50 protein-coding genes (2 of these 50 only partly in view) are annotated in these 57,671 nt (G+C 63.8%); 27 read left to right on the top strand and 23 right to left on the bottom strand.

The annotated features are described in order from the left end of the window. From QA635_RS26410 to QA635_RS26470, 13 genes are all read left to right on the top strand, one after another. Positions 1-752, top strand: the 3' portion of a protein-coding gene (locus tag QA635_RS26410; protein WP_225646064.1) for a 5-oxoprolinase subunit B family protein. The gene continues 124 nt to the left of window position 1, outside the view; the window shows 752 of its 876 coding nt (coding positions 125-876); its start codon lies beyond the left edge, outside the window; its stop codon occupies positions 750-752. Further along, on the top strand, positions 742-1,719 hold the full coding sequence (locus QA635_RS26415) for a 5-oxoprolinase subunit C family protein (RefSeq protein WP_283062286.1): 978 nt from the start codon (positions 742-744) through the stop codon (positions 1,717-1,719). The genes QA635_RS26410 and QA635_RS26415 overlap by 11 nt, the downstream gene beginning before the upstream one ends. 217 nt (positions 1,720-1,936) lie before the next feature. Further along, positions 1,937-2,902, top strand: coding sequence for a LysR family transcriptional regulator (locus tag QA635_RS26420; protein ID WP_225646062.1), 966 nt, complete (start codon positions 1,937-1,939; stop codon positions 2,900-2,902). Positions 2,903-3,007: 105 nt separating this feature from the next. After that, positions 3,008-3,967 (top strand): AraC-like ligand-binding domain-containing protein, encoded by a 960-nt coding sequence (locus QA635_RS26425; RefSeq protein ID WP_057017110.1) that lies wholly within the window; start codon positions 3,008-3,010, stop codon positions 3,965-3,967. 164 nt (positions 3,968-4,131) lie between these two features. Continuing rightward, the gene (locus tag QA635_RS26430; RefSeq protein ID WP_283062288.1) at positions 4,132-6,159 is read left to right on the top strand and encodes a hydantoinase/oxoprolinase family protein; all 2,028 of its coding nucleotides are present in this window, start codon (positions 4,132-4,134) and stop codon (positions 6,157-6,159) included. Positions 6,160-6,162: 3 nt separating this feature from the next. Then, positions 6,163-8,124: a hydantoinase B/oxoprolinase family protein gene (locus QA635_RS26435; protein ID WP_253587232.1), complete on the top strand. Its 1,962-nt coding sequence runs from the start codon at positions 6,163-6,165 to the stop codon at positions 8,122-8,124. A 103-nt stretch (positions 8,125-8,227) separates the two neighbouring features. Continuing rightward, the gene (gene torT, locus QA635_RS26440) at positions 8,228-9,328 is read left to right on the top strand and encodes a TMAO reductase system periplasmic protein TorT (protein WP_283062290.1); all 1,101 of its coding nucleotides are present in this window, start codon (positions 8,228-8,230) and stop codon (positions 9,326-9,328) included. Positions 9,329-9,399: 71 nt separating this feature from the next. Further along, positions 9,400-10,938 (top strand): sugar ABC transporter ATP-binding protein, encoded by a 1,539-nt coding sequence (locus tag QA635_RS26445; protein WP_225646058.1) that lies wholly within the window; start codon positions 9,400-9,402, stop codon positions 10,936-10,938. Continuing rightward, positions 10,935-11,951, top strand: a complete 1,017-nt coding sequence (locus QA635_RS26450; protein ID WP_283062291.1) for an ABC transporter permease — start codon at positions 10,935-10,937, stop codon at positions 11,949-11,951. Before QA635_RS26445 ends, QA635_RS26450 begins: the two co-directional genes overlap by 4 nt. Continuing rightward, on the top strand, positions 11,944-12,957 hold the full coding sequence (locus tag QA635_RS26455) for an ABC transporter permease (RefSeq protein WP_283062292.1): 1,014 nt from the start codon (positions 11,944-11,946) through the stop codon (positions 12,955-12,957). Before QA635_RS26450 ends, QA635_RS26455 begins: the two co-directional genes overlap by 8 nt. After that, positions 12,954-13,841, top strand: a complete 888-nt coding sequence (locus QA635_RS26460; RefSeq protein WP_283062294.1) for an FAD binding domain-containing protein — start codon at positions 12,954-12,956, stop codon at positions 13,839-13,841. The genes QA635_RS26455 and QA635_RS26460 overlap by 4 nt, the downstream gene beginning before the upstream one ends. 16 nt (positions 13,842-13,857) lie before the next feature. Next, positions 13,858-14,316, top strand: coding sequence for a (2Fe-2S)-binding protein (locus QA635_RS26465; RefSeq protein WP_283062295.1), 459 nt, complete (start codon positions 13,858-13,860; stop codon positions 14,314-14,316). A 15-nt stretch (positions 14,317-14,331) separates the two neighbouring features. After that, a complete protein-coding gene (locus tag QA635_RS26470; protein ID WP_283062296.1) occupies positions 14,332-16,692 on the top strand; it encodes a xanthine dehydrogenase family protein molybdopterin-binding subunit in 2,361 nt (786 codons plus the stop codon). Positions 16,693-16,833: 141 nt separating this feature from the next. On the opposite strand, the gene QA635_RS26475 is transcribed toward QA635_RS26470, so the two are convergent. The 4 genes from QA635_RS26475 to QA635_RS26490 all read right to left on the bottom strand — a co-directional run bounded on the left by QA635_RS26475 (position 16,834) and on the right by QA635_RS26490 (position 21,487). Further along, the gene (locus QA635_RS26475) at positions 16,834-17,721 is read right to left on the bottom strand and encodes a 2-hydroxy-3-oxopropionate reductase (RefSeq protein ID WP_092084555.1); all 888 of its coding nucleotides are present in this window, start codon (positions 17,719-17,721) and stop codon (positions 16,834-16,836) included. Positions 17,722-17,847: 126 nt separating this feature from the next. Continuing rightward, positions 17,848-18,633 (bottom strand): hydroxypyruvate isomerase, encoded by a 786-nt coding sequence (hyi, locus tag QA635_RS26480; protein ID WP_283062298.1) that lies wholly within the window; start codon positions 18,631-18,633, stop codon positions 17,848-17,850. Positions 18,634-18,669: 36 nt separating this feature from the next. Continuing rightward, positions 18,670-20,457, bottom strand: a complete 1,788-nt coding sequence (gene gcl, locus QA635_RS26485; protein WP_283062299.1) for a glyoxylate carboligase — start codon at positions 20,455-20,457, stop codon at positions 18,670-18,672. A gap of 181 nt (positions 20,458-20,638) precedes the next feature. Continuing rightward, positions 20,639-21,487, bottom strand: coding sequence for an IclR family transcriptional regulator (locus QA635_RS26490; protein WP_283062300.1), 849 nt, complete (start codon positions 21,485-21,487; stop codon positions 20,639-20,641). A gap of 238 nt (positions 21,488-21,725) precedes the next feature. On the opposite strand from QA635_RS26490, the gene QA635_RS26495 reads away from it, so the two are divergent. The 6 genes from QA635_RS26495 to pyk all read left to right on the top strand — a co-directional run bounded on the left by QA635_RS26495 (position 21,726) and on the right by pyk (position 28,201). After that, positions 21,726-22,139, top strand: a complete 414-nt coding sequence (locus QA635_RS26495) for a CBS domain-containing protein (RefSeq protein ID WP_283062301.1) — start codon at positions 21,726-21,728, stop codon at positions 22,137-22,139. A gap of 85 nt (positions 22,140-22,224) precedes the next feature. Next, the gene (locus QA635_RS26500; RefSeq protein WP_283062302.1) at positions 22,225-23,244 is read left to right on the top strand and encodes a 2-dehydropantoate 2-reductase; all 1,020 of its coding nucleotides are present in this window, start codon (positions 22,225-22,227) and stop codon (positions 23,242-23,244) included. Positions 23,245-23,249: 5 nt separating this feature from the next. Next, positions 23,250-24,032, top strand: coding sequence for a fumarylacetoacetate hydrolase family protein (locus QA635_RS26505; RefSeq protein ID WP_283062304.1), 783 nt, complete (start codon positions 23,250-23,252; stop codon positions 24,030-24,032). A 65-nt stretch (positions 24,033-24,097) separates the two neighbouring features. Then, positions 24,098-25,456: an oxalate/formate MFS antiporter gene (gene oxlT / locus QA635_RS26510; RefSeq protein ID WP_283062306.1), complete on the top strand. Its 1,359-nt coding sequence runs from the start codon at positions 24,098-24,100 to the stop codon at positions 25,454-25,456. A 30-nt stretch (positions 25,457-25,486) separates the two neighbouring features. Beyond that, positions 25,487-26,782 (top strand): glycerate kinase type-2 family protein, encoded by a 1,296-nt coding sequence (locus QA635_RS26515; protein ID WP_283062308.1) that lies wholly within the window; start codon positions 25,487-25,489, stop codon positions 26,780-26,782. Between the two features lie 3 nt (positions 26,783-26,785). Beyond that, entirely contained in the window at positions 26,786-28,201 is a 1,416-nt protein-coding gene (pyk, locus tag QA635_RS26520) for a pyruvate kinase (protein WP_229190207.1), read from the top strand. An 81-nt stretch (positions 28,202-28,282) separates the two neighbouring features. On the opposite strand, the gene QA635_RS26525 is transcribed toward pyk, so the two are convergent. After that, positions 28,283-28,492 (bottom strand): hypothetical protein, encoded by a 210-nt coding sequence (locus QA635_RS26525; protein WP_283062309.1) that lies wholly within the window; start codon positions 28,490-28,492, stop codon positions 28,283-28,285. Positions 28,493-28,606: 114 nt separating this feature from the next. Further along, positions 28,607-29,854 (bottom strand): DNA polymerase IV, encoded by a 1,248-nt coding sequence (gene dinB, locus QA635_RS26530; RefSeq protein WP_283062311.1) that lies wholly within the window; start codon positions 29,852-29,854, stop codon positions 28,607-28,609. 302 nt (positions 29,855-30,156) lie between these two features. On the opposite strand from dinB, the gene QA635_RS26535 reads away from it, so the two are divergent. Both QA635_RS26535 and QA635_RS26540 read left to right on the top strand, forming a co-directional pair. Then, the gene (locus QA635_RS26535; protein ID WP_283062312.1) at positions 30,157-30,543 is read left to right on the top strand and encodes a hypothetical protein; all 387 of its coding nucleotides are present in this window, start codon (positions 30,157-30,159) and stop codon (positions 30,541-30,543) included. A gap of 238 nt (positions 30,544-30,781) precedes the next feature. Continuing rightward, the gene (locus QA635_RS26540) at positions 30,782-31,912 is read left to right on the top strand and encodes a hypothetical protein (RefSeq protein WP_283062313.1); all 1,131 of its coding nucleotides are present in this window, start codon (positions 30,782-30,784) and stop codon (positions 31,910-31,912) included. A gap of 157 nt (positions 31,913-32,069) precedes the next feature. Here the strand turns inward: QA635_RS26540 and QA635_RS26545 are convergent, their stop codons facing one another. From QA635_RS26545 to QA635_RS26620, 16 genes are all read right to left on the bottom strand, one after another. Further along, positions 32,070-32,486, bottom strand: a complete 417-nt coding sequence (locus tag QA635_RS26545) for a tetratricopeptide repeat protein (protein WP_283062315.1) — start codon at positions 32,484-32,486, stop codon at positions 32,070-32,072. A gap of 291 nt (positions 32,487-32,777) precedes the next feature. Then, entirely contained in the window at positions 32,778-33,182 is a 405-nt protein-coding gene (locus QA635_RS26550) for a hypothetical protein (RefSeq protein ID WP_225159364.1), read from the bottom strand. A gap of 11 nt (positions 33,183-33,193) precedes the next feature. After that, positions 33,194-34,813 (bottom strand): type II and III secretion system protein family protein, encoded by a 1,620-nt coding sequence (locus QA635_RS26555; RefSeq protein WP_283062316.1) that lies wholly within the window; start codon positions 34,811-34,813, stop codon positions 33,194-33,196. A 396-nt stretch (positions 34,814-35,209) separates the two neighbouring features. Beyond that, positions 35,210-35,620: a TadE/TadG family type IV pilus assembly protein gene (locus tag QA635_RS26560; protein ID WP_283062317.1), complete on the bottom strand. Its 411-nt coding sequence runs from the start codon at positions 35,618-35,620 to the stop codon at positions 35,210-35,212. After that, a complete protein-coding gene (locus QA635_RS26565; protein ID WP_283062318.1) occupies positions 35,620-36,945 on the bottom strand; it encodes a pilus assembly protein TadG-related protein in 1,326 nt (441 codons plus the stop codon). Before QA635_RS26565 ends, QA635_RS26560 begins: the two co-directional genes overlap by 1 nt. 8 nt (positions 36,946-36,953) lie before the next feature. Further along, positions 36,954-37,427 carry a hypothetical protein gene (locus QA635_RS26570; RefSeq protein ID WP_283062319.1) on the bottom strand — a complete coding sequence of 158 codons (474 nt, stop codon included), beginning with the start codon at positions 37,425-37,427 and terminating at the stop codon, positions 36,954-36,956. Between the two features lie 6 nt (positions 37,428-37,433). Further along, entirely contained in the window at positions 37,434-38,084 is a 651-nt protein-coding gene (locus QA635_RS26575; protein ID WP_283062320.1) for a methyltransferase family protein, read from the bottom strand. 7 nt (positions 38,085-38,091) lie between these two features. Next, on the bottom strand, positions 38,092-38,997 hold the full coding sequence (locus tag QA635_RS26580; protein WP_283062321.1) for a type II secretion system F family protein: 906 nt from the start codon (positions 38,995-38,997) through the stop codon (positions 38,092-38,094). After that, complete coding sequence (locus tag QA635_RS26585; RefSeq protein ID WP_283062322.1) at positions 38,994-39,920, bottom strand: type II secretion system F family protein; 927 nt, start codon at positions 39,918-39,920, stop codon at positions 38,994-38,996. Before QA635_RS26585 ends, QA635_RS26580 begins: the two co-directional genes overlap by 4 nt. Next, a complete protein-coding gene (locus QA635_RS26590) occupies positions 39,920-41,365 on the bottom strand; it encodes a TadA family conjugal transfer-associated ATPase (protein ID WP_283062323.1) in 1,446 nt (481 codons plus the stop codon). Before QA635_RS26590 ends, QA635_RS26585 begins: the two co-directional genes overlap by 1 nt. Next, positions 41,362-42,393: a CpaE/TadZ family protein gene (locus tag QA635_RS26595; protein ID WP_283062324.1), complete on the bottom strand. Its 1,032-nt coding sequence runs from the start codon at positions 42,391-42,393 to the stop codon at positions 41,362-41,364. The genes QA635_RS26590 and QA635_RS26595 overlap by 4 nt, the downstream gene beginning before the upstream one ends. Before the next feature lie 170 nt (positions 42,394-42,563). After that, positions 42,564-43,523: a Flp pilus assembly protein CpaB gene (cpaB, locus tag QA635_RS26600; RefSeq protein WP_283062325.1), complete on the bottom strand. Its 960-nt coding sequence runs from the start codon at positions 43,521-43,523 to the stop codon at positions 42,564-42,566. A gap of 1 nt (position 43,524) precedes the next feature. Then, positions 43,525-44,031 carry an A24 family peptidase gene (locus QA635_RS26605; protein ID WP_283062326.1) on the bottom strand — a complete coding sequence of 169 codons (507 nt, stop codon included), beginning with the start codon at positions 44,029-44,031 and terminating at the stop codon, positions 43,525-43,527. A 70-nt stretch (positions 44,032-44,101) separates the two neighbouring features. Beyond that, the gene (locus tag QA635_RS26610; RefSeq protein WP_283062327.1) at positions 44,102-44,317 is read right to left on the bottom strand and encodes a hypothetical protein; all 216 of its coding nucleotides are present in this window, start codon (positions 44,315-44,317) and stop codon (positions 44,102-44,104) included. A gap of 92 nt (positions 44,318-44,409) precedes the next feature. Further along, a complete protein-coding gene (locus QA635_RS26615) occupies positions 44,410-44,625 on the bottom strand; it encodes a hypothetical protein (protein WP_283062328.1) in 216 nt (71 codons plus the stop codon). Positions 44,626-44,976: 351 nt separating this feature from the next. Beyond that, complete coding sequence (locus tag QA635_RS26620) at positions 44,977-45,270, bottom strand: hypothetical protein (protein WP_283062329.1); 294 nt, start codon at positions 45,268-45,270, stop codon at positions 44,977-44,979. A gap of 758 nt (positions 45,271-46,028) precedes the next feature. Here QA635_RS26620 and QA635_RS26625 point away from each other — a divergent pair. The 6 genes from QA635_RS26625 (at position 46,029) to QA635_RS26650 (ending at position 54,037) form a co-directional block, all read left to right on the top strand. Beyond that, positions 46,029-46,565, top strand: a complete 537-nt coding sequence (locus QA635_RS26625; RefSeq protein ID WP_038377452.1) for a LabA-like NYN domain-containing protein — start codon at positions 46,029-46,031, stop codon at positions 46,563-46,565. A 122-nt stretch (positions 46,566-46,687) separates the two neighbouring features. Beyond that, positions 46,688-47,146: a hypothetical protein gene (locus tag QA635_RS26630; RefSeq protein WP_283062330.1), complete on the top strand. Its 459-nt coding sequence runs from the start codon at positions 46,688-46,690 to the stop codon at positions 47,144-47,146. 270 nt (positions 47,147-47,416) lie between these two features. Continuing rightward, a complete protein-coding gene (locus QA635_RS26635; RefSeq protein ID WP_425249053.1) occupies positions 47,417-49,117 on the top strand; it encodes a TolC family outer membrane protein in 1,701 nt (566 codons plus the stop codon). A 267-nt stretch (positions 49,118-49,384) separates the two neighbouring features. After that, entirely contained in the window at positions 49,385-51,538 is a 2,154-nt protein-coding gene (locus tag QA635_RS26640; RefSeq protein WP_425249207.1) for a type I secretion system permease/ATPase, read from the top strand. A 14-nt stretch (positions 51,539-51,552) separates the two neighbouring features. Next, entirely contained in the window at positions 51,553-52,803 is a 1,251-nt protein-coding gene (locus QA635_RS26645) for an HlyD family type I secretion periplasmic adaptor subunit (protein WP_018270880.1), read from the top strand. A gap of 220 nt (positions 52,804-53,023) precedes the next feature. After that, positions 53,024-54,037, top strand: coding sequence for a transglutaminase-like cysteine peptidase (locus QA635_RS26650; RefSeq protein WP_283062332.1), 1,014 nt, complete (start codon positions 53,024-53,026; stop codon positions 54,035-54,037). Between the two features lie 71 nt (positions 54,038-54,108). Here the strand turns inward: QA635_RS26650 and QA635_RS26655 are convergent, their stop codons facing one another. After that, a protein-coding gene (locus tag QA635_RS26655) for a DUF5801 repeats-in-toxin domain-containing protein (RefSeq protein WP_283062333.1) crosses the window boundary here: on the bottom strand, positions 54,109-57,671 show its 3' portion. The gene runs 6,106 nt beyond the window's last position; only the last 3,563 of its 9,669 coding nucleotides appear in the window; the start codon falls outside the window, past its right edge; the stop codon is at positions 54,109-54,111.

Raw genomic sequence — 57,671 nt, forward strand, 5'->3', positions numbered from 1 at the left:
AGGGCGTCACCGAGATCTGCCCGGCGAACGCGTCCTATCAGGTCAAGTTCGATCCGGAGCGGATCAAGCCCGACGATCTGCTCGCCGAGCTGAAGCGGCTGGATTCCGCATCCGAGAAATCGGAACCGGTGATCAAGACGCGGATCATCGAGATTCCCGTGCTCTACAACGACCCCTGGACCCGTGAGACCTTGATGCGCTTTCGCGAGCGTCACCAGGATCCTGATGGCACCGACCTCGAATACGCCGCGCGGATCAACGGTCTCGACAGCGTCGATGCCTTCATCAAGGCGCATTCCAGCGCGCCCTGGTTCGTCTCGATGGTCGGCTTCGTCGCCGGCCTGCCCTTCCTCTACCAGATGGTCGAGCGCAAGCGGCAGCTTCAGGCCCCGAAATATCTGCGCCCGCGCACGGATACGCCGAAGCTCACCGTCGGACATGGCGGCTGTTTCAGCTGCATCTATTCGGTGCGCGGCGCCGGCGGTTACCAGATGTTCGGCATCACGCCGATGCCAATCTACGATCCCAACCAGACCATCAGCTATTTGCGCGACTTCATGTGCCTGTTCAAACCGGGCGACATCGTGAAATGGAAACCGATCGACCGGGCAGCCTATGACGCCGCGGTCGCCGACGTCGACGCCGGCCGGTTTGCGCCCGTGATCCGCGACGTCTCGTTCTCGTTGACCGAGTTCAACCGCGACATTGATGGCTACAACAGCAAGCTCGATGGAGTTCTCCATGGCCGTTAGGGTTTTGAAGCCGGGTCTTGCGACCACCGTCCAGGACCTCGGACGTCCCGGCTATTATCACATCGGCATCCCGCTCTCCGGCGGCATGGACCGTCACGCGCTGGTCGCCGCAAATCTGCTCGTCGGCAATGATGCAGGCGCAGCCGTGCTTGAGGCGGTGTTCATGGGGCCCGAGCTCGAATTCACCGAGGACGCCACGGTCGCCGTCACCGGCGCGGAGCTGCCGCCGAAACTCGACGGCGAGCCGCGCGAGACCTGGACCAGCTTCAAGGTGAAGCGTGGCCAGATTCTCTCCTTCGACTTCCTCAAGCGAGGTGCACGCGGCTACATCGCGGTCGCCGGTGGCATCGATGTGCCCGTGGTGCTCGGCTCGCGATCGACCTACGCACTCGGCGCGCTCGGCGGCTTCAAGGGTCGCAAGCTCGAGGTCGGCGACGAATTGCCGGTCGGCCATGCCGGCGTGACGGTCAAGGACGGCCGCACCGTCGCCAACGATTTGCGCGGGCAACCGGCGGGAATGCCGACGGAGCTGCGCGCCATGCCCGGCCTCTATTGGCACCGCATCACCGAGGCCGCCGGCAGCGGCTTCTTCTCCGACACCTGGAAGGTCGCGCCGGAAGCGGACCGCATCGGCTACCGCTTCAAGGGTGGCAAGCCGCTCGAATTCGTTCCGCGCGAACCGCCGTTCGGCGCCGGCTCCGATCCGTCCAACATCACCGATGCCTGCTATCCCTACGGCTCGATCCAGGTTCCCGGCGGCACCGAGCCGATCGTGCTGCATCGCGACGCCGTATCCGGCGGCGGCTACTTCATGGTCGGCACCGTGATCGCCGCCGACATGGATCTGATCGGTCAGCTCCAGCCCAACACACCGGTGAAGTTCGTCAAGGTCGACATGGATCAGGCGCTTGCGGCACGCAAGAGCCGGACCGAGCTGCTGGGCAAGCTTCGCAGCGCCATGGCGTAATCGCGAGGGGCCCGCCGCATCTGCCAACGGACCTCGGCCGCGGGCGCTGGAGCGATCGCGCATGGTCAAGTCTAAACCTGTGGCTGTCGATTGCGCGCTCGCACATCTGAGGTCGGCGCCACGGCGTGCTGTCCGCCGGGCGGCACGAGAGTTGCAGCGGACACATTCGGGCTGAGAAACACTGCTCATGAGTTGTGCAAACATCGGAACAACCGCGATGTCCGTTTCTCTGAAACAGATCCGCTACTTCGTCGCCGCCGCCGAGACCGGGCGGATCAGCCAGGCGGCCATCGATCTCAACGTCTCGCAATCAGCCGTCACCGCGGCGATCCAGCAGCTCGAGGCCACCGTCTGCGCCCGCTTGCTGGAGCGCGCGCCGAACGGCGTAACCGTCACCATGGAGGGCAGCCGCTTCCTCTCTCAGGGCCGTCATATCCTCGCCGCCGTCGCCGAGGCGGTGCGCGACACGCAGATGTCCGCCGGCCCCCTGTTCGGGACGATCCGCGTCGGCGTCACCTACACCGTGTCGGGCTACTTCCTGCCGCGTCATCAGATGCGCTTCAAGGCGAGTTTCCCCGGAATCACGATCGAGCTGTTCGAGGCGCCGCGCGACGTGCTCGAACGCGCACTCGTCGATGGTGCGCTCGACCTCGCGGTGATGCTGGTGTCAAACCTGCGCGACAACGCCATGCTCACCAGCGAGACTTTGCTGCGATCGCCGCGCCGGCTGTGGCTTGCGCCCGAGCATCCCCTGACCCGTGCCGAGCGGGTCCACCTCGCTGACGTCGCGACCTATCCCTACGTCATGCTCACGGTCGACGAGGCCAAGCACACCTCGATGCGCTATTGGAACAACGCCTCACTCGAACCGAAGACGGTGTTCCGCACCTCCTCGGTCGAAGCTGTCCGCTCCATGGTCGCCGGCGGCATGGGAATCGCCATTCTGTCCGACCTGATCTACCGGCCCTGGTCGCTGGAGGGGCAGCGGATCGAGACCCGTGTCATCGAGGACGAGGTGCCCAGCATGGACATCGGTCTTGCCTGGCGTCGCGACACCAAGCCATCGGAGGCTGCGATGGCTTTCCGCGATTTCATGCGCTTTGCGGTTGCTGGTGTCGGGCCGGCCCGGCCCCCGGTCAGCATCGATCACCGGCACCAAGCCGAGGAGGCCATCGAAATCTAGAATATCAGTTTCCGTTTTATTCGACTTGACGCCGTCCGGCTGTCCTCGCCAAACTTTGCCCGGGGACACGACGACCGGAGGCACAGCCGGCGGCGGGAGTGAGACATGCAAGTCACCTACACGACCAACGACATCCCGTTGCAGACCCGCCGCCAGTACTGGCAGGAGGTCGTCTCGAAGACCTATTACTCGCTCGACCTGCGCTTCCCGAGCACGCGCGACTTCAATGCGCGCCTCGGCGCCTGGTCGATGGGCCCTGTCTCGGTGTCCCGCAACATCGCCAACGGCCTGCTGTACAAGCGGCATGAGCGGCATCTCCTGAGCGAGCGGGAGGAATCCTTCCTGATCACGGTGCCCGAACTCGCCGAAATCCGTTTCGAGCAGGACGGCAAGGTGGTGCATTGCCGCCCGGGCGCGTTCCTGATCGAGCGCAGCCACCTACCCTACGAGTTCAGCCATCAGGATCCGACGGCGCTGTGGTGCCTGAAGATCCCGAGCGCGGTGCTGCGCGCCCGCATTTCCCGGCCCGAGCGCCTCGCGACGCTGCAATTCGACGCCAGCCGCAGCGTCGGCGCGCTGTTCGTCGACACGCTGCGCCTGTCCGGTGAACGGATCGAGGAAATGGACGAGACGGCGCGCACGATGATGGGCAAGCACCTGATCGAGCTGCTTGCGATGGCCATTGAATCCGACGACCGTGTGTTGACCGGTCACTCGTCCTCCGTGCGCAACGGCCATTTGCTGCGTTGCGAGCAATTCATCCGTGCCCGCCTCGACGACATGCGGCTCACGCCGCAGATGATCGCCGACGGCTGCGGCATCTCGCTGCGCTATTTGCACCAGATCTTCGAGGGCGAAGGCCTGACCGTCTGCGCCTATATCCGCAACCAGCGCCTTTCAATGTGCGACGCGCTGCTGCGCGATGCGAACTGCCGCAAGAGCATTTCGGAAATCGCCTATCAATGGGGCTTTGCCGATCAGGCGCAGTTCAGCCGCAATTATCGCGGCCGGTTCGGATGCACCCCGAGCGAGGCGCGCGCGATTTCGCGCACAGCCAACTCCTGAAGACAGCCTGCTGATCGATTCTTAGGCACACCGCCGCCGGTCTGGGCATGTATGGGCACCGGCACGGTTCGCTCTCTCGCACAAATCTTCCTGCGCTCAGCGTCAAGAACGGAAGCCGCCGCTCTGCCTAAGATCGGCGAAACGCTCGTTCGAAAGGAAGAGGCATGGCGCAGAACCTTCGTGTGGCCGTCGACGTCGGTGGCACCTTCACCGACATCTGCATCATGGACGAGACGACCGGTCTCGTGCGGATCGAGAAGACCTCCTCCACGCGCGACCCGATCGAAGGGATCATGGGCGGCGTATCCAAGGCCGGCATCGACCTGTCCAAGGTGGCGTTGTTCTCGCACGGCACCACGATCGCCACCAACGCGCTGATCACCCGCCGCCTGCCGCGCACCGCCGTGGTGACGACCAAGGGGTTCCGCGACGTCATCGAGATCCGGCGCGCCAACAAGGAAGACCTCTGGGACACTTACAAGGACGTGGTCAGGCCCTATGTGCCGCGGCGCGACCGCCTCACCGTGCCAGAACGCGTCGATGCTGCCGGCACAGTGATCGAGCCGCTCGACGTCGAAGCTGCGCGCAGCGTCGCACGCATCCTCAAGCGTCGCGGCGTCGCCGCGGTCGCGGTGTGCTTCATGAACGCCTATCTCAACGGCGCCAATGAGCGCGCCATGCGCGATATTCTGCTGGCGGAGATGCCCGACATTCCGGTCTCGATCTCCTCGCAGGTGCTTCCCGAAATCTTCGAGCACGAGCGGTTCTCGACGACGGTCGCCAATGCCGTGGTGAGTCCGGTCGTCGTCAACTACACCAGCCGGCTCGGCGAACGCCTCTCGGACGAGGGCTACACCCGCGATCTTCTGCTGCTGCACACCGGCGGCGGCGTGATGACGCCGGCCAGCGTGAAGGATTTCGCGGCGCGCCTTGCCGGCTCCGGCATCGCCGCCGGGGCCATAGCCAGCCGCCATATCGCCGGTCTTTGCGGTTTCCCCAATTCGATCGGCCTCGACATGGGCGGCACGTCGACCGACGTGTCGCTCGCCTATGAGGGCCAGTCGCGGATCACCAAGGACTGGCACATCGAGTTCGGCTATCCGATCCGCTTCGCATCGATCGAGGTGCTCACCATCGGTGCCGGCGGCGGCTCGCTGGCCTGGACCGATCCGGCCGGCTCGCTGCGCAACGGCCCGCAATCGGCCGGCGCCTATCCGGGACCGGCCTGCTACGGCAACGGCAATACGCAGCCGACCAACACCGATGCCAATGTGACGCTCGGCCGGCTTGGTACCGATCTCGCCGGCGGCAAGGTCAAGCTCGACCCCGAGCTGGCGCGGCAAGCGGTCGAGGGCGGCGTCGCCAAGCCGTTCGGCCTCGGCCTGCATGAAGCCGCAGACGCAATCGTCAAGGTCGCCAATGCCAACATGTCGGATGCGGTGCGCCTGATCTCGATCAGTCGCGGCTACGATCCGCGCGACTTTGCGCTGGTGGCGTTCGGCGGCGCCGGTGCCCTGCATGGGGTCGACGTCGCACGCGAGCTGGCGATTCCCGTCGTGATCGTACCGCTCAATCCCGGCGTGACCTCAGCGCTCGGTTGCCTACTCGTCGACATGCAGCACGATTTTTCGCAAAGCTGCATGGTCGACGCCGCCGAGGCCGACGCCGCCGAGATCGAGGCGCAGTTCGCGGAGCTCGAGAAAGCCGCACTCACGCGGTTGACCCATGAGGGCGTCGCGCAGCAGGACATCGTGCTGCAGCGCTCGATCGACATGATGTATCGCGGCCAGTGGCGTTCGCTTGCCGTCAACGCACCGCGGCCGATCGGCGCGATCACCGATCTGGTGCAGAGCTTCCATGCCGAGCATCAGCGCGAATACAATTTCCGCCGCGACAGCGCACCGGTCAGCTTCTTCCGTCTCAATCTGAAGGCAGTGGGGGTGGTCCCCAAGGCCGAGTTTGCCGTCCACGAGCCGACCGGCGCTAGCCCCGAGCCGGTCAGCCGCCGCAGGGTCTGGTTCGAGGGCAGCGGGCTCGATACACCCGTCTATCGACGCGACGACCTGCCCAGCGGCTTCTCCTTCCAAGGCCCCGCGATCATCGAGCAGGTCGATGCCACCACCGTCGTTCCGCCCGGCGCCGCCGCCGAGGTCGACAGATATCTCAACATCATCATCCGCGTGAAGGAGTGAACCATGGCCGGAGCTCTCCCGCTCGACCCCGTGACCTTCGAGGTTTTGAAGAACTCCTTCATCACCAGCGTCGACCAGATGGGCGAGCAGGTCCTGAGGACCTGCTACTCCTTCGTCATCTACAATCGCGACTTCTCGAGCGCGCTGCACGACGCCAACGGCGAATGCGCGGCGCAGGGCAACCAGGATATTGCCGTCCACGTCGGCACGCTGCATTTCACCTGCAAGGATGTCATGCGCCATTTCGAAGGCGACATGCATGAGGGCGACGTTTTCGCCATCAACGATCCCTATGCCGGCGGCACGCACTTCTCCGACGTGCGGCTGATCCGTCCGATCTTCGCCGACGGCAAGATCATCGCTTTCAGCCAGTCCAACGGACACTGGTCCGACGTCGGCGGCAGCGTGCCGGGATCGTTCGACGTCGCCGCCCGCGAGATGTTCCGCGAGGGCCTGCGCATCACGCCGGTCCGCCTGTTCGACAAAAACGGCCTGCGCAAGGACGTCGCGCATCTGATCGCCTCGAACACGCGCGACCCGGCCTCGATCATCGGCGACATCCAGGCACAGGCCGAAGCCACCGCCGTCTGCGAACGCGAGATCCTGCGGCTGGTCGGCAAATATGGCCGTGATACCGTCGAGACCGGGCTTGCCGCCGTCCAGGACTATGTGGAGCGTTCGGCGCGCCAGCGCATCGCGGCGCTGCCGGACGGCGAATGGGAAACCGTCGACTTCATCGACCGCGATCCGGCCGGCGGCGAAGGCATGATCCCGATCCGCATCAAGATGACGATCAAGGGCGATCGCGCGATCTACGACTTCACAGGCAGCCATCCAACCATCGGCTCGATCTACAATTCGGCGTTCGGTGCAACCTTCTCCGCCGTTGCCGCCGGCATGAAGACTTTCTTCCCCGACCTGCCGCTCAATTCCGGTTTCTACCGCTGCTTCGAGATCATCGCCCCCGAAGGATCGATCGTCGACGCCAAATGGCCGATCGCGGTCACCGGCTTTCTGATGCCGTTCGAGAAGATCATGAACTCGATCTACGAAATGTGGTCGAAGCTGATGCCGGAGCGCGCGCTCGCTTGCGCGTTCAATCTCGAATATCTGCTCACCGGCGGGCTCGATGCCCGCAGCTCCGACAAGCCGATCTTCATGTTCTATGACTGGCTGCCCGGCGGCTGGGGTGGGCGCAACGGCAAGGATGGCAGCAATGTCACGACCGCCTGCTTCGGCACCGGCCTGATGTCGCAGCCGGTCGAAGGCCAGGAGCGCGCCAACCCGATCCTGACCACGGAATGCGAGATCCTCAAGGACTCGCCCGGCCCCGGCAAGTGGCGCGGCGGCGCCGGCGTGGTGAAGACGTCGCGGATGCTGCAGGCCGAGAAAACCGTGATCTCCTATATCTGCGACCGCGAGCGTGCGATCGTGTGGGGCATCGAGGGCGGCCTGCCGTCGATGCCGCACGGCCTGACCCTGAAGCGCGCCGGCAGCACGGCCGCGGAGCGGCTCGGCTCGATCTTCTCGGACGTCCCGATCGGCGAAGGCGACACTTTCTCGCGTCCGACCGCCGGCGGCGGCGGGTTTGGCGATCCGCTGGAGCGCGATCCGAACCTCGTCGTCGAGGATATCAAGGACGACTATGTCTCGGTCGAGCGTGCCGCCAAGGACTATGGCGTCGTGGTGCACACCATCGACGCCGAGCTCTGCAACTACGAGGTCGACAAGGTCGCGACCGAGGCGCTCCGTGCGAAGATCCGCTCCGAGCGCGTCGCCAATGTCCGGCTCGATCCGGAGCTGGTGGCGCAACGCTATCGCAGCGGGGCAATCGACGCGCTCGACGCGATCCGCAAGCACGCGGTGATCCTCGATTGGGGCACCGGTGCCTTGCTTCCCGAATCCACGCGCCAGTTCCGCGAGGTGTTCGAGCGGCGCTCGGTCGCAACGTGGAAAGCAGGCTGAATGCCATCGCCGGCCGCGACGCCGGCAAGCCGCACAGAGCGTTCACGAAGAACTGGATCCGACACCGCCCCTCCACTTTCATTCGAGCCATGAGGATTGTGCTATGACGAGTACGACGTGCCTTTCCCCCAATTCAGTTTGGCCAATCCGCCCCGCACTCGGCCTTGCCGCAGGCCTCGCCCTTGCCGCTGCGGTCGCGCCGGCTGCGGCCGAGACGCCGTGGTTTCCGATGAAGGTCTACGACGCGTCGTCCGGCACACCGAAGCCGGCCGAGTACACGCCGCTGCCGAAGGCCGAGAAGCCCTACAGGCTCTGCGTGCTGTTTCCGCACATGAAGGACAGTTTCTGGGTCGCCGTCGCCTATGGCATCGTCAAACAGGCCGAGGCGATGAACGTCAACATGAACCTCTACGAGGCCGGAGGTTACGAGAACCTGCCGAAACAGCTGTCGCAATTCGATGACTGCATGGCGAGCGGACCGGACGCCATCATCGTCGGCGCCATCTCCGGCGCAGGCCTCAGCAAGAAGTTCGAGGAAGCCAAGGCCAAGGGCGTTCCGGTCGTCGGCGTCACCAACCCGCTGCCGCCGAACGCGTTGCCCGCGGCCAACTACGTCGACTTCGTCGCCATGGGCGAAGTCACCGGCGCCGGCCTGCTGGCGCAATCCAAGCCTGGCGACAAGCTCAACATCGTGACGTTCCCCGGTCCGGCCGGCTCTGGCTGGGCGGAGTCGTTCAACGAAGGCTTCAAGAAGGCCGTTGCCAAGAACCCGAACGCCCAGATTCTGGCCGAGAAATTCGGCGACTCCGGCGTCGCCGTGCAGCTTCAGCTCATTCAGGACGCCTTGCAGGCCTATCCCGGCATGAACGTGATCTGGGGCACCGCCCCCACCGCTGAAGCCGCCATCGGCGCCGTTGCCGAGGCCGGCCGAAGCGACCTGAAGATCGTATCGTCTTACGAAAACCAGGCCATGCTCGATGCGCTCAACCGCGGCGACATCCTCGCCTTCGCAACCCAGTATCCGGTCGGAGAAGGCGCCGTCGCGATCGATCAGGCAGTGCGTCTCATCGAGAAGAAGCCGGTCATGAGCCTTGTCCAGCCGATCGCCGCTGTCATCGACAAGACCACCGTACCGAAATTGCAGATGGACCTCGTGCTGGCGCCGGCGAGTTGGACACCGGTCTATTCGGTCAAGGCCAAGTAAGCCGCTCGCGAATGGTGCCGGGTGGGAGCACCTGCTCCCGCCCGTCTTGCTCACGGCCAACGGAGACGCGGATGGATGTCGAGATCGACCCGAAGCCTGCCGAGCCTCTGCTTCGATTGCGGGGGATATCAAAGCGCTTCACCGGCGTTCGCGCGCTCGACCGGGTCGACCTCGACGTTCGTGCCGGCGAGCTTCATGTCCTGTTCGGCGAGAACGGCGCCGGCAAATCGACCCTGATCAATGTCGTCTCGGGAACGTTTCCGCCGGACGAAGGCACGTTCCATTTCGGCGACGAGGAGATTCATCATCTCACGCCGCAGCGGGCCCGCACGATCGGCATCAGCCCGGTCTTTCAGGAGTTCTCGCTTATCCCGAGCCTCACGGTGGAAGAGAACCTGTTCCTTGGCCGCGAGGTCACGCATGGCGGCGTGCTGCGCTCGCGCGAGATGCGCAAGCGCGCCAGGGCGCTGATCGACGAGCTCGGCTTCGATCTCGATCCGGCGCAGCGGATCGACGACCTTTCCCGCGCGCACCAGCAGATGGCCGAAATCGCCAAGGCCCTGCTCGGCCGCGTCCGCCTTTTGATCCTTGACGAGCCGACCGCCTCGTTGACCGAGCGCGAGACCGGACGGCTGTTCGAGCTGATCGCGCGCCTGAAGAGCCAGAATGTCGGGCTGATCTATGTCTCGCATCGCATGCGCGAAATCCGTGCCCTCGCCGACCGTGTGACGGTGCTGCGCGACGGCCGCCACATCCAGACCCTCGACGCCGCCGGCTCGACCGACGGCGAGTTGGTGGAGCTGATGACCGGCCGCAGGATCGACCTGCTGTTCCCGGCCATCGGCCACCGGCCTGACAAGGTGATGGTCGACATCGAAAACCTGACGCTCGCGGACGGCAGCGTTCAGGAGGTGAATTTCCATGCCCGCGCCGGCGAGATCACCGGCATCGCCGGTCTCGTCGGCTGCGGCAAATCGGAGCTGATCCGCGCGGTCTACGGCATCGAGCCCGCGGCATCAGGCGTGATCCGGATCGACGGCCTGCCTTACGAATTCCCGACCCCGAGGCAAAGCCTCAAGCGCGGCATCGCCTATTTCCCTGCCAATCGGGTTGCTGAAGGGCTCGCGCTGTCCCGTCCGATCCGCGAGAACGCATCCATGACGGTGCTCGACCTGCCCGCGTTCGCGCGCTTCGGCGTGCTGCGGCAAGCCGCCGAACGCGCCACGATCGCGGACATCATGGAGCGGTTGCAGCTGAGGCCGCCGAACATCGAACGGAGCGCCGGCGCGCTGTCCGGCGGCAACCGTCAAAAAGTGATGCTGGCACGCGCGCTCACGCGTGAGCTGACCGTGTTCCTGTTCGACGAGCCGAGCGTCGGGATCGACGTCGGCGCCAAGCTCGAGGTCTACCAGTTCATGAAGCGGCTGGTCGAGGCCGGCGCCGCCGTGATCGTGGTGTCGTCGGAATTGCCGGAGGTTCTGGCGCTGTCGAACCGGCTCTACGTCATGCATCACGGCCGCGTCGCCGCCGAGCTGAGGGGCGCCGAGAAGACCGAGCAGAACGTGCTGTCCAGCTTCTTCCGCGACCATCTCGCCGCGGAGGTCGCGTGAACACCGCGCTGGTCACCGCAAACGCGCAAGGCGCGATCGGCTTGCGATCGTTCGCAGGCCGTGTCGGGTTCCTGCCAGCCCTGCTGGTCTTGCTCGTCGCCGGCATGTCGGCGGTCGATCCGCAGTTCTACGGCATCATCAACATCCTCAACATCCTGCGCAACGCGTCGCTGCTCGCGATCGTCGCCTGCGGTCAGGCGCTGGTCATCATCGCAGGCGGCTTCGATCTTTCGGTCGGCGCCGTCGTGGCGCTCGCGAGCGTCGTCACCGCCAAGACCATGGCCGCCGCAGCCACCGCGTTTCCCGGCAACAACGCCCTCATCATTGCCAGCGGGATGGCGGCCGGACTCGGCTCCGGGGCCGTAGTCGGGCTCGTCAACGGCTTCTGCGTGGCGAAGCTCAAGGTATCCGGCTTTGTGGTGACCCTGGGCACGATGTCGGCGACTGCGGGCGTCGGCCTGATGATCACCAACGGAATCCCGGTTTACGGCATGCCCGATATCTTCGTGAAGGGCTTTGGGCGCGCCCAGGCGCTCGGCCTGCCGACCGCCGTCCACGTGGCGCTGGTCATCATCATCGTGATGGTGTTTGCGCAGCGGCGCACGCTGTTCGGCCGTTACGTCTACGCGATCGGCGGCAATGTCGATGCGGCCATCGTTTCGGGCGTATCAATCCAGCGCCACGTCGTCGGCACCTACGTTGTCTCGAGCATGCTTGCGGCATTGACCGGCATCCTGTTGACCGCGCAGGTCGGCTCCGGCCAGGCCAGCTTCGGCGGCGATCGGATGATGCTGCAATCGATCGCGGCCGCCGTGATCGGCGGCGTGAGCTTGCGCGGCGGCGTCGGGCGCATCGAAATCGTCACCATCAGCGCCCTGTTCCTGACCATCCTGGGCAATGCGCTCAACCTCCTGCACGTCGACTCCCGGCTGCAGCCGGTCTTCCTCGGCGTCATCATGGTCGCGGCCGTGGCGCTGGACGAACTCAGCCGACGGAGCAAGGCTCGTGTCTGACCTCGAATTGTCCGTCGCCGCCAAGAACGCGGATCGCCCGAAATTGGCGCCGGGTCGCTGGCTCTGGAGCGCAGTGCTGCCGGTCGCATTGGTGGCCCTGTTGCTCGGCTTCGCCGCGGTCGACCGCGGCGTGTTGTCGCCGGCCAACCTGCTCAACATCGCGCAGCAGACCAGCTATCTGGCCCTGTTCGCGATGGCCCAGACCGTGGTGATCCTGACGCGCGGCTTCGACCTCGCACTCGGCCCGACCGTATCGATGGTGAGCGTCGGCACCGCGCTGGCGATGGCCGGCGCCACGGCGTCGGGTCATGGTACAGGCGTCGTGCTGCTCGCCGGGCTCGCTGCCGGCTTCGCGCTCGGCACCGCGTGCGGGCTCTTCAACGGCGTGGTTATTGCACTGCTCGGGGTCAACCCCTTCGTCGCAACGCTCGGCAGCTACAACATCGCGATCGGGATTGCGACCACGCTGTCGTCGGGAAGGCCCGTGCAAGGCGTGCCGACGCCGTTCTCGCAGATCTTCTACGGCGGCAGCGTCTTCGGTATTCCGGCGGCCATCGCGATCACGATCGGGGTCGGCGCCGTGCTCCATTGGACCCTGACGCGGACGGTGTTCGGCCGTTCGCTCTACCTCATCGGCACCAACCCGCGCGCAGCGGCGGTCGCCGGCCTGCCGGTCAAGCGCACTCTGATCGCGACCTATGTGCTGTGCTCCGGGCTTGCGGCGCTCGGGGCGATCATGATGACGGCGCGGACCGGATCGGGCGAGCCGAACCTCGGCGGGGCGCTTTCACTGCAGGCGATTGCCGGCGCCGTGGTCGGCGGAACAAGCCTGGCGGGCGGGCGCGGTGGGGTCGGCACCGCGGTGCTCGGCGCCCTGTTCATCACCATTCTGTCCAACGGCATGAACCTCACCCGGATCGACGGATACGTCCAGATGGTCGTGCTCGGCGCGATCGTCATCGTCGGCGTTCTGCTCGATCGCCTGCGACTGGAGCGACGCCAATGACGACGGGTTCTCCCATGCAGTGCGTCGCGGGCGAGACTGCACCTGCCTCGATCTACGTCGCGCCCTCGCTCGCTTCCGCACTCGACGCATTGAGCGAATTCGGCGCGGCCGGCGCTGCCTTTGCCGGCGGCACATGGATCATGCGGTCACCGATCCGCCACGAGCGGTTGAAGCCGCACTATGTCGCGATCGGCAAGATCGCCGAGCTGACCGCGGTTCGTATCGGCAGCGATGCAATCGAGATCGGCGCGGCGGTTACGCATGCGGCACTCGCGGCGGCCCTGGCCGATCTTGCGGAATTCGCGGTCCTGGTCGACGCCGCCGGCGGCTCCGCCAATCCTGCGATCCGCGCGATGGCGACGATCGGCGGCAACCTTGCGACATCGGAATTCACCGCAGCGGATTGCGTGCCGGCGCTGCTCTGCCTCGATGCCCAGGTCGAAATGTCCGCCCGCGACGGCCGCGAGCGCATCGGCCTGGCGCATTTCCTGAAGATCCGATCGTCCCTTCCCCCCGGTCATCTGGTGACGCGGATCATCTTGCCGCGGGCGGCGCGCAGAAGCGCCCATGCCCGCCTGCCGCTGCGCAAATCGGGTGACTACCCGGTCGCCATCGTCAGCCTGTCGGTCAGCATCGATGCAGCGGGCCGTGTCCAGGCGGCGCGCGTCGCGGTCGGTTCAGTCGAGCCGGTGGCGCGCCGTTGGGAACGGCTCGAGGCAGCGCTGATCGGACGCCCGCTCGATGCGGCGGAGGCGGCGCAGAGTGCGACCGCGTTGGCGGATGAGTTCGTCGGCCGCGACAGCGTCGATGCCCCTGCCTGGTATCGGGTCAGCGTGCTACCCGGTCTCGTCCGCCGCGCTGCGATCGCAGCGCTTGGCTCCTGAACTGGAGGGGATCGACATGGGATTCAAGCTGACCGTAAACGGCGATCATCTTTCTTCCGCGGCCGATCCAGCCACGCCGCTGATCGACATTCTGCGTGAGGAGATGCATCTGACCGGCGCGAAACCGGTCTGTCGCGAAGGCTTTTGCGGTGCCTGCATGGTGCTGGTCGACGGCGAGCCGACGCCATCGTGCCTGTTGCCCGCCGCGCTGGCCGATGGCCGCGAGATCCGCACCGTCGAAGGCCTTGCGCCTCACGGCGAACTGAACCGCATCCAGGCGGCCCTCGAGGCCAGTGATGCGGTCCAATGCGGCATGTGCTTTCCGGGCATGGTGGTGAGCCTGACGCATCTCTTGACGACCCGGCCTGACGCCACCCGTGACGATATCCGGGCCGCACTCACCGGGAACATCTGCCGCTGCACGGGATACGAACGCATCGTCGAGGCGACGCTGCTCGCCTTGGCCACGGTATAATCGGGAGGCGCAAGCATGTCCGACGTTTCCGCGACGATGGATTTGCGCCGGCGGGACGCCGCCGACAAGCTGCGTGGCCGCACGCGCTACACCATCGATCGATATCTGCCGGGCATGCTGCACGCCGCGGTGCTGCGCGCTGGCGTGCCCTCGGGCCGTATCATTCGTCTCGACACGTCGAGGGCTGCCAGCATGCCGGGGGTACGTGCGATCGTGACGGCGGCGGACGCGCCCGGCATGATCGGCATCGGCATCGCTGATCATCCGCTGTTCGCTCGCGATGTCATTCGCTACGACGGCGAACCGCTTGCCGCGGTCGCAGCCGTCACGTTGGCGCAGGCGCAGGCCGCGCTCGCGGCGATCGACGTGGAGATCGAACAACTCCCCGCAGTATTGACCATGGCGCAGGCGCTGGCACCAGATTCGCGGCTGGTTCATCCGGACTGGCGCAGCTATGAGGTCCTGGTGGAAGGCGGCGCGCGTGCGGGCAATGTCGCCTGGGAGGCGACCGTCGTCCGCGGCGACGTCGACGCCGCCTTTGCGCGGCCTGACGTCGAGATCGTCGAAAGTTTCTATCGCGTCGGCCGGCAGAACCACGTGGCCTTCGAGCCGCGTGCGGTCGTCGCAAGCTACGAGGACGGCCGCTTCCATATTGAGACGTCGACGCAGGTTCCCTGGAGCGTCCGCAATGCAACCGCGCGCGCGTTGGGCGTGCCGGCATCGCAAGTGCGCGTCACTGTGCCGCCGGTCGGCGGCGGCTTCGGTCTCAAATTCGATCTGGCGGTTGAGCCCTTCGCCGCCCTCCTCGCCCGCGCCAGCGGCCGGCCGGTTCGCCTCGTCAATTCCCGCGAGGACGAGATGCTGACCTGCCTGTTCCGCGAGAACGCCGATATCCGTATCCGCTCGGCGGTGACGCGCGACGGAGAAATCGTGGGCCGCGAGGCAGTCGTGCTGATGGACTGCGGCGCCTATGGCGGCGAACAGATCTTCCTGACCACCATGACCGCACACACGCTCGGCGGAAACTACAGGCTTGGCAGCGTGCGCATGGTCTCGCGCGCGGTCTATACCAACACGGCGCCGAACGGCGCGTTCCGCTGCTGCAATGGCGTCTACAACACCTTCGCGCTCGAGCGGCACACCGACGAGATCGCAGCGCGGATCGGAATGAATCCGCTTGCTTTCCGGCGCCGCAACGTGCTCGGCGACAAGGATCTCGGCGCCACCGGCCAGGTATTCGAAGGCGATGTGCTCGGCCCGATGCTCGACCGGATGGATACGTTGCGCGACGCGGCAGCGCCGCTGCCGGCGCGCACCGACGGCAAGCTCCTTGGACGCGCGACCACCGTCGGCACCTGGTTCGTCTTCGTCGGCCCATCGGCCGCGACGGTGAACATGAATGCCGACGGCACGGCGACCCTGGTCACGTCGGGTGTCGAGATCGGATCCGGCTCGATGATGCAGAGCCTGCCGCAGATCGTTGCCAGCACGCTCGGCATCGCGCCCGAGCAAGTAATCGTCCGCGCCGCCGATACCGATGCCGCCGGTTATGATGTCGGCGTCGGTGGCGGCCGCACCACCGTCTCGCTCGGCGCCGCCAGCCTGTCGGCGGCACAGGAGGTCCGCACGAAGCTTTTGAGGATCGCCTCCGAGATGATCGAGGCCGCGCCCGGCGATCTCGTCATGCGCGGTGGTCGGATCGAGATCGCGGGTGCGCCGGGCTCCGGCCGCACCGTCGCTGAGGTCGCGACCCGCGCTCAAGCGCTGGGCGGACCGGTCGCCGGCACCGGCGCCTTCACCGGCGCCGGCGTGCCGGCGATGCCCGGTTGCGTTGCCGGTCATTTCATCGACGCGATCGACATCCCCGTCTTCGCCGTCCACGACTGCGAGGTCGCCGTCGATCCGGAGACCGGGCATGTCGAGGTGCTAAGCTATCGCGTGGTCCAGGACGTCGGCCGTGCGCTGAATCCACGCGCAATCCACGGCCAGATCCAGGGCGGCGTCGTGCAGGGCCTGGGCTACGCCCTGCACGAGGAGGTGACGATCGGCAGCAATGGCCGTGTCAGTCAAAGCGGCTTCGAGACCTACCGCGTACCGCTTGCGCTCGACGTCGTACCGGTGGAGATCAGCCTCTATGAGGGCGCGCCGTCGATGGGGCCGCTCGGCACCAAGGGCGCCGGCGAGGTGCCGATCCTCAATGTTGGCGCCGCCGTCGCCTGCGCCGTTGCCAACGCGACAGGAAAGCGGGTGCAGGAATTACCCCTGACGCCGCCGCGCGTGCTCGAACTTCTGCTCGAGCGCAAGCCGGGTCTGGCACTGTCTCACATTGCCGAGGTGTGGGCGGACAACCTTGTTCGTCCTCACGGGACACCCTAGGGACACCGGAAAATGCCCAGCAAGCGATCCGAACCCCGAGCGACCGACTTGGGCGCCAGGCGCCTGATCCGTGGCGGGTAGGCGTTACCGTCCCCCGCACGGACCAGCCCGCGATATTGTCGTTCATTCCTTGCATAAAGCTCAGGCAGCGGCGACCTCGTGGCCCGCCATGACCTCCAGCGCCCTCAGAATAGCGGAATGGTCCCAGCTTTTGCCGCCGAGGGCCGTACAGGCGTTGAACAGCTGCTGGGCTGCGGCAGTGCCTGGCAGCGACAAGCCGAGCGCGCGCGCACCCTCCAGCGCGAGGTTGAGATCCTTCTGATGCAGCTCAATGCGGAAGCCCGGATCAAAATTGCGCTTCAGCATGCGATCGCCGTGCACTTCGAGGATTCGCGACGACGCGAAGCCACCCATCAACGCCTGGCGCACCAGCGCGGGGTCGGCCCCGGCCTTGGAGGCGAACAGCAACGCCTCGCTCACCGCCTCGATGGTCAGCGCCACGATGATCTGGTTCGCAACCTTGGTAGTCTGGCCGTCGCCGTTGCCGCCGACATGCGTGACATTCTTCCCCATCGTTTCAAACAGGGGCTTCATCGCATTGAACGCCCGCTCCCGCCCGCCAACCATGATGGTCAAGCTGGCCGCCTTTGCGCCAACTTCGCCGCCGGAGACCGGCGCGTCGAGATAGTCGGCCCCGAGCGCATCGATCCAACGTGCAAACTCCTTCGTCGCCAGCGGAGAGATCGAGCTCATATCCGTCACGATCATGCCTTTGGAGATGCCCTCCGCGACGCCGCCTTGACCGAACAGCACGGCTTCGACATGCGGAGTGTCCGGTACCATGATGATCACGGCGTCCGCCTCCTGCGCCACCTGCTTGGCGGACTCGCAAGCGATGCCGCCCGCCGCGATCAACTCAGGCGCAACAGGTACGACGTCGTGCAGGAACAGGCGATAGCCGGCAGCCAGGAGGTGGCCGGCCATCGGACGTCCCATGGTGCCAAGTCCGATGAATCCGATGTCTTTCATTGTCGTTGCTCCCTGTCAGCCGGATGAAGGCGTTTTTCCGGCGAGCGACTCTCGGCTCGCGTGAAGAAAACGCGTCAAAGTAAAATTCCAGAGCTCCGTCCCGATTCAATCGGAACGGAACAGGCTCTAGGTCACGAAAGTCTGCGCGGCGTGCCAGCCGAGGCTCTCGAGCGTGGTCGTCCGGGGCTTGTATTCGCACCCGATCCAGCCCCGATACCCGATGCTGTCGAGATGCTTGAACAGATACGAGTAGTTGATTTCACCGGTCCCCGGCTCATGACGCCCCGGATTGTCGGCGAGCTGGACATGCGCGATCCGGCCGAGATGCTTCTGCAGGGTCCGCGCGATATCACCTTCCATGATCTGCATGTGATAGATGTCGTACTGGATGAACAGATTGGATGAGCCCACCTCGGAAATGAGCTGCACCGCCTGTTCCGTACGGCTCAGGAAGAAGCCGGGAATATCGAGCGTGTTGATCGGTTCGACCAGGAGCTTGATGCCGTGCTGGGCGAGCGCGCCGGCGGCGAAGCGCAGGTTGGACACGAGGACTTCCTGCAGGTCTGCCCTATCCGTATCGGCTGGAGCGATGCCGACCAGGCAGTTCAGCTGCCGGCAATCCAGCGCCTTTGCGTAGTCGATTGCGCGCCCCACGCCGTCGCGAAATTCATCGACCCGATTGCGCAGGATCGCAATGCCACGCTCGCCGGCGGCCCAGTTGCCGGCCGGAAGATTGTGCAGCACCTGGGTCAGCCCACAGCGCGCCAATTCCTCCCGCAACGCGCCCTTTTCGAAGTCATAAGGAAAAAGATACTCGACTGCGTTGAAGCCGGCCGCCTTGGCGGCCGCGAACCGATCAAGGAATGGCAGCTCGTTGAAGAGCATGGTGAGGTTGGCGGCAAATTGAGGCACGGGTCGTATCTCCGCTTGAAGCGCTGAAAGATGTGGTCAGGCCGGCAACAGCGTGCCGGATCGTGATGCGCTCGGCACGTCATCGAGCGGAAGATCGAGCACCTCTTCGAACTCGACGATGTTGTCGATCTCCGTTCCCATGGCGATATTGGTCAACCGCTCGAGAATGAACTCCACCACCACGGGCACGCGATGCTTCGCCATCAGCTCGCGTGCGGTCGCGAACGCCGCCTGCGCGTCGTTCGGATCGGTGACCCGGATCGCCTTGCAGCCCAAACCCTCTGCGACGGCCACATGGTCGACGCCGTAACCGCCGATCTCGGGCGCGTTGATGTTCTCGAACGAGAGCTGGACGTGATAGTCCATGTCGAAGCCGCGCTGCGCCTGCCGGATCAGGCCGAGATATGAATTGTTCACGACGACGTGGATGTAGGGCAGATTGAATTGCGCCCCGACCGCGAGCTCCTCGATCAGGAACTGGAAGTCGTAGTCACCCGACAGCGCGACAATCTCGCGGTCGGGATCGGCGGCACGCACACCGAGCGCGGCCGGCAGTGTCCAGCCGAGCGGACCGGCTTGGCCAGCGTTGATCCAGTTGCGCGGATTGTAGACGTTGAGGAACTGGGCCCCAGCGATCTGCGACAATCCGATCACGGTCACGTAGCAGGTGTCGCGGCCAAAGGCCTTGTTCATCTCCTCGTAGACGCGCTGCGGCTTGATCGGAATGTTGTCGAAGTGGCTCTTGCGCAGCATCGAACGCTTGCGGTCGCGACAGGCGGCGGGCCAGGCCTGCCGATCGCGCAGCCTCCCGGACTTCCGCCACTCCCGGGCGACGCTCACGAACATCTCCAGCGCAGCCTTGGCGTCCGAGACGATACCGAGGTCCGGATTGAAGACCCGTCCGATCTGTGTCGGCTCGATGTCGACATGCACGAATTTGCGGCCCTTCGTGTAGGTCTCGATCGAGCCGGTATGCCGGTTGGCCCAGCGGTTTCCGATGCCGAGCACGAAATCGGATTCGAGCATCGTGGCGTTGGCGTAGCGATGGCTGGTCTGCAAGCCGACCATACCTGCCATCAGCGCGTGATCGTCAGGAATAGCGCCCCAGGCCATCAGCGTCGGGACGACCGGAACGTTGACCGCTTCGGCGAAGGCGACCAGCAGCTCGGATGCATCGGCGTTGATCACGCCGCCTCCGGCCACAATCAGCGGCCGCTCCGCGGCGTTCAGCATCTCGAGCGCCTTCTCGATCTGCTTGCGCGTCGCCGTCGGCTTGTAGACCGGCAGCGCTGAATAGGTCTCGTCGTCGAACTCGATCTCGGCCAGTTGCACGTCGAGCGGAAGGTCGATCAGCACCGGTCCCGGCCGCCCCGACCGCATGACATGGAAAGCCTGGCTGAACACGCGCGGCACCAGCGCCGGTTCGCGCACGGTGACGGCCCATTTCGTCACCGGCTTTGCGATCGCCTCGATGTCGACGGCCTGGAAGTCCTCCTTGTAGAGCCGCGCCCGCGGCGCTTGACCGGTGATGCAGAGGATCGGAATGGAATCAGCGATCGCCGAGTAGAGGCCGGTGATCATATCGGTGCCGGCGGGACCCGATGTGCCGATGCAGACGCCGATATTGCCCGCCTTCGCCCTGGTATAGCCTTCCGCCATATGGGAGGCGCCTTCGACGTGCCGCGCCAGAATATGCTGGATCGAGCCGTTGCGCTTCAGTGCGGAGTAAAGCGGATTGATCGCCGCGCCGGGAACGCCGAATGCGCACGTGATCCCTTCGCGTTGGAGAATGCGCACTGCTGCATCGACTGCTCGCATCTTCATGTGATGATCCCGCTTCGCTATGAGTTGGCCTGAGCAGGATCATCAGGCCCGCGAGCATCGATCTCAACGCAATCGATTGGAATTTCCGCGCTGTGGCAACGCTCGCGATTTCTTGCGCGTCTTCAAACGATTAGCGTCAGTGTAGAAATGGAAATTGTTGCGGACGGAATTGCAGCCCGCCCTACGCCTGCGTTTGCTGCGTGTGGTTCCCGCGAAGTTCGGCCGTGAGTTCGGCTGCGATCCGATGCACGATCGTACCGATCTCGGGCAAGCGTTCGTTCGTCAGCCTGTCCGCCATGCCCGATACCGAGATCGCGGCATATGGCTCGTTGCAATCGTTGAAGACGACTGCGGCCACGCAGCGCAGGCCGAGGCGCGCCTCTTCATCATCCACCGCATAACCCTGACGCCGCACGTTCTCCAATTCCTTGAACAACTCGCCAGGCCGTACGATCGACTTTTCCGTCAGCCGCGGCATGCCCTGACGGCGAATGATCGCGTTGACGTCTGCATCGGAATAGGTAGCCAGCACCGCCTTGCCCACTCCCGAGGCGATCATCGCGACGCGTCCGCCGACCTTGGTCAGCGAGCGCATGATCTCACGGCTTTCAATGCGGGACACGACGATGATGGATTCGTCATCGACCACCGCAAGGTTAGCCGTTTCCCTGGTCTGGTCGCGCAGCTTGCGCAGATAAGGCAGCGCCTGCGCGGCAAAATTCCGTCGGCGGACGAAGGTCGAGCCGACCACGAAGCTTTGCGCGCCGATGTGCCACTTGGACTCCTCGCGGTCGAACTGCACGAACCTGCGGTTCTCGAGCGTGGTCAGCAGACGATGAACGGTCGAGGGCGACAGGCCGGTGCGGATCGCCAAATCGGTCAGCCGATAGCCTTCATCATCCTCTGCAAGTGTCTCCAGGATTTGCATGGCGCGATCAACGGACTGAACACCGCCGTCGCGTACGTCCTGCTCCGGCTGCGCGCGAAGTCCGGGATCGGACGGCTTGCGCCGGATCGGCTCTCTTTTCATCACGACCTGACCCTAACCGGTTGCGATTCAGAACGAAATTGCCCATGCAGAATGAGCGCTCATGTTGGCATATGGCATGCCAAAACGCCCAAGAGTCAAGCTGATCGAACTCTCGAATAGGTCAGTATTTTTGCCATTTCTATTATAAAACTCGCCGATTCTTTTGTTTGACATCTGGGATAATGTATACCACGATTATTTCGAAACGACCTAATCACGCAACCGGGAGAACGCTGCCATGTACGTCGGGGACATCCTTCGCAACAACAGTCTGCACCTGGTGGCGATCGGCTCGAACGAAACCGTGAGCATAGCGGCGAACCTGATGTACGCGAGCAATGTCGGCGCCCTCGTGGTCAGGAACGCCTCGCGCAGCAAGGACGCCGCCGTGATCGGAATGTTCAGCGAGCGCGACGTCGTCGCTGTGATCGCCGAGCGCGGCACCAATGGTCTTGCCATGAAAGTCGCGCAGTTCATTTCGCCGCGGCCGCTGCTGTCCTGCAATTCGCAAGATGCGCTCACGGATGTCGAACGCCTCATGGCCCGTCATGGGATCCGCCATGTCCCCGTCATCGACAACGGCCGGCTCGTCGGCGTCGTGAGCATGCGGGACATCACCCTTGCTTACGAGGAAGCCGCCTGCGCGGCCTGACGGACTTACCCAAGGCCATTACCACGCTACTCGGTTCGAGCCGCTGCGGCTCCTGCTGTGTCCCCACTCTGCTTGCGAGGATCGAATGAGAATCTGCATCTACGGCGCCGGCGCGATCGGCGGCTATCTCGGTGTCGAATTCATGCGCGCTGGTGCCGATGTCAGCCTGGTCGCGCGGGGTGCGCATCTCGCCGCAATGCGGCAGAACGGCCTGAAGCTCCTGATCGGCGACGAGGAGCGCGTCGTGCATCCTCGCTGTACGGACAGTCCTGCTGAACTCGGCGAGCAAGATTACGTCATCATCTGCCTCAAGGCGCATTCGATCACCGGGGTCATCGAGCCGATGCGACCGCTGCTCGGCGATCGGACCCGCATCGTCACCGCTGTTAACGGCATTCCCTATTGGTATTTCCACAAGCACGGTGGTCGGCACGAAGGATCGACGCTCGAGAGCATCGATCCTGGCGGTCGGCAGTGGAACGAGCTCGGCCCCGAACGCGCGATCGGCTGCGTGGTGTACCCCGCCACCGAAATCGAGGCGCCCGGCGTGATCCGCCATGTCTACGGCAACAACTTTCCGCTGGGCGAGCCCTCCGGCGAGATCACATCCGACGTCCAGAAACTTTCCGAGCTGTTCGTGGCCGCGGGCATGAAGGCGTCGGTCCTCGACCGCATTCGCGACGAGATTTGGCTCAAGCTGTGGGGCAACGTCTGTTTCAACCCGATCAGCGCCCTCACCCACGCGACCCTCGACGTGATCTGCAGCAATCCCGGCACGCGCGCGCTGTCCCGGGCGATCATGCTGGAGGCCCAGGCGATCGCGGAAAGCCTCGGCGTCAAGTTTCGGGTCGATGTCGAACGCCGCATCGAAGGTGCGCGCAAGGTCGGCGCGCACAAGACCTCGATGCTGCAGGATCTCGAGCGCGGACGTCCGGTCGAGATCGATCCGTTGATCACCGTGGTGCAGGAGATGGGCCGGATGACTGATATCGCGACGCCCGCCCTCGATGCGGTGCTGGCCCTGGTCGCGCAGCGCACCAGGCTGGCCGGTCTCTATGATGGGGCGGCCGGCGCCGCAGCAGCAGAAACGCTGGCGGTGGCGTGATCCCGATGGCCAATGTTACGCGCTGGGTCCGCTTCCGCCACCATGCCGAAATCGGCTTCGGGCAACTCACCCCATCCGGCATCTCCGTGCACGAAGGGGACATGTTCGGCGACCCGCGACCGACGGGACAAACGCTGGCGCTGGACAACGTCGAGTTGCTCGCCCCGACGCAACCGAGCAAGGTCATCGCGCTCTGGAATAATTTTCACGCGCTTGCGGAGAAGCTGAAATCACCTGAGCCTGCCGAACCGTTGTACCTGTTGAAGGCGCCGACCAGCGTCACCGCGCCTGGCGCCGTCATCAGGCGCCCCTTGGGCTATGATGGCAAGACGACCTACGAAGGCGAGCTCGGCATCGTCATCGGCAAGAGCTGCACGGCGGTCGCGCCCGAGCAGGCCGACGCCTTCATCTTCGGCTACACCTGCACCAACGACGTCACCGCCGCGGACATCCTCAATCGCGACCCGACCTTCCCGCAATGGGCGCGGGCCAAGGGCTTCGATGGATACGGCCCGTTCGGCCCCGTGATTGCGTCAGGCCTCGACCCCGCACGCCTCGTGGTGCGCACCATTCTGAACGGCGTCGAGCGCCAGAACTACCCGATCGCGGACATGATCTTCAGCGCACAGACGCTGGTCAGCAAGATCTCGCACGACATGACGCTGTTGCCGGGCGACCTGATCTGCTGCGGGACATCGATTGGCGTCGGGGTGATGAAGGAGCCCGTCAACACGGTCACCGTCGCGATCGACGGAATCGGCGAGTTGACCAACGAATTCCGTCAGTAGGCTGCGGCGGGACGACAACCCGACGCAGCCGGCCCAAACGACGATTATCTGCCTTAGGAGCGTACATGATCTCCACGAACCCGGCATCATCGCCCGGCGGCTTCCGCTGGCTGCAACTGGCGATCGGCATCGTCTGCATGGCGATGATCGCCAACCTGCAATATGGCTGGACGCTGTTCGTTGATCCGATCGACGCGAAGTTTCACTGGGGTCGTCCGGCCATCCAGCTCGCCTTCACGATTTTCGTGATGACGGAGACATGGCTTGTGCCGGTGGAGGCCTGGTTCGTGGACAAATACGGCCCCCGCATCGTCATCATGTTCGGCGGCCTGATGATCGGGTTGGCCTGGGTCATGAACTCATACGCCTCCTCTCTCGTCACGCTTTATGCGGCAGCGATCGTCGCCGGCATTGGCGCCGGCGCCGTCTACGGCACTTGCGTCGGCAATGCCCTGAAATGGTTTCCGGACCGGCGCGGCCTGGCCGCAGGAGCAACCGCCGCCGGGTTTGGCGCCGGTGCGGCCCTCACCGTCGTACCGATTGCCAACATGATTGCCGCCAGCGGCTACCAGAGCACCTTCCTGACCTTCGGGATCGGACAAGGCCTCATCGTCATCTTGCTGGCGTGGTTCGTCCGGCCACCGCATGGCGTCGAAGCACCAAGGAAAAAGCGTCTCAATCTGCCGCAGAGCGCGATCGACTACACCCCGCCCCAGGTGCTGCGCACCCCGATCTTCTGGGTCATGTACCTGGTGTTCGTCATGGTGGCTTCCGGCGGCTTGATGACCGCCGCGCAAATCGGGCCGATCGCGCATGACTTCAAGATCGCGGACACGCCGGTCACCCTGGCGGGCTTCCAGATGGCGGCACTGACGTTTGCCATCTCGCTCGATCGCGTCTTCGACGGTTTCGGCCGTCCGCTCTTTGGCTGGGTCTCCGACAATATCGGGCGCGAGCACACGATGTTCATCGCGTTCGCGACAGCGGCGCTGATGTTGCTGACGCTGTCCACCTACGGTCACATTCCGGTTGTCTTCGTGCTGGCCACGGCGATCTATTTCGGCGTCTTCGGCGAAATCTACAGCCTGTTTCCGGCGACGTCGGGCGACACGTTCGGCGCCAAATACGCAACCACCAACAACGGCATGCTCTACACTGCGAAGGGCACGGCGGCGCTGCTCGTGCCGCTCGCGAGCATCATCTCTTCCCAGCTCGGCTGGCAAGCCGTGTTCATCGTCGCGGTTGCACTCAATGCGACCGCTGCCCTCACCGCGTTGTTCCTGATCAAGCCGATGCGGCGCGCGTTCATTCTCGGCAGTGAAGCGACGGCAAGTGCCGCAATCGCTCGCGCAAAGGTCTTTCCCGGTGAAGGCGGTCGACTGGAGGCACCCGTGTCTTACGACCGTCTCGAGAAGGCGCCATAACAAGAGACCTATCGGCCGGAGCGCAAGCGATTGAACGACAGATGGACGGATGTGCGGGCTCGGACCGCCCTGCGGCGAATCTTCGGCGCCGCCATCGCGAGCGCCGATCCAAGGATCACGATTGCCGACGCCCTGCCGGCAAAGCCGAAGGGCAGATGCATCGTCGTCGGCGCGGGGAAGGCGTCGGCGGCAATGGCTGCGGGCCTCGACGCGGCATGGCCTGACGTCGAGCTTTCGGGTGTCGTCGTCACGCGCCACGGCCATTCGGTTCCAGCCGGCCGTATCGAAGTGCTCGAAGCGTCTCACCCCGTGCCGGATGACACGAGTAAGGCCGCTGCCCTTCGCATGCTGCGCGCCGTCGAGGGGCTTTCTGCAGACGATCTCGTCATCGCCCTGATGTCCGGCGGTGGCTCGGCGCTGATGACCCTGCCGGCATCTCCGATGACTCTCGCCGACAAGCAGGCGGTCAACCGGGCACTCCTTGCAAGCGGCGCGACGATTGCCGAGATGAACGTCGTCCGCAAACATCTGTCCGCGATCAAGGGCGGTCGGCTGGCGCTGGCCGCCCGTCCCGCCCGCGTCACGACCCTTGTGATCTCAGACATTCCCGGCGACGATCCCGCGGCGATTGCCTCCGGTCCCTCGCTGCCGGACAGCAGCACGAAAGCCGCTGCGGTGGAGATCGTTGGCCGGTTTGCCATCGACCTGCCGGAAGCGGCGCGGCTTGTGCTTGAACAAGCGGACGAGACACCCAAGCCCGGCGAGATTGATGCCGACGTCCGCATCCTTGCCGCTCCATTCCATGCGCTTGACGCCGCGGCCAACGCCGCCCGGGACGAAGGCCTGACGCCGATCATCCTCGGCGACGCGATCGAGGGCGAGGCGCGGGAACTCGGAACCGTGATGGCCGGCATCGCCCGGTCGGTCGCGAGACATGCGCAGCCGGGCCCTGCCCCCGCGGTGCTGCTGTCCGGAGGCGAGACGACGGTGACGATCGGGCGCGGGCCGGCGGGACGCGGCGGCCGCAACACCGAATTCCTGCTGGGGCTTGCCGTCGCCCTGTCCGGCGCATCCGATATCTGGGCTATTGCGGGCGACAGCGATGGAATTGATGGAACGGAAGATGCGGCTGGCGCTTTGATCGGTCCGGATACGCTGCGGCGCGCCGCCGCGAATCTGCTTGACGCACGGGCGCATCTGGCTGCCCATGACAGCTATACGTTCTTCGACCGCCTTGGAGACCTCGTGCGCACCGGGCCGACGCTTACGAACGTCAATGATATCCGTGCCGTGCTGATCGCAGCCGGCAACCCACCGACGAGGTGATCCATGCGCCGTCATCGACGAGCCAAGATCGTTGCAACCGTTGGTCCAGCAAGCAGTTCCCCCGAGATGCTCGAGGCGCTGCTGCTGGCTGGCGTCGATACGTTCCGCCTGAACTTCAGTCACGGAACGCAGAGCGATCACGCACGCATTCACGCGGCGATCCGAAAGCTGGAACAGGATGTCGGCCGGCCGATCGGCATCCTGATGGACCTCCAGGGCCCGAAGATCCGCGTCGGCACCTTGCGCGATGGAAAGATCGCCGCAATGGCCGGAGAGACCATTCGGTTCGTCTTGTCCGGATCGGAAGGCGACCGAACCGCAATTCCCCTCCCGCATCGGGAGATCTTTGCCGCCGTTGCCCCCGGCCATGACCTTCTGATCGACGACGGCAGGGTCCGCGTTCGCGTTACCGGGCTCGGTGACGATTTCATCGAAGCCAAGGTGATCGTCGGCGGCACGATCTCGAATCACAAGGGCGTCAATCTGCCGGGTACGGTCCTCGATCTTTCACCGCTGACCGCGAAGGATCGCCTCGATCTGGAGTTCGGCCTGAAACTTGGCGTGGATTGGGTTGCTCTGTCGTTCGTGCAGAAGCCCTCGGACATCATCGAGGCGCGAGGCCTCGTCGGGGACCGTGCCGGCCTGATGGCCAAGATCGAGAAACCTGCCGCGCTCGAACGGATCGACGATATCATCCAGCTGTGTGACGCCATCATGGTTGCGCGGGGAGATCTCGGCGTCGAAATCCCGCATGAGGACGTGCCGGGGCGCCAGAAGGAGTTGGTGCGGGCCTGCCGTCTCGCGGTGAAGCCCGTGATCGTCGCCACGCAAATGCTGGACTCGATGGTCGCAGCCCCGACGCCGACGCGTGCGGAAGTCTCCGATGTTGCGACCGCCATCTATGACGGCGCAGACGCAGTGATGCTGTCGGCGGAGTCCGCGACAGGCCGATATCCGCGCGAGGCGGTCGAGATGATGGACCGCATCATCCGCAGCACCGAACAACACAAGATGTACCGCTCGATCGTCGAGGCGACCCAGCCCGGCGAAGAGCAAACGCCACCGCATGCCGTGGCCACGGCAGCGGCCGATCTCGCCTCCGTCGTTCACGCCGCAGCCATTGTGGCCTATACATCGAGCGGCACCACGGCCGCACGCGTCGCGCGCAAGCGGCCGAGCCGCCCGATCCTCGCCATCACCCCAAGCCGCGAAGTGTCCCGCCGCCTGTGCCTGCTTTGGGGCGCTCACAGCGTGCTTTCCGACGACGTTCAGAGCTATGAGGAGATGGTCGAGCGCGCAACTACATTCGCGCAAGCAGAGCAGTTTGCATCGAGCCGCGATCTGCTGGTCGTGGTCGCCGGCATTCCCTTTGGACAAGCGGGAACAACCAACAATCTACGGGTCGTATCGCTACCCTGAGAGAACCGTCGGCCCGAGCGATTGCATCATCAGCGCACCGCGCGGCAAGGCGAACGCGACGGTCGCGCGCATCCCGATCGCCTAGGTCAGCATCGAGATGATCGACTGAAGCTGATCGGATGCCGACGTCACGAACCCGTCGAACGAGGTCTGGCCGTGAGCCGCGGCTCGCAGGATGCATTCCGCAACAGCGGCCTTGAGACCGAACACGGATTGATCCGCCGGTACGCTTGCCATGACCGCATCCAACGCATCGCGCATCGTCTGGATCAGTTCGGCGCTGTACTTCATGGCTGTCCCTCCGCAGGCTCAAAATAGGCCGGCCGTACGGGGTCGCCACTCACAAGCGCGCGATTCCAAATTGCCTTTTCTTAATGCAGTGACAGATACGTGAACCGGCGAACGCTAGAGATCTCTCTCGGCAAGCTTGCGAAACGCGTCGGGCACCGAATGAACCGCCTCCAGCGCGGCTGAACCATATCCGATCGCCTCCCAGCCAAAGCGATCGCGGATCCTGTCGATCGCACGGTCCGCCGCCCAGCGGGCCATCCCTGTCGGACTTCCAGGCCGAAGCGCTTCGTCCGCCAGTCCGAGTGGAAGCTCCAGCGCAAGATCCCAATGCTCCTCGAGATGCGACACCGAGATCGCCAGCAGCGAGATGATCTTCTCGCCGGGATGGTCTGCAAGAGCAGCGCGCACCAGATTCTCGGCAAGCCGGGCCAAGACGATGGTCGTGCACACCGGCGCATCGAGCGTCATCGAGCGCGTCACCGACTTCAGGTCGGCGAAGCGGACGCGCACCGTCACGGTTCGTCCAGGCCGCGACTTCGCCCGAAGCCGCGTGGCGACGCGGTCGGCGAGATGAAGCAACGTGGGCCGAATGACTTGCTCGATCGCAGGCTTTCGGCCAAGCGCCGATTGTGCTCCCGCCGATCGTGCGCGCCGGTGTGGCTTGAGCTGTCTCGGATCGCGATTCCAGGCCAGCGCGGCGAGTTTCTCGCCCGCTGCCGGACCGAGCAAGTGCATCAGCGACCGTTCCGACAATTTGGCGAGCTGACCGATCGTCGCGACGCCGATCGCATCCAACCGCGTCCTGGTGACCGGCCCTACTCCCCACATAAACTCAACCGGCAATTCGTGAAGGAAGCTCAGCTCGGCGTCGGGATCAACGACGACAAGTCCATCGGGCTTTGCGACCTGCGAGGCGATCTTCGCCAGATGCTTGGTGCGGGCGACGCCGACCGAGATCGGAAGGCCGAGCTCGCTGCGTACGCGCCACCGGATCGACGCGGCTATTTCGGCAGGCGTTCCGAACAGGTGAGTGCAGCCGGCAACATCCGCAAACGCCTCGTCGATCGAAATTCGCTCGACCAGCGGCGTGAAGTCGCCGATCACCTTGATGGCCGCGTCACCCAACCGCTGGTAATCGCTGAAATGGCCGCCGACGAAAACGAGTTGCGGGCACAGTTGGCGCGCTTCCCGCCCCGACATGCCGCCATGCACCCCGAAGGCCTTGGCCTCATAGGACGCCGCCAGCACAACCCCGCCCCCGACGGCGATCGGCTTGCCGCGCAGCGACGGCTCGAGCAACTGTTCGACCGATGCGTAAAATGCATCCAGGTCCGCATGAAGGATGGTGGCTGCGGCTGCCATCTCGACCCGTTCATCCCTGACCTGACCGAAGCCGCCCGTCTCCGGACGTGGAAATTGACAATAGAACAAAATAGGAACATTATGGAATCGAGTCAATCCAGCACGCGTCGTCACGGCCGCTGGCGCAGCGAACGAGCCAGGTTCGTCAACGCGCGCTGCCACTGCGCGCGCCGCGCGAGGGAGTCTGCCGGCTCTCCTTCAGCCGGCCTCGCCCGCCCATCGCCCCGATCTCGGCCGCGGGAGATCGAAGCGGGAGTTGCTGCGAGGCATCAAACGCGAGGCACGTCGGCGGATCGTCCCAGATGCATGACGGCGGCCTCTGCGATGGACGGCCGCACGCAGCTTGCACGTATTGCCGCACCGGCTCACTCATCAGCCGGCTGACTTTGCCGCGCAGGGCTTTTTCGGGTAGATATTTTGAGATGACCGACCAATCTCATCAGGTGGACTTCCAAGCTGCGGCCCACCTTTACAAATGGCCTTCGCTCAACAACTCGAGGCGAGAGGATCGCGCGCCCTATATGGTCGTCAATGGAACGCTCGACCAATGCATTCGGGATTTCATGGGCAAGCCCGAGAAGACGCGACATCTTTACGAGATCCGGACCAAGTCGCAGCCTCCCCTCGTCCCCGACGTGCTCTCACCCGAGCATGTGATCGAACTCTCCAGGCTTCGCGAGTTTCTCTGAGGCGCGCCGCGAAGGCGATCCCGACGCGTCCCCTTTGCGGGCCGACTTATCCATCTGTCGTAGGTCTGGTGCCGGATTGTTTGCCCCTTGGCGAGCCGGTACACTTGCTTGACTCCCTGACCGACCGACGTCCGTGCCGTCATGATTGATCCGCTTCGACCCCGCTGAGGCTCGCACGTCGCCTGCACGGGAGCGCAACGGTGGCACGGCCGGTTGATGGGGCATCGCGAGGCGCCGCATGAGGTTCAATCTGGCGATCTTGAGTGTGCTGGCCGCAAGGCCCGGACAACGGATCGCGATCGACGAGGTCAGCCGCGAGGTCAAGCGCATGATCGCGGCCGGCGATGAAGCCACGCAGTCGAAGCGGCCGTCCGAGCTTGGCGACGCCGACGTCTTCCAATCGGGATGGGCATCGATCAACGACGCGGGCCTGCAGATCACCGATTCGGGGCTCTCGCTGTGGCGCTCGCTTGAAGCCGCCCGCATCGAACAAGGACCCGATCGACAGGAAACGGAGCGATTGGACGCCGCTGCGGCCGACACGCGCCATTACGTTGCGGACACCGCGATCGACCGCCCGGACGACGTTGATCTCGAGCTCCCCGGCATGACGCGCGAGGACCGCGACGACCGCCAGCCATCCGGCGCGGGCCGTTCGGCTACTGCTCCCGCCATCCCCTCGGCGCACTCTCCGATCGTCCCTGCGCCTGCATTCGGCGCCTTTCAAGAGGCGAACCGCATGGTGGCTGCGCGGCTGTCCGGTCTGGTCAGCTTCCTCGGCACGATCAAGCCGAAATTCGCCACCGCACGGCGACGGCGATCCGCGGAGGATGTCCCGAATCGTCGTGCCGATCGTCGAGGCGGATTGACGGGGCTGGCGGTGGCGTGCCTCAGCCTGATCTCGGTCGTCGCTTGCGTTGCCGCCGCGATTGCACTTGGTCAGCTCTCTTCGCTGAAGTCGGACATTACCGCGTTGCGACGCGAGATCGCGCCGCTGAGGGAACGCCTCGCCAGATTCGAACAGGCCGAAGTCGCAAGACGCGAGGCTGCCCAGCAGCAAGATGCGCAAGACAAGGCCGAGGCGGAAAGGAAGCTGCCTGAAGGCGCAGGCGAGCAGGCCGCGCTCAACCTCTCGCGTGAAGAGATTCAGTTGATAAGGGAGTACATCAAGGCAGCGCCTTCGGCCGGCGCAGCTGTCGCGCCGATCAACGTCGGCGATCCCATCACCGGCGGAATGATTCCGCTGCCTTCATCGCTGACGGAGAAGGTACCGCGCCTTGTCGGCGCGAGATTTGCGACCCGCAACGGTGCCATCATCATCAGCACGCGAAACAGCCGCCGCATCGATGTCGTGCTGATGCCGAACTAGATCGTGGCGAGGTCAAGTCGCAGGGGCGAGCTGCCAAAATATCGAAAACAACCCCATGCAAAGGAGCCGGCGGACCCGGCAACTCGACGCGTCGGGCAAAATTGGGTATTATCATACCCCTAAGAAATCGTGCAGAGGCTCGTGAACCGCTGTCAACCTACGGCTGATTGTTCGGCGGCCTTTCGATGAAACGCCGGCTGCCGTTGAGAAGCTCGAGGTTGTTGGCGATGACGGGGTTGCCCGGATCGAGCGAATACGCCTTCTCGAACTTCCGCCGCGCGCCGCTCAGATTGCCGCGCAGCATGAGGGAATAGCCCTGATCGTTGAGGATCTGGACTGTCTCGCCGCCAAGCCGGATCGCCTGCGCATAGGCCTGATCGGCAAGGTCGAAGCGGCGCAACTTGTCATAGCTCGCCGCGAGCCCGACCCAGGCCGTCACGTCCTTCGGCGCCTTCTCGACCGCTTCCTTGAAATAGCGCTGCGAGATTCCGTAATTGCCGCGGTTGTAGTGCTCGAGCCCCATCCGCACCGGTTCGTCGGAGGGATAGTATTTGACGTCGGTCGGCTCCTGCACGGGGTCTCCGCCCGGCGGATCCACGGGAGCTACGATCGCAGCCTCCCGCGTCGTGTAGTCACAGGCCCCAAGGCCGGTCGCCAAGCCGCAACAGATCAACGCCGGTGCGAGGCGATGCAATCCTCGCCCCATTCCCCAAGTCCAGCGCAGCCCCTGCACCATTCGAAGATCCATCGCAAAACTACCTACGAAAACAGACGGCACGACCGAAATACCGAGGTCTGCCGAAACCTAACGTCGCATTTCCCTTCCGAATCCCTGCCCCGGCACCTGACCGACGCTGCAAGGACATTACCTGCCGCCTCCGCCTCCGACCCCGACGGCCACCGATCCACCGGTCCCTGCTCCCAATCCGGTCGTGTTGACGTTCTGAATCGTGGTGACGGGCGGCGGCTGGCCCATCGCCTTGGTCGGATCGCCCATGTCGGGAAGCTGATCCAGCGGGCGTTGCTGAGTGCCATAGCGCGTTATCGCAGTGCCCGTGCGCCGCGCGTCGTAGGCGATCCTGCGATCGCCGACATAGGCCGGCCACGGGTGGATCGTGTGTGTAACGGCGTTGACCTCTTTGGCGTTGCCGGCGCTCATCGTGATGGTGTCGGACCGCTGCACGTAGCGGTCCATCTCGTCATGCCCGTAGAGGCCGTAGCAGCCGCCGAGCAGGAAGGGTGCGAGCAAAGCCAGATATCGGATGGTCATCTCCCGCCCCCCTAGTTCAAGGTCTTCACGACCGGCTGGTTCGCACCGACGGCCGGTGGCGGAGCCGGTACAACGGCGTTCGGCGCGATGATGTGACCATAGGGTCCCTTCACGTCGCCGCCGGAATTGACGTAGTCGTCGTAACGCTTGCGCACTTCCATCTGGCCATTGAGGAAGAAATCGACGTCATTGGCCGGCAGGCGGGAATCGAGCGGCGATGCCAGTTGCTGACCGGGCGCTGCCGGCGCGACCAGGCGCGGCGTCACGATGATGACGAGATCGGTCTCCTGCTGCTGATACGACTTGCTGCTGAACAAGGTTCCGAGCACAGGCACCGAGCCGATCCAGGGCAGTTGCGAGACGTCCTGCCGGTTGCGGGTCTGCAGCAGGCCGGCGATGGCAAAGCTCTGGCCGTCGCGCAATTCGACCGTTGTGCGCGCGTCGCGGCGGGTCAGCGCCGGGATCGTCGTTCCGGAGATGCTCACCGCGTTGGTAAAATCGAGCTCGCTGACCGAGGGCTCGACGCGGAGATTGATCACCCCGCGCGACAACACGGTTGGCACGAAGGCCAGTTCGACGCCGAACTTCTTGTAGTCGATCGTCACGGTTGGCAGTGCGCCCGGGACCGGCGACGAGGCGACCGGCACGGGGATCTCGCCACCTGCCAGGAATCGCGCGGCATCGCCCGACAGCGTGGTCAAATTCGGCTCCGCCAGCCGGCGGGCCAGTCCTTTGGTTTCCAGTGCGGTAATCAGAAGGTCCACCGAACTGCCATTGCTGGTCCGAAGAATGCTCGTCAACAAGCTTCCGAACGGAGGTGCGGCTACGCCTCCGGCCGAGCCAATGAGTGTACCCGCGGTGCCTAGCAGCGGAATAGAGCCAGGCGGGGGGCCCACGTTTGGCATGTTAACTCGGCCGCTGTTCGTGTTCAGTGTGCCAGCCCCAGTATTGGCAATATTTGATCCGCTAGCATTTGCTGCATAGAGGTTAACGCCGAGATCGCGTCCCGCCTCGCGGTTCACCTCGAGGAAGCGCACCTCGAGCATGACCTGCTGCGGCGCCGCAACGCTCATGGCATTGACCACGATGGCGTCCTTGGGAACGCTGCCCTGGGCAATCGTCATCGCCCGCTCGGCGGCGACGGCATCGGCGGCCATTCCGCTCAGCACCACCTGCCCTTCGGAGGAGGACACGCGAATGCCGCGTGTGCCGGTGCCCGACTGGATGTTCTGCTGCAAATTGCCGATATCGAGCGTCACCTCGACATCGAGAATGCCGATCTGCTTCATCGAGCTGTCGAACAGGATGACGTTGGTGGTGCCGGTCTTCCTGCCCTGGACGTAGATCAAGTGATCGCTCAGCGACTTCACGTCGGCTATATCGGGCGAGCCCGCGACGATCGACGAGAACGCCGTATCGACCCTGAAGGTGCGCGACTTGTTGACGGTCACCCTGACGCGCTGGACGTCGCTCATCTCGCTGACGAAGACGCCGCTGGACGACGGCGCCCGCCGGTCCGCGGCCGCAGCAGGATCGGTGAAATGAAACAGGGCGATCGCAGCGCCAAACGCCATCGCGCTCAGGGCGACCAGCCCAAGTCCCGCATCAACCGAAACGCGACTTCCCATCATGCCAATCCCCTTCGCCGCGTCTCCGCGACGACCCCCGTAAATCTACGACCTCGGCGTCCCGATCACTCCCGTTCGTCCACCACGCCGTAGAGTTTACAGTCTGTCCGACTACAAATAGTTACTCGCGAAAATTCCCATTTCCCCGCGCACCGAGCACTCACCCGGGTCGCAAGGCCGCTAATGGCGGCTGGTAGATCATCCCTCGCCACGCGCCTCGATTGCAAGGAGAGAGGTCCGCCCGGCCGCGGCAACCCCGGAGAAAACTGCTCGATGTTGCCAGCGCGCACCACATCCGTAGCCCGCCCGGGCTATTTCCCGGCCCGCCATCGGGCCGAGCCGCCCTGGCGGCCGCCCAAGCCGGCGCCACCGATCGGCCTCGTCGAATCGGGGTTCTGCTCAGAAGGGAATCGTGGTGGACGCGCTCGGCGCGTTGAGGGACGTACCCCAGATCGGCATGATCATGGCAAAGCCCGACTGGGATGCCGTCACCGTCAGCGCCGAGGCGCCCGCCGTCGTGGTCACCGTCGGCGTGAGACTGGCGCCATACAGGAAGGGAGCAACGGCCTGCTTCTGCGCAAGCGTCAGATAGTCACTGGTACAGCTGGATGGTGAATTGGACGCCAGCACAGCAGGGGTGTAGCAGCTGATCATGTTCGCCCGGGCCCCGGCATCCGCAAGCAGGCGCAGCGACTGCATCGTGATCGCGTAGCGTCCGAAATCAAAGACGGCGAAGATCAAGGTGAACAAGGGCACGGCGATGAGGCAGAACTCGAGAGCCGCCACCCCGCGTTGGTCGAGCCTTTTCATCACTGCACCAGGCGCACGCTTTGAACGTTGGGCTTTGCTGCCCCATCCGACGTACACTTGCTGTTGTCCAGGGTCGTATTGCCCTGGAAATTCACGGCGTAGGCTATGACTTGGTAGCAACCGGGACTGGGGGCAGTCTGCGCGCTGTTGCCTCCGTACGTGACAGGCGTGTTTGGTACGTAAACCGTGCCATTGAAGTAGCTGCTGGAACTGCCGGAGATGTTGACGCCCTGCTTCGAATAGGCCTCATTGTCATAGATGAGAAGGTCAGTCATTAGCGCCTTCACGGTCGATGACAAGACCGATGGGCCCGCCGGCGACTTCACCGCCGTAAGCTGGATCGTTGGGCTGCCGGTGATCGTGAGCGATCCGCCTCCGAAGAAAATCAGGGTGGCAGTTCCGGTAATTGTCGGACTGCCGTTGATCTTGACGTTTCCGGTAAAGTAATAGGTGCCGCTCAACGCGGACGGGATCGTTGGATTGCCATTGTTGTAACAGGCGCCTGTCTCATACGAAACGGCTGTCGAGCCGCTGCACGAACCATTCGGAAAATTAGACGTCTTTAACGCGGTCAGCGCCGTGTTCACCGCACTCAAAGGATCTGGGATCGGTTGCTGGTAAGTCAGCACGCCCGTGCATTGGCTTCCCCCCGTCTGGGAGCAGCCGCCGACCGTGTAGCTCGGCGCATTCACCTGGATGCCGGAATTGCCGACGAAGCCGATCGCATTCGACGCGCTGCTGTCCGACGAAATACCGCACGTCGCCGACGACACGGTGGGGCTACCTTGAAAGGTGACAGGGTCCTTCAGAGCCAGCACACATGGAGGTTTAGCCAAACTATCAACCTGAGCGACCGCCGTCGCGGCGATCGTGACCGTCGACAAGCCAAGCACCTGAGCCAAATATCCCGGCTGCTGCTGGCTGATGGTGGCCTGAACGTATGTCCCCGCCACCCCGTTCCACGACGTCAGCGAGGCGACCTGGACGCTCCGCGAAAGTCCGCTTGCAAGGCTAGTCGGGCATTTCGAGCCCGGATAGGAGGTGTCGCCAGAATTGCAGAACGTATTCTGAGCTGCCACCTGCTTGCCGCGGTAATCATATGTCTGGGTGGTGTTGCAGCTCGTGCCCGGCTGCGGGGCGCTGTCGCACGCGAGCCGTAAGGCGCCGGCGTAGGCCGCCGCATCAGCCGCACCCTGGGCGCGTTGCTGGGTGACGTACCAGGATCCGGCTTCACCGCCGAGCGCCATCATTCCGATCAATGGGATCAACGCAATCACAGTAGCAAACGCGGCTGAGCCGCGACGGCAACGAAGCATGTTACGCATGGACCACCTCATTGAAACCGTTCCGAATAGGTCAGCGTGAACGAACAAGGATTGCTATTGCCGCTGGTGCAAATCGCCGACCTCAACACCATTGGCGTCAGCGTGATCGTCGTTGAATACACGTAGTACTTCGGCTGGGACGGATCAGAATTGGTTGAATCGCAGACGGCATTGCTGTCGCCGCAGATCAGCTGGATGCTGGGGATCGGATAACGGGAATCGGCCTTGGCGAGCGCGGCCGACGCCCAGCTGGATGCGTTCGTGACGTCGCCCGGCGGGGAATACTGGATGGACTGTCCGAACCCGCGCAGCGCCGCGAGCGCCTGGATGTATTGAAAGCCCGCCAGCGCAAGATCGGCAAGCGGCAGCAGAATAACCAGGAACAGGAAAGCGAAAACGAACAGCATCTCGAACGCGACGGCGCCGCGTCGATCCGCGATCAGGGAACGCTTGCCGCTCACACGGTTCTTCCAGCTCTGCATCGCCGTTCACCAGACATAGGGAATCAATCTCCAGCGCGACGCCTCGTAGCTGGAATATTCAGGAAGCGTGCGCCGAAGCACGTCCTCCTCGTAAAGAATCCGGCTGACCTGGATGCCAATGTGCAGGATCAGCAGGGCCACGGTCATCCAGCTCAGATGCTGCAGCACAACACCAAGGAACACGATCTCTTCCGAGAGATAGAGTGGATGCTTGATCCACCGGTACGGTCCGGTTTGCACCACCGAACGCGCCTGCGGCACCAGGCTGAACGACCGTCCGAGATGGCGAACGGTCACGAGGATCATGATCATGCCGGTCAGCACGCAAACTGTGGACAACAGATTGGGCAACGTGCCCTCGGTCTTCTCGAAAAACGTGATCGTCCATGGCCAGTAGGTGCCGACGAACGCGGCAATCCTCGGCAGCAGGCCTTCGGCCTGCGCCTTTGCGGGCCCCCGGATCAGGATCAGCAGCGCCAGCATCAGGTAAAACACCGCGACAAGAAAGTTCGAGACGAGCGACGGCCAAGGCTCCCCCGCCTTCGCGAGATTGATCGTTACGACAAGCCCCAACAGAAGGAACCATGCGCTGCCCAGGAATCGGGTCGCCCGATCGTAGGCCAGGTTCGTCGAAAGACTCATTGCAGCTGCGCTCATGGCTCAATTACCGAAGATTGGAGAATGTACGGATCAAATGAAGGAACGGGCTTCCGCCCAGAATCACGAACATCGCCGGAAGCAGGAACAGCACCATCGGAACGGTCAGCTTGGCGCCCAGTTTGTGCGCCCGCTCCTCGAGCTTGGTGATGCGTTCCCGGCGCAGGTCAACCGCGATGCTGCGCAGCGCCTGACTGAGCGGCGTGCCATATTGCAGGCTCTGGCTGACCATGGTGCCGAAGCGGCGGAGACCATCTGACGTGGCAGCCAGCTTCTCGAAGGCCTCAGCACGGTTCGGCAGAATCCGAAGATCATCGAGAAGACCGCGCATTACGTGGTTGATAGCAGGGTTGGTCTCCCGCATCTCGTCCGCCACGCGCTCAAGCGCGCTTTCCAAACCCATGCCGGCTTCACTGCAAACAACAAGCAGATCGATGGTATCGGGCGTACCCAAACGAATCGCCGCGTCGAAGCGCCGCTTCAGGAACCACAAGATCAGACGTGGACCCATGATCCCTATGGCCACGCCGAACAACGTGAAGATCATCACGTCGCTGAACGGCCTTCCGAGAATTTGCGACACGGAGAAAGCTGCGATCGGAAACATAAATGTGCTGACCATCTTGAAACCGATCCAGATCGGCAGCATCCGATAATGGTTGAGTCCAGCCGACTGAAGAATCATCCGCAACTGGTCGAGATTCTCCTGGGCGTAGAAACTCCTGTAGCGCGTACCGACCGATGAAAGCCAGCCGATCAGGTCCTTCGAGGAGCTCGATCGATCAGGAATGCCCAGCACGGCGTTCGAGACGCGTGTGTTCAAGGCGCGGAGATGGACCTCGCGAATGATCAGCAGAAAGGTTGCAGCCGCGATCGCGACGGCCAGAGTGGCGAAACCGAGACCGGCGGTCATAGCGTGGTTTCCCTTCTGACCATCCAACGGATCACGAAGTGCCCTAATATGACCGAGCACGCGGCATAAGCGAGGAGTATGTTTCCTTGCGGATCGTACAACAGCAGATCGATCGACAGCGGATTCAGCAGGTAAAGCAATCCACCGACAATGAGCGGCGCGCAGGTGAGCGCACGCGATGAAAAGATGACCTCACCCGCCAAGGCCTTCGCACGGGCCGCCAGCGCAACCCGCTGACTCACGGTCTCGCCTAGCGTCTGCAGCGTTTCCGCCAGGCTGCCGCCGGTCTTCAATTGCACCGCGAGGGTTACCGCAAACATCGCATATTCCGACACCTGCGTTCGCTGATAGATCTCCTCGACGGCTTCCTCGGGCGACCTGCCCAGGTTCAATTCATGACAGACGATGGCAAATTGCCCGGATGTCGGTTGCGGCATCTCGCGGGCGATGGTGCGAAATGCTTCGTGGACGGGCAATCCGGACCGGACAGTACTCGTCACCAACTGGACCGCGTCGGGAAGCTGCTGGAACAGTTGATTTGCGAAGCGCCGATGCTGCCATCCGAACAGGCCGCGCACGACCCAGATGGCGACGCCGGCAGCCGCAATGGCCGCATAGGAGCCAGAGAACTTCAGGAATCCATTGACATAGAAAATTCCCGCCGCTGCCATTCCCCCTGCAAGCAGCACATAGACCGGTCGTACGACGTACACCATATCGGGGTGGTAGTTGGCGAAGCGCTGGAGCGTACGCCAACGCGACGTCTTGGCCGCGCGACGGATGGACACCAAGGCTGCGGCTTCAGCCGTCGGCAGAGCGATCTCGAGCTGACGCTCCATTCGTCTCTGTCGTGCGTCGAGCCAAAGGGTGTTTGCCCCAGCACACAGCAGCAGCACCAGGACGATGATCAAGGGCGTCGACATCAGATGTGCCTCATCGCTTCTGCCCAGGCCCGATCAAGCCCGTAATAGACGAGGCGGCTCTTGAACTTCGGAACCGCATTGGTGGAGCGGTAGGTGCCGGATATCCGCCCTTGGACATCCTCGTCCTTGTACTCAAACAACGCGATGTCGTTGGTGGTGATCACCTCGCCCTCGAGGCCGATCACCTCGCTGATCTGCACGATGCGGCGCTGACCGTCCCGCATGCGCTCGACCTGCACAATCAGATCCAGGGCCGCGACGATCTGGGAACGGATTGCGCGCGACGGCAGATTGACCTGCCCCATCTGCACCATGTTCTCCACGCGCGTCAGCGCATCGCGGGTGCTGTTGGCGTGCACGGTGGAGATCGATCCATCATGGCCGGTGTTCATCGCCTGCAGCATGTCGAACGCCTCGGCGCCGCGCACCTCACCGACGACGATTCGGTCCGGACGCATACGAAGTGCGTTCCACAGCAGATCGCGCTGCGTCACCTGCCCGGTGCCCTCGAGGCTAGGCGGACGCGTTTCCAGGCTGATCACGTGCGGCTGCTGAAGCTGCAGCTCCGCCGCGTCCTCAATCGTGACGATGCGCTCGCTATGGTCGATGAACTGACTCAAGGCGTTCAGCAGCGTCGTCTTGCCCGAACCGGTGCCGCCGGAGACCAGAACGTTGAGCCGGCAGCGTGATGCGATCTCAAGCAACTGCCCGAGCGCCGCGTTCATTGTTCCGTTCTCGATCATCGCGACGATGTTGTAACGCCGGCTCGGAAACTTTCGGATCGAGATACAGGGGCTGTGAATCGCCAGTGGCGGCAGGATGATGTTGACACGGCTGCCGTCCGGCAGACGGCAGTCGACCATCGGGCTGGATTCATCCACCCGCCGGCCGACTTGCGAGGCGATCTTCTGTGCGACCGAGGCGATATGGTCATTGTCGCGAAACCGGACCGCGACCCGCTCCAGCTTGCCGGCCCGCTCGACATAGACGTTGCTCGGCCCGTTGATCATGATGTCGTTGATCGTCTCATCGAGCAGAAGCGGACGCAGCGGCCCGTAGCCGGTCATGTCGTCGGCGATCTCCTCCGCCAGGAAGAGCTGCTCGCGGCCCGACAGCTCCAGCCGCTCCTGGTTGGCGATGCCGTGGATGATTTCCTCGATCTGCCGGCGCAGGACGTCGCGGGGAACGGTCGCGGCCACCGACGGCTCGATCTGCTCGATCACCCGTTCGCGCAGGGATGCCGACATCACCGGATGGTGGGTCGCAGGTTCTTCATGCTTCGGCGCCGATGCAAACAGGCTGGACGCCGGTGACGCCACGCTCGGTTCCGCCGGCGGCAAGGGTGGCGGCGCCGGCCGCGCGCTTGGTGCCGCTGCCGGGGCGTCCGGCACCGCTGCGGGCATCCGCACTGGCATTTCGTCTGCGCGCCTGCCGAACTTTTTCATAGCCCGAGCCACCTCTTCCACCCGGCTCTTTTCTTGGCACCGACGCCGGTGATTTCCCGTACGATCGGGGCAAGGTGGCGCCGCAGACCGGATACGTGCTTCAGAGCCGGAACGCCGAGGTTGACCGCCTGGGTCATTCCCTTGCCGAGATCCGGGATGATCATGTCCGGTTCGGCGCCCAGCGCCTTGACGATCGTCGCCCTCGGCAGACCGCCGGCGCGGTCGGCACGATTGAGCAGGGTAAACACGCGATCCTTGCCCGCGATGTTGGTGACGGCGTTGCGCAGCGCGTGGGCATTGCGCAGGCCGGTCACTTCGGCCTCCAACAGCACCAGCACATGACGGGACATCTGAATGACCGGATAGATCGATGCCGGGAACGGCACCGGCACATCGACAACGACGTAGTTGAACCGCTGACGGAGCAGGCCCAGCACGTGCCGCACGCCGGCTTCGGTGATGTCGAGCTTCGCATCGAGCTCCTCGTCGCCGGAAATCAGGCAAACCCGATCATTCACCTCGATCGCCGCCCGCTCGAGAAACAGGGTGTCGGCCCGCATCGGGTTTTCGAGGGCGATACGGAGGCCGGGCCCAGGACGAACACCGAGCATCACCGCGGTCTCGCCGCCCTGCAGATGCAGGTCGAGCAGCGCCACCTTCGCCTTGGTGGTTTCGGCCAGTTGCAGCGCGAGGTTGATCGCGACGCTGGTCGCGCCGGCGCCGCCCTGCGCGCCACAGATCGACACCACGTGCCCGCCGCGGTCATTCTGGGCCGGCGCGGCGTCGCCGATCAGTTTGGGACGCAGCTGGTCGAGCACCATATCCCTGGTGATCGGCGTCGGCAGGTATTCGGTAAGGCCGATCTCCATCAGCTCGCGGTAGAAGACGATCTCCCTGTTGTCACCGATCAGGGCCACCTTCACATCGGGCGGACAGACACTGGCGAGGCGTTCCAGTTCAGTGAAGGGATCATCGATGCCGCTGATGTCGGTCACCAGCGCGTACAGATCGGTGTCGGTCTCGAGCATGCGTGTCGCATGACGGATGGTGCCGCGCCGGATCACCAGATTGCTGCCGTCGAGACCCTTGCGGAGGGCTGCCGCGCTCAGCTCGTCATTGACGAAGCAGACGATGCGGTTGCGCGCGACAAGAGACGTCGTCTCTTCGGGTTGTTCCACCACTGCCATGTTCGCACTCATCAACGTTTCTCCGATCCCTTGCCGACGTCACTCGCTGCCGCTGTAGTCTGACGATCGAGTTCGGACGGCACGTCGCAGCCCGCGCGGGCGTCGTCGTCAAGATCCTGTCTCCTGACCGAGTATTGCTTGACCTCGCTGCCGGTATAGATCGCGACCGTCGTGCTCTGGCCGGCAATCGCACTCTGGCGCGCCAGCTCCGGCGATACGTCGCAGCTGGACGTTACGCTTGTGTCGGCCTTGCCCCACTGCTCGGCCGCAGCGCGGATGACGAGCGACAGCGTGCCGAGCTGCTTTGCGACGGCCACCTTCTTGACCTGATCCGGCTTGAGCTCCAGTGACACGGTCTGCGCCGTCTTGCCTGGGACGGCATTGGTGATCGGACGCCCGCCTTGCGCAATCTCCTGGTCGATCGCGATCACGCGCACATTGGACAGAACGGTTTCGCTGACGGCTCGCTTCACCGGCGCGGCCTTCTCGAACACCTGGGTCAGCACCACGTCGACATTGTCGCCCGGCCTGATCAGACCGGACACACCGGTCTCCTCGTCGACCTTGATGCTGATGGCGCGGCTGTCCGGCGCCAAGACGCTGGCAAGGAAGCCGCGATCCTTCGGACGCAGGATGTCGTCCAGTGTAATCGCGCTGCCGGCTTCGACGAACTTGCGAACCAGCGAACCGGGCAATCCGGCCTTGGAGTCAGGCGTTTCGAGGATCGCCCCCGCGGGGACACGGTTCGGTGCCGTCTGACGCACCGCGAAATCTTCCTCCCGCGCCAGCGTTCCCTTCGAAAGCGGGCGTGTCGCAACGAAGTAGCCGACCGTCGCGGCCGCAGGCTTTTCTTCTACCACCTGCGCAACAACAGGGTCTTTCGGCTGGTTCACGTTATAGGCAATGATCCCGAGCGCCGTAGCCGCAAGCAGCAGCACCATGATGATCGAGACACGGAGAGCGGACGACATGTCAAATTCCTTTGCTCAAAATGGCCCAGATACCGCCGCATGCGATGGCGACCCCGTAGGGCAGCGGTGCATGTCGCAAATGACGCCAGCGCTCGACCGCGTAGACCCGGCGCATCAGCGACGATCCGGCGGGCGCCAGCTTCGGTTGTGGCAGACGGCGCATCATCAGATGCATCGCGGCCAGAACGCCGCCGGCCAGTGCAGTTGCCGTCAACAGTTCAATCACGCCGGTCAGCGGCAGACCGATCGCCAGGGCAACCAGCAACTTGACGTCGCCACCGCCGATCGCTCCGCGCAGATAGATCACGAAGAGCACCAGGAACAGGATTGCGGCAACGATCAGCGACTGGCCGATCTGCACCGGACTGGCCAATTGGCCGACGATCCCAAGGAACGCCAGCGCCAGACAAATTTCGTTTCGGATCAACCGTGTCGCGATATCGATCGTTGCGACATACAACAACAATGCGATTTCCAGACACGAGGTCGTGGAAGCAATCCAATTCATGAAATAATCGCCTCAGAAAAGGCGGGGGGCACAAAATAATGCCCCCCTCCGGAGCGCCGTCCCTCTGGACTCAAGCGCTAACCGCGTTGGTAACCGCGGTGCTGATCGAAGTGATCGAGGTGGTCAGAGCACTGCCGATGCCACCAGCAGCCCCCGTACCGAACGCCGCGGAAACGGCGGCGACGATGCAGGCGGCGACGATCACGTACTCGAACGACACAACGCCGTCCTTGTCCGTGCGCAGACGCCTCAATCCTTCTGTGACCTTGATGTATGACTGCAACATAGGAGAAAGCCTCCTTAAGGGCTCGCGCACATCGCAATCCGGTTGACCGCTGTTGACAGAAGGAATCTGCCAACAGCATTCAACATCCGGAGTTAAGCGGAGACTGCCGAGGTGACCTTGGAGCTGATCGTGCTGATCGAGGTGCTCAGCGTCGAACCGATGCCGGTGGCACTGGTTGAACCGAACGCAGCGGCCACAGCAGCGACGACACAAGCGGCGACGATCACGTACTCGAACGACACAACGCCGTCCGCATCCGCACGCAGGCGCTTGAAGGCTTCGGTGGTCTGGATGTAGAGTTTCAACATAGGAAAATATCCCTTTTACGATGAAATTTACGCAATACGTTGGCGGGGGCAAAATCCGGGTGCCAACTAGCATTTTCTTATAATGCGTCGCGAGAAAACTGTCGATTGGTAATCGTTTATTAACCCTACCGGCGTAGCGGCGCACACCTTCTCCTCGGCGAGGCGCTCCGACAACGATGCACGAAACCCCTTAAATTGTAGGACTTTCGAGATTTCAGAGCATTTCAATTGCGCTGCTCCGTGCGAATACGGTGACGGCGTCGGAGGTGCCCCTGTCGCGACAACGACCTCAGAGGGACGGTGTCACAATCCGGTGCCATCCCCCGATGGCCGTTTGCGGGATTGCTCGTTTCAGTAGCAGGTCCCCGAATCCCCTCCGAGCCGGCCGCAACTCTCCCCATTGGATTGCCGCCACTGCGTGACGGCCAGCGGCGGCTTGCTCCCGTCCGCGGGCGCGGCCGATAGCCTGCTGCGCTCCTCTTCGAGGAGCTGCGAATGCAGCTTCTGGATCTGGATGTTGCGCTCGAGCAGGGACATCGTTCTTGTCTGAACCTGCCCGGCCAGCGCCTTGCGCAGGGCATTCTCGCGGTCGAGCAGTTCGGGAAACGGCAGCAGCGGCCGGACGAGGTCGGTCGCCTTGATCACGCAGGACGCCCGCGCCACGGCTTGCGCGATTTGATCCGGAAACGCGCTCCGGCATTCCGCGAGCGCGCCGCTCAGGTTAACCGTTGCCGCCGTCGGTGTCGGTACCGGTGTCGCGTCCGGTATCGTTGTCGCCGCTGGTGCCGGCTCTGTGGGCGCTGTTGCCGTCTCCGTTGTAGGCTCCGCTACCGGTCCCGCCTCCTTTTCGATGACCTGGCGAGGGGCGCCGCAACAGGACAGCAGGATGCAGAGCGCGGCAACCACCAGGCATCGCGCGCGCTCCGGCCAAGCCCGTCGATCCCGACGCACGATCGGGTGTCCGGTTGGCGCAACAGCTGTGCCGCCATGCGTCGCGTTCCGAGAACGAAATGTCTGTGCAATCAGGGACGCAGAACCGCGCTCTCCACCGTGGCAAACAATTCGTATTGGCAACAATGGCGTCTTCAAAAATGGCTCGGTGCGAAATCGCACCGACCCCAGCTGATTGATTTTAGATACAATTTAGCTGTTCACGCAATAGCGACCTTGCGCGTCGGCGGCCCGCAAGTCGATCGCGCCGTTGCGCTGCACTATTGGCGCAGCTTCGGCGTGTGCGCCCGATGAGAAATCGCGTCGGCGGTTGGCGAAAATTTCCGCTTCTTCCCGGCCAAGCCCTTGCTCTAGGATTAGCCATTTCAGCTAGGGTGCTCACCCACGATGCGCCCGTGGAATTTCAGAACCACAGCATACAGTGACTGATCCGGGCGTCATGGGGATTTGAGATGGCCGATCGCATTGCACTTTTCATCGATGGCGCGAATCTTCACACCACGGTCAAGAACCTCGGCTTCGAAATCGACTTCCGGCGACTGCTCTCGGAGTTCGGCAAGCATGGACAGATCGTCCGCGCCTACTTCTACACGGTCGTGAGAGACGACGACGAGTTCAGCAGCCTTCGGCCGCTGGTGGATTGGCTCGATTACAACGGATATGCGGTCAGGAGAAAGTTGGCCAAAACGCACGATGACGGCGAAGGGCGGCGGCGAATGAAGCGCAGCATCGGCATCGAGCTCGCGGTCGACGCATTGGAAATCGCGCACCGCATCGACCACGCGTACCTGTTCTCTGGCGACGGTGATTTGCGCGCCGTCGTCGAAGCCGTCAGGCGGGCTGGTGTCCGCGTGACGGTCGTTTCCAGCATCCGAACGAAGCCTCCCATGATCGCCGATGAACTTCGCAGGCAAGCTGACGTCTTCCTCGAACTCGAAAGCCTCAGGGCATCGATCGAACGTCCAGCGCACCCGATCGCGCCCGAGTGAAATCGCGGGCGCCTCTTCCGGCGAGGAAGCAAAGCAGCTCTGCTTGTCCGTAAATCACCGAGTTGCGCGAGTCGGGCGCTGACATCACTATCCCCCAAACAACGAAACAGAGGGTAACGCCCATGTGGAGGTCGGTCGGCTGCCTGTTGCTGTTCTTGGCGGCGACGAGCGCCGCGATCGCCGAACCTTCCCGGTTCACCTGCGACACGCCGCGGGGCAAACGGGTCGAGCTCGGCCCGTCAGGCAAAGGCGGTGACGCCCAGTGGATCGATGACGATCTCGATACGGTCCGGCCCGCCGTCGTGATCGATGGCGACACCTTCACGGTCACCTGGGGGACATCCGACGCGGCAGGAGGCAAGGGAGGAGCCAAGCTCACGACCTACGTCTTTGCGGCCGCCCGCCGTACCGCCGCGTCGATCTTTGCGACCCGCACCGACGACACCACGGCCGAGATCTTCCGGTTCTATTTTGGCGACAAGTCGCTCTACAAACTAACGAGCCGCCTGGGAGGCCCCTCCGCGGACACCAAGGCCGCGCCCTTCGTTGCGACCTACCTGGCGACCTGTCGTCAGCAGTAGCCGGCTGCCGCCAACCTTAAGGCAGGCTTAACTGATCTTTCATGTTCCGGTCCCCGGTGTTGCGGCTCGGCACCAGTTCGCGCGATCACAGATCACCATATAAACCACTGAATTTTAATAAAGATGTTTAGATTTCCGCTCACGGGGGACGGATGGCTCGGTCCCCCACTTAGGGCGCCTGTGTGGCTGAAATGTCATAGGTCGCGGAACTGTCCTTTGTTACCCTTTGGGGGATTCTACATAATATTTTTGTGAGTAGGGGCTGAGATTATGAAGTCGGCATACACGGTCATAGCGTGCCTATGTCTGGCGGCAACGCCAGCATGTGCCGAGGTTTTTTCTATTAATGACGCTCTACGCCAGGCCATGCAGACCAACCCGGGTATCGGCGAGGCTTCGGCGAACCGGCGGGCGACGGAAAGCGAGCTGCGGCAAACCCAAAGCACACTGCTGCCGCAGGTGCGCATTGACGCCAGCTACGGCCCGGAAAAATTCGATCAATCGCCGGGCTTCATCACCCCGAACATTCAGGCGGCGCCTACCGTGGGTTCAGGACCATGGCGCAATGGCAGCCAGGAATCGGTCGTGGTGCGCCAGCTGCTCTGGGATGGCTTCTCGTCCATCTATGACGTCTGGCGCCAGACCGCGCGGGTCAATGCCGCCGCCTCCCGCGTCAAGGAGAGAACCGAGCTGCTGGCCCTCGACGCCGCCGAAGGCTACATGGACGTCGTCCGCTACATCCGGTTGGTCAGCCTCGCCCAGCAAAACGTCGCCAACCACGAAAAGATCTTTGCAAACGTGAACTCCCGCTTCTCGGGCGGCCGGGCGGGCGAAGGCGACCTGGAGCAAGCGCGGGAGCGCGTCGAAGCCGCCCGCGCGGCACTCGCCGAATTCCAGCGCAGCCTGGATGACGCCCGGGCAAAGTACCGCAAGGTTGTTGGCCTCGAGCCGATCAACGTTCGCTTCCCCGCCCCTCTCGCAGGATTGCCGCACAGCCGCGACGAAGCGTTGGCGACCACCCTCCGATTCAATTCGACGATCGCGGCGGCCCAGTCCGACGCCGACGCCGCCAAGCATGCGTTCAAGGCCACCGACGGCACGTTCGGCCCGAAATTCTATCTAGAGGGACGAGCAACCCATTACGACAACTCCTACCCCTACGTGGCGACCCCCGGGACTCCCTCCATCACGCATGAGGACTACAGCGGCAAGGTCGTCATGTCGTGGGACATCTTCCGCGGCGGCCAGGATGCCTGGAACAGGTCAGAGAAGGCCGAGCGCTATACCGAAGCCACCATGCGCCACGCCCGCCTGCAGCGCGACGCGTATGAGTCGATCGACAAGGCGTGGAATGCCCGTACAATTACGGCTACCCGCATCGGTGCTCTGACCCGTGAGCTGGAAGCAGCCAGGAAGACCATCACGGCGTTCCAGAAGGAATATGAACTCGGCCAGCGTTCGCTGATCGATCTGCTGAACGCGCAGAACCAGTTCTTCAACGCATCGGTCTCGCTCACCTCCGCCCGCAGCGTCGTCGTTTTCGCCGACTACCAGCTGCTGGCCGCGATGGGGACCCTGATCGAGTACCTGAAGGCTCCGCCGCCGGTCGATGCTGCGCCGACGGACATGCTTTCGATTGGCCTGCCCCGCTACTCGTTCCCGACTCTTCGCGTGAACCTCCCGCAAACCGGGTCCGAGCCGCTGCACGTCGCCGTTCCGGCGCCTGTCGCCCGTCCTGCCAAGACCTATGCGGCAGCCCAGCCGAAGGACGTTGGCTTTGCGGACCGGTTCACCGGCGCGACGACGACCGCAGCGGTGCCCGGTTCAACGGAATGGATGCAGCAGCAAAAGACCGCTGCGGACGGCCCGAACGTCATTTACGCGGATCCATCGGTCACGTCGAACGCGAGCTCCTATGCGTCGACCAAGCCCCACTGGCTGCTGTCGGCCTTCCCGAGTTCCGCTCGGTAGCGACCGCCAACAAGCTCATGACAGGACTGCCGGAAGGGCCCCAAGTCGGGGCCCTTTCGATTCCTTATTAATCGTTAAGATAAGTTTCGCTGAATTTGTTCGCTGTTTGTTGTAGTCTGCCCGAAATCTAATGCGATTGCTGCATTTCCATTTTGCTTGTCGAGGTTTCAGTTGTTGTTTCGCACCCCCAGCGCGGCGGCCGACGCCGTCCGCCCCTCGCCGGATGACTCAACCTCAAAGCCTGCCGCGACAAACAGGCCACGTGCGCTGGGCGACGATCCCCTCACCGCGTCGTTGACTTATCTTGCCGCCTATCACGGCCGCGCGGTAAGCCGCGAAGCTCTGCTCGGCGGACTTCCGATCACGGACGGACGCTTGTCCGTTTCGCTCTACGACCGCGCGGCCAGGCGCGCCGGTCTGGAGACCGAGGCCGTCAAGCGCGACATTTCAGACATTCCTGCGCTGGTCCTGCCGGCCGTCCTCGTCATGAAGAACGGCTCTGCGCTGATCCTTCTGGGTGTGGACCCGGCGAACAAGTCGATCAAGGTCGTTGATCCGGCGACGCCGAACAGCCCGCGCGTCACCGACATCGCCTCGCTCGCTACGGACTATACCGGCTATGCGTTCCTGGTGAGAAGCGCGCCGCAGGCCGATGCGCGCGCCGCCGCCGCAGGCGACATCCCCAAGAGCCACTGGTTCTGGTCGGTGGTGAAGACGCATTGGCGCAGCTACGGGCACATCGCGGTCGCGGCTTTTCTGACCAACATCCTCGCGCTCGCGACGCCGCTGTTCACGATGAGCGTCTATGACCGCGTCATCCCCAACGGGGCAATCCCCTCCCTGATCGCGCTCTCGATCGGCATGGGGCTCGGCATCGTGTTCGATTTCATCTTCCGCATGGTCCGCAGCCGCATGATCGACGTGACCGGCAAGACCATCGACGTCGTGCTGGCCGCAAACATCTTCGAGCACGTGATGTCGGTGAAGATGGCGCAGCGGCCGACTTCGGTTGGCATCCTGGCCAATCAGCTCCGCGACTTCGACTCGGTGCGCGAGTTCTTCACCTCCGGAAGCGTGGTTTCGGCAACCGACCTGCTGTTCGCCATCCTCTTCGTCGGGGTGCTGTTCCTCATCGCAGGACCGCTGGCCTGGATCCCGCTGATCATGCTGCCGCTGGTCATGCTGATCGGCTTCCTGCTGCAGCGTCCGCTCGATCGGGCCATCAAGCGGCTGCAGGCCGAATCCGCCGCCCGGCACGGCGTGCTGGTCGAATCCCTGTCCGGCCTCGAAACCGTCCGCGCGACCGGCGCCGAGGCCCGCATGCAGACCTTGTGGGAACGCTCGGTTGCCGCGACCGCCCGATCCGGCGAGGACGTTCACTTCTGGTCGTCGATGTCGCTGACGAGCGCGAGCACGGCCCAGCAGATCACGAGCCTGCTCCTCGTCATCGTCGGCATTTTCCTGATCCTCGACGGCAAGCTGAGCGTCGGCGCGCTGGTCGCCGCCAACATGCTCGCCGGGCGCGTTCTGGCGCCGATCGCCGGGATCGCCGCGGTGATCACCAAGGGTACGCAGACGATCACGGCCCTCAAGGCGATCGATCGCATCATGTCGATCGAGCGGGAACGCTCGCCGACCCGGTCCTACGTCGCAAGACGAATCGAAGACGGCAAGGTCGCCTTCGAGAACGTATCGTTCGCCTACCCCAACGCGCCGGGTAACGCGCTCGAAAAGGTCAGCTTCAAGATCGAGGGCGGAGAAAGGGTCGGCATCATCGGCAGGGTGGGCTCTGGCAAGACCACGGTCGGCAGGTTGCTGCTCGGATTTTACGAGCCGAAGGAAGGCCGCATCCTGGTCGATGGCGTCGACTCGCGCCAATATGATCCCTCGGACCTGCGCGCCGGCATCGGCTTTGCGATGCAGGATACCGATCTGTTCTTCGGCAAGCTGCGCGACAACATCGCCCTTGGCAAACCGGAAGCGACCGACGAGGAAGTCCTGCTTGCCGCGCGGCTTTCGGGCGTCGAAAGCTTCATCGCCGGCCACCCGATGGGCTATGACATGCCCATCTCGGAAGGCGGCCGCAGCCTGTCGGGCGGCCAGAAGCAGGCCATCGGACTCGCGCGCGTTCTGATCCGCAAGCCTCGCGTGCTCTTTCTCGACGAGCCGACGGCGCACTTCGATATTCGCAGCGAACAGGAGTTCTTGGAGCGGCTCAAGGGCCTCGATGATGATCGCATGACCATCATCATCTCGACCCATCGCCTGTCATTGCTGAACATGGTCGATCGGTTGCTGCTGTTCGACAATGGCCGCCTGGTTGCCGACGGCCCGCGCGACAAGGTGCTCGCTTTGCTCCAGGGCCGGCCGGCGTCCGCGGCCCCGTCGCCGGAGAACACGATCCAGCCGAAATCCGCATAACGAGCAAATACATTATGGCGTCTTCCGATTTCACATTTGCAAATGATATCCGGTCCGCGGCGCTGCTGCGCACGCCGCGCACCTCCCGCATGCTGTTGTGGACGTCGTGCGCGCTGCTTGCGACGTTCTTGATCTGGGCTCATTTTGCCGTGCTGGACGAGGTCAAGCGCGGCAGCGGCCGCGTCGTGCCGTCGCGGCAGATGCAGGTGGTTCAATCGCTCGAAGGCGGCATCGTCGGCGACATCCTGATCCGGGAAGGCGACATCGTGCAGCAGGGCCAGTCCCTGATGCGGATCGATGATACGAAATTCGCTTCCGAGTTCGGCGAAATCCGCGAGCGCCGTGCGGCGATGGCGGCGCGGGTGGCCCGTCTCGACGCCGAGGCACGCGGCCGAGCCGAGATCACCTTCCCGGACGATCTCGACAAGATGGTTCCCGCCGCCGTCGCGACCGAGACCAGCGTGTTCAAGATGCGGGGTCAGAAGGTCGCGCAGGACATCGACGTCCTCAACCAGCAGGTCACTCGCCTCACCGGCTCCCTCAAGCTCCTCGAGCGCGAGCAGACCCTGACGCGCAGGCTGTATGAGCAGAAGGTCGTTCCCGAGATCGAGATGCTGCGACTTGATCGGCAGGCAACCGAGATGAAGGGACAGCTGGCCGAAGCTCAGTCGAAGATCGCGAACATCACCGCGTCGTTCCGTTCACAGGCCGACGAGGACCTGGCCAAATCGCGTGCCGACCTCGCCGTGCTCGACGAGAATATCAAGTCCGCCCAGGACCGGGTGCGCCGCACGGATCTGAAGGCGCCGGTCCACGGCATCGTCAACAAACTGAACATCAGCACCATCGGTGCCGTCGTGCAGCCGGGCGCCAACCTGATGGACATCGTGCCGCTGGACGACACGCTCTTGGTGGAGGGGCGGATTCGTCCCCAGGACATCGCGTTTATCCGTCCCGACCAGGACGCGGTGGTGAAGATCAGCGCCTATGATTCCTCGGTCTACGGATCGCTGAAGGGCAAGGTCGAACGCATCAGCGCCGACACCATCGTCGACGACAAGGCGGAAAAGACCGAACGCCAGGAGACCTTCTACCGGGTCATGGTGCGTACCGATAAGAACCATCTCGGCACCGAGCAGCATCCGCTGCCGATCATTCCGGGCATGGTGACCACGGTCGAGGTCCTGACCGGCGAGAAATCCGTGCTGGACTACATCGTGAAGCCCGCCCGCCTGCTGCGTGACGAGGCCCTGCGCGAACGCTGATCGGGACCACGGATTCCGTGGTTAACCGATCGTGACCTCGGTTCGTTCAATTTCGAACGAACCGGCAAACCCCGGATTGACCGCCTTTTCGACATTCGAGGCGGCGCCCCCCTCCACTTAACTCCGCTTAAGCGGCCAAGGCGCCAGTTTGCGTCCCGATAACAGCGGGGACGCAGATCGACGCACAGACGTTGACGGTCCCCGACATTGGGGACGTCATATGAAGTCGCTGAAGTTTGCTTCGTCGGCGGTCATGGCCGCGGCCGCACTGACAATCGGTCTTTGCGCAGCGCCTGCCGCGTTTGCCGCGGACGAGCTCTCTCTCGGAAAACCCGCCGGCGAGCTCGCGCCCGCAGCGGACGCCGCGTCGAACCGCCCGCCTGCCACCTTCTTCACCATCGCCGACGTCCTGGCCAAGCTCGACCAGCAGCGCGGCCGTGGTCCGAACGCCATCCGCACCGCCTCGCTCACGCCGCCAAATACCGCGACCGACGCGGTGCCCGCGGCAAAGCCGCTTCCGCCCGTCGGCGCCGAGCCGTTTGGCCTGTTCACCTTCCGCGCACCGGAAAACGGCCTGTGGCGCAAATGGCGCGGCCTCGAAACCGATCTCGCAAGGGAGCAGAGCGTTCTCGAGCAATGCCGCGAGAACGCGACCACCTGCCCGTCGCAGGCCGCGCAATTCCTTCGCCTGATCGGCGCGGTCAAGTCCAAATCCGCACGCGACCGGCTGGATGAGGCCAACCGCGCCGTCAACCAGGCGATCCGCTATGTCAGCGACTTCGCCCAGCACGGCGAGGCCGACCGCTGGACTGCGCCGCTCGCCACCTTCGCGACCGGCAAGGGCGACTGCGAGGACTATGCGATCGCAAAATACATCGCGCTCAGCGAAGCCGGCTTCCCGCGCGAGGATCTGCGCCTGGTGCTGGGTCGCGATCGCGCCATCCGCCAGGATCATGCCGTGCTGGCGGCGCGCCTGGACGGCCATTGGTTGATCCTGGACAGCCGCCGCTCCGAACTGATTGATGACGGCGAGCTCGGCAACTTCACACCGATGTTCGCGATCAACGACCGCGGCGTGCAGCTGTTTGCCGCCCCCTATGCCAAGCGCCTCCCGCTCGGCGACGAGTTCGACGCGGCGCCGGCGGCCGCCAATGCCGCGGAGACGGAATGGACGGGGGTGGAGTCGCTTGATGCAGCGAGCCCCCTCACCGGCTTTCTGCCCGTGTTGATGTGAAGGCGACAATTCAATCAATAAAAATCCGCGGAGAGGTCTCCGCGGATTTTCGATCTTGCTGCAAGCCTAGCCTAGAAAATATGAACATTCGTGGCCGCCGGCAAGCCGGTGCTCACATGTGCGAGGTCCACCTTGTCGGAGCCTGTACCATTTGCCGAGTACCAGAGCTCATGGGTCGTATTGTTGAAGAAGAACTTGTTCGTGCTTGCACTTTCGTTCCAGGCGCTGGCGTTGTTCTCGGTCCCGCCGGTGACTGCCGATGACGTGAACTGACCAGCCGTAAGGGCGTTTGAGGCGCCTGTCGGCAGGCTCAGACCGGCCACGTCGAGAAGGAGTGTATCACCGCTGTTGAAATCACTGATGATTTCGTGGCCGCTAAGATTGAGAACAAACTTGTCGTCCCCACCGTTGCCAGTGAGCGTCTCGTTGGTTGGTCCGGCGACAATGACATCATTGCCGGCCGTGCCCAGCAGGGTCGTGGTGCCATTGATGTTGATACTGATGGTGCTCGACGCAGTGTCGCCGTCACCGTCAATCGTCGACACGTTGAAGCTCAGATCCTCGGAGACGTTCGTGGTCGACGAAACTCCGACGCCAACCAGGTCGACCTTGCCGCTACCTGTCACGTCCGTGAACTGGACAGTGTAGAGCTGCAGGCCGGCCGGCGCTGTGGGCGTCGACCATTCGCTAGCGACCGTGGTGTGGGTGGAAGGATCGAAATCACCGGATACCGATGTGATGGAGGCGGCGTGCACTCCGTCCCAATAGGAGACGACGTAGTGAATGTCGTCGCCGGCTTTGTAACCGCTGAACGTGTAGTTCGCTACCGATTCGTGTGCTGGAGGATGGAACCCCGCGTTGCCGCCGGGGCTGGCGCTTGCGCCGTCCGTGAAGTCAAACAGCAGCTTTTCGTTGGGATCGAAGTTATTGTTGCCGACGCCCCAACCGTTGGTCGATCCGTTCACGCTGCCTTGAGCACCGCCGGAGGCCGTGCCCGAAATAACCGCCAGCTGATCGGTGCTCGAGGAAAGAATCTGCTCTTGCGAGGGTCCCGAGCCGAAGGCGGATGAACTGCCGACATTCTGGATCGTTGTCTCCGTGAATGGCTGAAGCAATGTGAACAGGTAGTGACCGGTTGTGTCATCCAGAGTCAGCGTGAAGATATTATTCGCTGCCGATGGGGCCGCACCGATATAGGCCGTCAAATTCTGTCCAAATGCGTCGATGGAATAGTGCACGGCCTGGCCATTGAACGTCAGGCCGGCCGGCGCCGTGTTTCCAGTCAAGGTGAAGTCATATGCGCCAAAACCATCGGCGCCGGAGAACACGGGTAGGTTACCTAGCACGGACATTCCCGCGTAATCGGCAATGATTCCATGCTCGATCGTGCCGAAACTCGGGCCGTCGTCGAGGAAGCTGATATGAGTGCTGATGTCGGCGGTGGCCGTCACATGATCGCCATCGGCGTCCGTCAACGTGACCGTTGCGCCGATCTTGCCGGCCGTCATCGTCAGCAGATCGTTCGAACTGGCGGTGCTGTTGTGGTGGAGCGAGAGATAGTCCGCCACATAGAGCTGACCGGTGATCGGATCGATGGCGATCGCGAACGCCGTTTGGCCCGTCAGGCTGGGGTTGGCGGCATCGTTGCCCACAGTACCGATGATCCGGCCGCTGGCATCCAGCGACAGCGCGATCCCTGTGCCATCCGTCAATGTCAGGCCTGACGCAGCGCTGAGGACGCTCAACGCATAGGTCGTAGACCCCGCGCCGTCAGAGCCGAAGCTGCCGCCGGCCACCGTCAGGATGCTGCTCGCGCCGGTCGAGGCAAAGCTGAGCGCACCGTTGTCAAGTGACGCTCCCGGCACATCGGTGTCGACGCCCTTGTTAGCAACCGTGCTGAACAGCGCGGCGACAGTGCTGGCGGCACCGTTGAACGTGATCGCAGTGGAGCCGAGCACATCGCTCGCGCCGCTGGTGGTCTGCACGCCGGGCGTCTCGTCCACGCCGATCGTAGCTGCACTGACCGTCGCTGTCGGCGCCGTCGGGCCGCTGTCCTGGATCGTGAACACGCCGGTGCCGAGGTCGAGCGGCGTCAACACGCTGTCGCCGTCGGCATCGACGATGGTCTGCACCACCTGCAGCAGGTTGGCGCTCGAGAGCGTCAGCGTCGCGGCATCGTCCGAATTGTTCGGATCGGAGTGCCAGATGTTGTTGACCTGGGTGAAGGTCACGATTCCGGTTGCGGGATCAATGGCGATCGTGAAGTAGGTCGTGCCGTTCGCCGAACCGGTGATCGTGTTGCCGGACTGGTTGAGCACGATTTGTGCGCCCTGTCCGATACCATCGCCGTCGCCGGCAGTCTTGTCGGTCGCATCGAGCGCATAGAGGCCGGAGGCCACGTTCGAGCCCGTCAGCTTCAGCGTGTAGGTCGTCGAACCAGCACCGTCGCTGCCATAGCTGCCGCCGGTGAAGTTGTCGGAGAAGTTCGCCGTCACGGAAACAAGCCCGTTCGGCGCCGTGCCGCCCGCGGTGTCGGTGCCAACAGGACGCGTCTCGTCCAGCACGAGTGTGTCGGTCGGGCCGGTCACCGTGCCGGCGGTCGGACCGCTGTCCTGGATCGTGAACACGCCGGTGCCGAGGTTCAGCGACGTCGAAACGCTGTCGCCGTCCGCATCGGTGATGGTCTGCACCACCTGCAGCAGATTGGCAGCCGACAGCGTCAGCGTCGCCGCATCGTCCGGGTTGGTCGGATCGGAGTGCCAGATATTGTTAAGCTGGGCGAAGGTCACGATGCCGGTCGAAGGATCGATCGTGATCGTGAAGTAGTTGGTGCCTCCGACCGAGCCGGTGATGGTGTTGCCGACCTGGTTCAGCAGAATCTGCGCGCCCTGTCCGATACCATCGCCGTCGCCGGCGGTCTTGTCGGTCGGATCGAGCGCATAGAGGCCGGAGGCCACGTTCGCACCGGTGAGCTTCAGCGTGTACGTCGTGCTGCCAGCACCGTCGCTGCCGTAGCCGCCACCGGTGAAGTTGTTGGAGAAGTCCGCCGTCACGCTGTCGAGCCCGGTCGGCGCTGTGCCGCCTGCGGTGTCGCTGCCGACGGGACGGGTCTCGTCCAGCACGAGGGTGTCTGTCGGACCGGTCACCGTGCCGGCGGTCGGGCCGCTGTCCTGGATCGTGAACACGCCGGTGCCGAGGTTGAGCGGCGTCGAGACGCGATCACCATCGGCGTCCGTGATGGTCTGCACCACCTGCAGCAACTCAGGACGCGTCAGCGTCAGCGTCGCCGCATCGTCCGGGTTGTTCGGATCGGAGTGCCAGATGTTGTTGATCTGGGTGAACGTCACGATCCCGGTCGTCTCATTGATCGTGATCGTGAAGTAGGTCGTGCCGTTCGCCGAGCCGGTGATGGTGTCACCGACCTGGTTGAGCACGATCTGCGTTGCCTGTCCAATGCCGTCGCCGTCACCGGCGGTCTTGTCGGTCGGATCGAGCGCATAGAGGCCGGAGGCCACGTTCGCACCGGTGAGCTTCAGCGTGTAGGTCGTCGACCCAGCACCATCGCTGCCGTAGCTGCCGGCGGTGAAGTTGTTGGAGAAGTCCGCCGTCACGGTGTCGAGCCCGGTCGGCGCCG

Source organism: Bradyrhizobium brasilense (assembly GCF_029714345.1).
Lineage (GTDB): Bacteria > Pseudomonadota > Alphaproteobacteria > Rhizobiales > Xanthobacteraceae > Bradyrhizobium > Bradyrhizobium australafricanum.

Bases quoted from the DNA above. Each gene is read 5' to 3' on its own strand.
- QA635_RS26465 (WP_283062295.1), top strand. From the start codon at position 13,858: ATGGGATTCAAGCTGACCGTAAACGGCGATCATCTTTCTTCCGCGGCC.
- QA635_RS26560 (WP_283062317.1), bottom strand. From the start codon at position 35,620: ATGAAAAGGCTCGACCAACGCGGGGTGGCGGCTCTCGAGTTCTGCCTC.
- cpaB (WP_283062325.1), bottom strand. From the start codon at position 43,523: ATGTCGTCCGCTCTCCGTGTCTCGATCATCATGGTGCTGCTGCTTGCG.
- QA635_RS26415 (WP_283062286.1), top strand. From the start codon at position 742: ATGGCCGTTAGGGTTTTGAAGCCGGGTCTTGCGACCACCGTCCAGGAC.
- QA635_RS26420 (WP_225646062.1), top strand. From the start codon at position 1,937: ATGTCCGTTTCTCTGAAACAGATCCGCTACTTCGTCGCCGCCGCCGAG.
- torT (WP_283062290.1), top strand. From the start codon at position 8,228: ATGACGAGTACGACGTGCCTTTCCCCCAATTCAGTTTGGCCAATCCGC.
- QA635_RS26550 (WP_225159364.1), bottom strand. From the start codon at position 33,182: ATGACCATCCGATATCTGGCTTTGCTCGCACCCTTCCTGCTCGGCGGC.
- QA635_RS26590 (WP_283062323.1), bottom strand. From the start codon at position 41,365: ATGAAAAAGTTCGGCAGGCGCGCAGACGAAATGCCAGTGCGGATGCCC.
- QA635_RS26635 (WP_425249053.1), top strand. From the start codon at position 47,417: ATGAAGTCGGCATACACGGTCATAGCGTGCCTATGTCTGGCGGCAACG.
- pyk (WP_229190207.1), top strand. From the start codon at position 26,786: ATGCGCCGTCATCGACGAGCCAAGATCGTTGCAACCGTTGGTCCAGCA.
- QA635_RS26565 (WP_283062318.1), bottom strand. From the start codon at position 36,945: ATGCGTAACATGCTTCGTTGCCGTCGCGGCTCAGCCGCGTTTGCTACT.
- QA635_RS26495 (WP_283062301.1), top strand. From the start codon at position 21,726: ATGTACGTCGGGGACATCCTTCGCAACAACAGTCTGCACCTGGTGGCG.
- QA635_RS26435 (WP_253587232.1), top strand. From the start codon at position 6,163: ATGGCCGGAGCTCTCCCGCTCGACCCCGTGACCTTCGAGGTTTTGAAG.
- QA635_RS26605 (WP_283062326.1), bottom strand. From the start codon at position 44,031: ATGAATTGGATTGCTTCCACGACCTCGTGTCTGGAAATCGCATTGTTG.
- gcl (WP_283062299.1), bottom strand. From the start codon at position 20,457: ATGAAGATGCGAGCAGTCGATGCAGCAGTGCGCATTCTCCAACGCGAA.
- QA635_RS26595 (WP_283062324.1), bottom strand. From the start codon at position 42,393: ATGCTCGAGACCGACACCGATCTGTACGCGCTGGTGACCGACATCAGC.
- QA635_RS26430 (WP_283062288.1), top strand. From the start codon at position 4,132: ATGGCGCAGAACCTTCGTGTGGCCGTCGACGTCGGTGGCACCTTCACC.
- oxlT (WP_283062306.1), top strand. From the start codon at position 24,098: ATGATCTCCACGAACCCGGCATCATCGCCCGGCGGCTTCCGCTGGCTG.
- dinB (WP_283062311.1), bottom strand. From the start codon at position 29,854: ATGGCAGCCGCAGCCACCATCCTTCATGCGGACCTGGATGCATTTTAC.
- QA635_RS26585 (WP_283062322.1), bottom strand. From the start codon at position 39,920: ATGTCGACGCCCTTGATCATCGTCCTGGTGCTGCTGCTGTGTGCTGGG.
- QA635_RS26490 (WP_283062300.1), bottom strand. From the start codon at position 21,487: ATGAAAAGAGAGCCGATCCGGCGCAAGCCGTCCGATCCCGGACTTCGC.
- QA635_RS26630 (WP_283062330.1), top strand. From the start codon at position 46,688: ATGTGGAGGTCGGTCGGCTGCCTGTTGCTGTTCTTGGCGGCGACGAGC.
- QA635_RS26535 (WP_283062312.1), top strand. From the start codon at position 30,157: ATGCATGACGGCGGCCTCTGCGATGGACGGCCGCACGCAGCTTGCACG.
- QA635_RS26555 (WP_283062316.1), bottom strand. From the start codon at position 34,813: ATGATGGGAAGTCGCGTTTCGGTTGATGCGGGACTTGGGCTGGTCGCC.
- QA635_RS26470 (WP_283062296.1), top strand. From the start codon at position 14,332: ATGTCCGACGTTTCCGCGACGATGGATTTGCGCCGGCGGGACGCCGCC.
- QA635_RS26580 (WP_283062321.1), bottom strand. From the start codon at position 38,997: ATGACCGCCGGTCTCGGTTTCGCCACTCTGGCCGTCGCGATCGCGGCT.
- QA635_RS26500 (WP_283062302.1), top strand. From the start codon at position 22,225: ATGAGAATCTGCATCTACGGCGCCGGCGCGATCGGCGGCTATCTCGGT.
- QA635_RS26525 (WP_283062309.1), bottom strand. From the start codon at position 28,492: ATGAAGTACAGCGCCGAACTGATCCAGACGATGCGCGATGCGTTGGAT.
- QA635_RS26650 (WP_283062332.1), top strand. From the start codon at position 53,024: ATGAAGTCGCTGAAGTTTGCTTCGTCGGCGGTCATGGCCGCGGCCGCA.
- QA635_RS26615 (WP_283062328.1), bottom strand. From the start codon at position 44,625: ATGTTGAAACTCTACATCCAGACCACCGAAGCCTTCAAGCGCCTGCGT.
- QA635_RS26570 (WP_283062319.1), bottom strand. From the start codon at position 37,427: ATGCAGAGCTGGAAGAACCGTGTGAGCGGCAAGCGTTCCCTGATCGCG.
- QA635_RS26475 (WP_092084555.1), bottom strand. From the start codon at position 17,721: ATGAAAGACATCGGATTCATCGGACTTGGCACCATGGGACGTCCGATG.
- QA635_RS26425 (WP_057017110.1), top strand. From the start codon at position 3,008: ATGCAAGTCACCTACACGACCAACGACATCCCGTTGCAGACCCGCCGC.
- QA635_RS26460 (WP_283062294.1), top strand. From the start codon at position 12,954: ATGACGACGGGTTCTCCCATGCAGTGCGTCGCGGGCGAGACTGCACCT.
- QA635_RS26445 (WP_225646058.1), top strand. From the start codon at position 9,400: ATGGATGTCGAGATCGACCCGAAGCCTGCCGAGCCTCTGCTTCGATTG.
- QA635_RS26575 (WP_283062320.1), bottom strand. From the start codon at position 38,084: ATGAGCGCAGCTGCAATGAGTCTTTCGACGAACCTGGCCTACGATCGG.
- QA635_RS26625 (WP_038377452.1), top strand. From the start codon at position 46,029: ATGGCCGATCGCATTGCACTTTTCATCGATGGCGCGAATCTTCACACC.
- QA635_RS26645 (WP_018270880.1), top strand. From the start codon at position 51,553: ATGGCGTCTTCCGATTTCACATTTGCAAATGATATCCGGTCCGCGGCG.
- QA635_RS26540 (WP_283062313.1), top strand. From the start codon at position 30,782: ATGAGGTTCAATCTGGCGATCTTGAGTGTGCTGGCCGCAAGGCCCGGA.
- QA635_RS26505 (WP_283062304.1), top strand. From the start codon at position 23,250: ATGGCCAATGTTACGCGCTGGGTCCGCTTCCGCCACCATGCCGAAATC.
- QA635_RS26610 (WP_283062327.1), bottom strand. From the start codon at position 44,317: ATGTTGCAGTCATACATCAAGGTCACAGAAGGATTGAGGCGTCTGCGC.